At 68.6% G+C, this 57,671-nt stretch carries 47 protein-coding genes (1 of these 47 only partly in view); 19 read left to right on the plus strand and 28 right to left on the minus strand.

What is annotated here, in order from left to right; translation table 11 throughout:
* Window positions 1-304: 304 nt before the first annotated feature.
* Complete coding sequence (locus tag H4O13_04005) at window positions 305-2,152, minus strand: ferrous iron transporter B (protein MBE5314547.1); 1,848 nt, start codon at window positions 2,150-2,152, stop codon at window positions 305-307.
* A complete protein-coding gene (locus tag H4O13_04010; protein MBE5314548.1) occupies window positions 2,149-2,400 on the minus strand; it encodes a ferrous iron transport protein A in 252 nt (83 codons plus the stop codon). The genes H4O13_04005 and H4O13_04010 overlap by 4 nt, the downstream gene beginning before the upstream one ends.
* Window positions 2,401-2,540: 140 nt before the next feature.
* On the opposite strand from H4O13_04010, the gene H4O13_04015 reads away from it, so the two are divergent.
* Window positions 2,541-2,921 carry a cupin domain-containing protein gene (locus H4O13_04015; protein MBE5314549.1) on the plus strand — a complete coding sequence of 127 codons (381 nt, stop codon included), beginning with the start codon at window positions 2,541-2,543 and terminating at the stop codon, window positions 2,919-2,921.
* Window positions 2,922-3,275: 354 nt separating this feature from the next.
* Complete coding sequence (locus H4O13_04020) at window positions 3,276-4,193, plus strand: 5'-nucleotidase (protein ID MBE5314550.1); 918 nt, start codon at window positions 3,276-3,278, stop codon at window positions 4,191-4,193.
* A 107-nt stretch (window positions 4,194-4,300) separates the two neighbouring features.
* Here the strand turns inward: H4O13_04020 and H4O13_04025 are convergent, their stop codons facing one another.
* The 21 genes from H4O13_04025 to H4O13_04125 form a co-directional block, all read right to left on the minus strand.
* Entirely contained in the window at window positions 4,301-5,560 is a 1,260-nt protein-coding gene (locus H4O13_04025) for a hypothetical protein (GenBank protein MBE5314551.1), read from the minus strand.
* 54 nt (window positions 5,561-5,614) lie between these two features.
* Complete coding sequence (locus tag H4O13_04030; GenBank protein MBE5314552.1) at window positions 5,615-6,430, minus strand: hypothetical protein; 816 nt, start codon at window positions 6,428-6,430, stop codon at window positions 5,615-5,617.
* A gap of 265 nt (window positions 6,431-6,695) precedes the next feature.
* A complete protein-coding gene (locus H4O13_04035) occupies window positions 6,696-8,369 on the minus strand; it encodes a DUF4150 domain-containing protein (GenBank protein MBE5314553.1) in 1,674 nt (557 codons plus the stop codon).
* Window positions 8,369-9,415, minus strand: coding sequence for a hypothetical protein (locus tag H4O13_04040; GenBank protein ID MBE5314554.1), 1,047 nt, complete (start codon window positions 9,413-9,415; stop codon window positions 8,369-8,371). Before H4O13_04040 ends, H4O13_04035 begins: the two co-directional genes overlap by 1 nt.
* The gene (locus H4O13_04045; protein ID MBE5314555.1) at window positions 9,412-10,530 is read right to left on the minus strand and encodes a DUF2169 domain-containing protein; all 1,119 of its coding nucleotides are present in this window, start codon (window positions 10,528-10,530) and stop codon (window positions 9,412-9,414) included. The genes H4O13_04040 and H4O13_04045 overlap by 4 nt, the downstream gene beginning before the upstream one ends.
* 8 nt (window positions 10,531-10,538) lie before the next feature.
* Entirely contained in the window at window positions 10,539-11,060 is a 522-nt protein-coding gene (locus H4O13_04050) for a hypothetical protein (protein ID MBE5314556.1), read from the minus strand.
* On the minus strand, window positions 11,057-13,267 hold the full coding sequence (gene tssI, locus H4O13_04055) for a type VI secretion system tip protein VgrG (protein MBE5314557.1): 2,211 nt from the start codon (window positions 13,265-13,267) through the stop codon (window positions 11,057-11,059). Before tssI ends, H4O13_04050 begins: the two co-directional genes overlap by 4 nt.
* A 55-nt stretch (window positions 13,268-13,322) precedes the next feature.
* Window positions 13,323-14,042, minus strand: coding sequence for a hypothetical protein (locus tag H4O13_04060; GenBank protein ID MBE5314558.1), 720 nt, complete (start codon window positions 14,040-14,042; stop codon window positions 13,323-13,325).
* A 26-nt stretch (window positions 14,043-14,068) separates the two neighbouring features.
* Window positions 14,069-14,443 carry a CHAP domain-containing protein gene (locus H4O13_04065; protein ID MBE5314559.1) on the minus strand — a complete coding sequence of 125 codons (375 nt, stop codon included), beginning with the start codon at window positions 14,441-14,443 and terminating at the stop codon, window positions 14,069-14,071.
* A gap of 185 nt (window positions 14,444-14,628) precedes the next feature.
* Window positions 14,629-17,463, minus strand: coding sequence for a type VI secretion system ATPase TssH (gene tssH, locus H4O13_04070; GenBank protein MBE5314560.1), 2,835 nt, complete (start codon window positions 17,461-17,463; stop codon window positions 14,629-14,631).
* 175 nt (window positions 17,464-17,638) lie between these two features.
* Complete coding sequence (locus H4O13_04075) at window positions 17,639-18,748, minus strand: hypothetical protein (protein ID MBE5314561.1); 1,110 nt, start codon at window positions 18,746-18,748, stop codon at window positions 17,639-17,641.
* A gap of 39 nt (window positions 18,749-18,787) precedes the next feature.
* Complete coding sequence (gene tssG / locus H4O13_04080) at window positions 18,788-19,915, minus strand: type VI secretion system baseplate subunit TssG (protein ID MBE5314562.1); 1,128 nt, start codon at window positions 19,913-19,915, stop codon at window positions 18,788-18,790.
* Window positions 19,912-21,786 carry a type VI secretion system baseplate subunit TssF gene (gene tssF, locus H4O13_04085; protein ID MBE5314563.1) on the minus strand — a complete coding sequence of 625 codons (1,875 nt, stop codon included), beginning with the start codon at window positions 21,784-21,786 and terminating at the stop codon, window positions 19,912-19,914. The genes tssG and tssF overlap by 4 nt, the downstream gene beginning before the upstream one ends.
* A gap of 8 nt (window positions 21,787-21,794) precedes the next feature.
* On the minus strand, window positions 21,795-22,316 hold the full coding sequence (gene tssE, locus H4O13_04090; protein ID MBE5314564.1) for a type VI secretion system baseplate subunit TssE: 522 nt from the start codon (window positions 22,314-22,316) through the stop codon (window positions 21,795-21,797).
* Window positions 22,309-23,130: a virulence protein SciE type gene (locus H4O13_04095; GenBank protein ID MBE5314565.1), complete on the minus strand. Its 822-nt coding sequence runs from the start codon at window positions 23,128-23,130 to the stop codon at window positions 22,309-22,311. The genes tssE and H4O13_04095 overlap by 8 nt, the downstream gene beginning before the upstream one ends.
* A gap of 200 nt (window positions 23,131-23,330) precedes the next feature.
* Window positions 23,331-23,879, minus strand: a complete 549-nt coding sequence (locus tag H4O13_04100) for a type VI secretion system tube protein Hcp (protein ID MBE5314566.1) — start codon at window positions 23,877-23,879, stop codon at window positions 23,331-23,333.
* Window positions 23,880-23,972: 93 nt separating this feature from the next.
* Window positions 23,973-25,472, minus strand: a complete 1,500-nt coding sequence (gene tssC, locus H4O13_04105; GenBank protein MBE5314567.1) for a type VI secretion system contractile sheath large subunit — start codon at window positions 25,470-25,472, stop codon at window positions 23,973-23,975.
* A 29-nt stretch (window positions 25,473-25,501) separates the two neighbouring features.
* Entirely contained in the window at window positions 25,502-26,056 is a 555-nt protein-coding gene (tssB, locus tag H4O13_04110) for a type VI secretion system contractile sheath small subunit (protein MBE5314568.1), read from the minus strand.
* A 67-nt stretch (window positions 26,057-26,123) separates the two neighbouring features.
* Entirely contained in the window at window positions 26,124-27,116 is a 993-nt protein-coding gene (tssA, locus tag H4O13_04115; GenBank protein ID MBE5314569.1) for a type VI secretion system protein TssA, read from the minus strand.
* Window positions 27,117-27,120: 4 nt separating this feature from the next.
* Window positions 27,121-27,429, minus strand: a complete 309-nt coding sequence (locus H4O13_04120; protein ID MBE5314570.1) for a TssQ family T6SS-associated lipoprotein — start codon at window positions 27,427-27,429, stop codon at window positions 27,121-27,123.
* A 165-nt stretch (window positions 27,430-27,594) separates the two neighbouring features.
* Window positions 27,595-29,754: a protein kinase gene (locus H4O13_04125; protein MBE5314571.1), complete on the minus strand. Its 2,160-nt coding sequence runs from the start codon at window positions 29,752-29,754 to the stop codon at window positions 27,595-27,597.
* Window positions 29,755-30,340: 586 nt separating this feature from the next.
* Between H4O13_04125 and tagH the strand changes: the two genes are divergently transcribed.
* The 12 genes from tagH to H4O13_04185 all read left to right on the plus strand — a co-directional run bounded on the left by tagH (window position 30,341) and on the right by H4O13_04185 (window position 46,683).
* A complete protein-coding gene (gene tagH, locus H4O13_04130; protein MBE5314572.1) occupies window positions 30,341-32,197 on the plus strand; it encodes a type VI secretion system-associated FHA domain protein TagH in 1,857 nt (618 codons plus the stop codon).
* Entirely contained in the window at window positions 32,194-33,048 is an 855-nt protein-coding gene (locus tag H4O13_04135) for a serine/threonine-protein phosphatase (GenBank protein ID MBE5314573.1), read from the plus strand. Before tagH ends, H4O13_04135 begins: the two co-directional genes overlap by 4 nt.
* 65 nt (window positions 33,049-33,113) lie before the next feature.
* The gene (gene tssJ, locus H4O13_04140) at window positions 33,114-33,677 is read left to right on the plus strand and encodes a type VI secretion system lipoprotein TssJ (protein MBE5314574.1); all 564 of its coding nucleotides are present in this window, start codon (window positions 33,114-33,116) and stop codon (window positions 33,675-33,677) included.
* A complete protein-coding gene (tssK, locus tag H4O13_04145; protein MBE5314575.1) occupies window positions 33,677-35,017 on the plus strand; it encodes a type VI secretion system baseplate subunit TssK in 1,341 nt (446 codons plus the stop codon). Before tssJ ends, tssK begins: the two co-directional genes overlap by 1 nt.
* 79 nt (window positions 35,018-35,096) lie before the next feature.
* Window positions 35,097-36,395 carry a DotU family type VI secretion system protein gene (locus H4O13_04150; protein ID MBE5314576.1) on the plus strand — a complete coding sequence of 433 codons (1,299 nt, stop codon included), beginning with the start codon at window positions 35,097-35,099 and terminating at the stop codon, window positions 36,393-36,395.
* Entirely contained in the window at window positions 36,395-39,997 is a 3,603-nt protein-coding gene (tssM, locus tag H4O13_04155) for a type VI secretion system membrane subunit TssM (GenBank protein ID MBE5314577.1), read from the plus strand. The genes H4O13_04150 and tssM overlap by 1 nt, the downstream gene beginning before the upstream one ends.
* Entirely contained in the window at window positions 39,990-40,574 is a 585-nt protein-coding gene (gene tagF / locus H4O13_04160; protein MBE5314578.1) for a type VI secretion system-associated protein TagF, read from the plus strand. The genes tssM and tagF overlap by 8 nt, the downstream gene beginning before the upstream one ends.
* Window positions 40,575-40,660: 86 nt before the next feature.
* Window positions 40,661-41,554 (plus strand): acetyl-CoA carboxylase carboxyltransferase subunit beta, encoded by an 894-nt coding sequence (locus H4O13_04165; GenBank protein MBE5314579.1) that lies wholly within the window; start codon window positions 40,661-40,663, stop codon window positions 41,552-41,554.
* A complete protein-coding gene (gene glmM, locus H4O13_04170) occupies window positions 41,551-42,888 on the plus strand; it encodes a phosphoglucosamine mutase (protein MBE5314580.1) in 1,338 nt (445 codons plus the stop codon). The genes H4O13_04165 and glmM overlap by 4 nt, the downstream gene beginning before the upstream one ends.
* Before the next feature lie 213 nt (window positions 42,889-43,101).
* A complete protein-coding gene (locus H4O13_04175; GenBank protein MBE5314581.1) occupies window positions 43,102-44,034 on the plus strand; it encodes an isopenicillin N synthase family oxygenase in 933 nt (310 codons plus the stop codon).
* 216 nt (window positions 44,035-44,250) lie between these two features.
* Window positions 44,251-45,159, plus strand: coding sequence for an aldo/keto reductase (locus H4O13_04180; protein MBE5314582.1), 909 nt, complete (start codon window positions 44,251-44,253; stop codon window positions 45,157-45,159).
* Window positions 45,160-45,258: 99 nt separating this feature from the next.
* Window positions 45,259-46,683 carry an FAD-dependent oxidoreductase gene (locus tag H4O13_04185; protein ID MBE5314583.1) on the plus strand — a complete coding sequence of 475 codons (1,425 nt, stop codon included), beginning with the start codon at window positions 45,259-45,261 and terminating at the stop codon, window positions 46,681-46,683.
* 93 nt (window positions 46,684-46,776) lie between these two features.
* Here H4O13_04185 and rsxA read toward each other — a convergent pair whose 3' ends face one another.
* Window positions 46,777-47,355: an electron transport complex subunit RsxA gene (gene rsxA, locus H4O13_04190; GenBank protein MBE5314584.1), complete on the minus strand. Its 579-nt coding sequence runs from the start codon at window positions 47,353-47,355 to the stop codon at window positions 46,777-46,779.
* 170 nt (window positions 47,356-47,525) lie between these two features.
* On the opposite strand from rsxA, the gene H4O13_04195 reads away from it, so the two are divergent.
* A complete protein-coding gene (locus tag H4O13_04195) occupies window positions 47,526-48,545 on the plus strand; it encodes an alpha/beta hydrolase (protein ID MBE5314585.1) in 1,020 nt (339 codons plus the stop codon).
* A 66-nt stretch (window positions 48,546-48,611) separates the two neighbouring features.
* On the opposite strand, the gene H4O13_04200 is transcribed toward H4O13_04195, so the two are convergent.
* From H4O13_04200 to H4O13_04210, 3 genes are all read right to left on the minus strand, one after another.
* Window positions 48,612-49,664: an ABC transporter ATP-binding protein gene (locus tag H4O13_04200; protein ID MBE5314586.1), complete on the minus strand. Its 1,053-nt coding sequence runs from the start codon at window positions 49,662-49,664 to the stop codon at window positions 48,612-48,614.
* A complete protein-coding gene (locus H4O13_04205; GenBank protein ID MBE5314587.1) occupies window positions 49,654-51,123 on the minus strand; it encodes an iron ABC transporter permease in 1,470 nt (489 codons plus the stop codon). The genes H4O13_04200 and H4O13_04205 overlap by 11 nt, the downstream gene beginning before the upstream one ends.
* Before the next feature lie 133 nt (window positions 51,124-51,256).
* Window positions 51,257-52,273 carry an extracellular solute-binding protein gene (locus tag H4O13_04210; GenBank protein MBE5314588.1) on the minus strand — a complete coding sequence of 339 codons (1,017 nt, stop codon included), beginning with the start codon at window positions 52,271-52,273 and terminating at the stop codon, window positions 51,257-51,259.
* 99 nt (window positions 52,274-52,372) lie between these two features.
* On the opposite strand from H4O13_04210, the gene H4O13_04215 reads away from it, so the two are divergent.
* The 4 genes from H4O13_04215 to H4O13_04230 all read left to right on the plus strand — a co-directional run bounded on the left by H4O13_04215 (window position 52,373) and on the right by H4O13_04230 (window position 56,995).
* Window positions 52,373-53,956 (plus strand): NAD(P)H-hydrate dehydratase, encoded by a 1,584-nt coding sequence (locus tag H4O13_04215; GenBank protein ID MBE5314589.1) that lies wholly within the window; start codon window positions 52,373-52,375, stop codon window positions 53,954-53,956.
* Complete coding sequence (gene tsaE / locus H4O13_04220) at window positions 53,953-54,444, plus strand: tRNA (adenosine(37)-N6)-threonylcarbamoyltransferase complex ATPase subunit type 1 TsaE (GenBank protein MBE5314590.1); 492 nt, start codon at window positions 53,953-53,955, stop codon at window positions 54,442-54,444. The genes H4O13_04215 and tsaE overlap by 4 nt, the downstream gene beginning before the upstream one ends.
* A gap of 156 nt (window positions 54,445-54,600) precedes the next feature.
* Window positions 54,601-55,935: an N-acetylmuramoyl-L-alanine amidase gene (locus H4O13_04225; GenBank protein MBE5314591.1), complete on the plus strand. Its 1,335-nt coding sequence runs from the start codon at window positions 54,601-54,603 to the stop codon at window positions 55,933-55,935.
* Between the two features lie 202 nt (window positions 55,936-56,137).
* On the plus strand, window positions 56,138-56,995 hold the full coding sequence (locus tag H4O13_04230) for a pirin family protein (protein ID MBE5314592.1): 858 nt from the start codon (window positions 56,138-56,140) through the stop codon (window positions 56,993-56,995).
* A 175-nt stretch (window positions 56,996-57,170) separates the two neighbouring features.
* On the opposite strand, the gene H4O13_04235 is transcribed toward H4O13_04230, so the two are convergent.
* Window positions 57,171-57,671 carry the final stretch of a hypothetical protein gene (locus tag H4O13_04235; protein MBE5314593.1) on the minus strand. The gene runs 558 nt beyond the window's last position, so only the last 501 of its 1,059 coding nucleotides appear in the window; its start codon lies off the right edge, out of view; its stop codon occupies window positions 57,171-57,173.

A 57,671-nucleotide genomic window follows, 5' to 3' on the forward strand; every position in this document is an offset into this window, starting at 1 on the left:
GTCTTGACCCACCAGGGCCTCAATTCCACCAGGCGTGGACCCAAGCCACGACATTCCGCGGCCATCGCGCGGCTCCGGCTGACACGCATCGATGCCGCGTCGAGAGGGGCGCGCTACTTCGCCGCCCCTGCGCGTCGACGCCCGATCTCGCAGCCCGTGCACCCGCCGCATGCGGACGGCGCGCGCTCGACAGCGGACTCCGTCGAGCAGCGCAAGCGCGCCCGCTGCCGAATCGGCCGAGTCAGTCGCCACAGGCTCAGGCCCAGCGCCAGCGCGATCAGCGTCCACTGCCAGTGCAGAGCCATCAGCCCGCTCCCAGCGCCACGGCGGCCTGGTAGGTCAGCAGCGCCATCACATAGGCCAGCGCGAACAGGTAGAAGGCGGCGAAGCCCATCTGCTTCCAGGAGTTGGTCTCGCGCTTGATCGTCGCCAACGTCGACAGGCACATCGGCGCGTAGATGTACCAGACCAGCAGGGACAGCGCGGTGGCCAGCGACCAGTCGCTGGCGATCAGCGGTTCGAGCGCCGCCGCCGCCGCCTCGTCGTCAACCGCCGACAGCGCATACACCGTGGCCAGCGAGGACACCGCCACCTCGCGTGCAGCCAGACCCGGGATCAGCGCGATGCAGATCTGCCAGCCAAAGCCCAGCGGCGCGAACACGAAGGCCAGCGCGTGGCCGATGCGCCCGGCCAGGCTGTACTCGATGGCCGCCCCGGTGGCGCCTTCCGGCGGCGCCGGGAAGCTCAGCAGGAACCACAGCAGCACGGTCATGGCGAGAATGATTCCGCCGACGCGCTTCAAGAAGATCATGCCGCGCTCCCACAGGCCGATGGCGAGGTCGCGCACGTGCGGCAGGCGATAGCTGGGCAGCTCCAGCAGCAGCGGATGCTCGCCCTGATCGCGCTTGAAGTGCTTCATCAGCCAGGCCACGGCCAGCGCGCTCAGGATGCCCGCGAGGTACAGCGCGAACAGCACCAGGCCCTGCAGATTGAACAGTCCGCCGACCGATTCATTGGGCACGAAGGCCGCGATTAGCAGCGCGTAGACCGGCAATCGAGCCGAACAGGTCATCAGGGGCGCCACGAGAATGGTTGCCAGCCGGTCGCGCGGATCGCTGATGCTTCGCGTCGCCATGATGCCCGGGATGGCGCAGGCAAAGCTCGACAGCAGCGGAATGAAGCTGCGCCCCGACAGCCCGGCCGCCGACATCATCCGGTCGAGCAGGAAAGCGGCGCGCGGCAGGTAGCCGGATTCCTCCAGCGACAGGATGAAGGCGAAGAGGATCAGGATCTGCGGCAGGAACACCACCACGCCGCCCAGGCCCGCAATGACGCCGTCGACCAGCAGGCTGGCCAGCGGGCCTTCCGGCAGCGCCGCGGCCACCGTCGCGCCCAGCCAAGCAGTGCCGGCGTCGATGCCTTCGCTGAGCGGCGAGGCCCAGCTGAACACCGCCTGGAAGATGCAGAACATCACCACGGCGAGGATCAGCAGGCCGTACAGCGGATGCAGCAGGACGCGGTCGAGCTGCTCGTCGATGCGCGCGGTGCGCTCGGGCATCACCACGCAGCGCTTGAGCAGGCTGCGCACGCGGGCGTGCTGGTCGGCAGTGCTCTCGACTTCGCGCGACGCGCCCGTCGGCAGCGGCGCATCCAGCGCGGCCAGCAGCTCGGCCGCACCGTGGCGCTTGACCGCGACGGTTTCCAGCACCGGCACGCCCAGTTCGGCGGCCAGCGCCTCGCGGTCGATGCGGATGCCGCGCCGCTGGGCCGCATCCATCTGGTTCAACACGATCAGCGTCGGCCGGCGCAGGGCGAGAATCTCCAGCGCGAAGCGCAGGTGCAGGCGCAGGTTGGTGGCGTCGAGCACGCAGACCAGCACATCGGGCGCATCGACATCGCTGCGCTGGCCCAGCACCACTTCGCGGGTGATGGCCTCGTCCAGACTTGCCGCATCCAGGCTGTAGGCGCCGGGCAGGTCCAGCACGCGCACCTCGCGGCCGGCCGGCGTGGAGAAGCGGCCTTCCTTGCGCTCCACCGTCACGCCCGCGTAGTTCGCGACCTTCTGCCGGCTGCCGGTCAGACGGTTGAACAGGGCGGTCTTGCCGCAGTTGGGATTGCCCAGCAGGGCGAGCTGCAGCGTGGTGGCGCTCATGCGCCCGCCGTCTCGACCTGCACCCGCACGCGCGCAGCTTCTGCGCGGCGCAGGGCGAAGCGGGTGTAGCCGATCTGCACCAGCAGAAGTTCGGCGCCGAAGGGGCCGCGGGTCAGCAGGCGCACCGGCTCACCCTGCACGAAGCCCAGCTCGCGCAGGCGTCGGCCGATGATGTCCGTGGTGCCCGGAATGTCGTCCACCGCCAGCACCGTCGCGGTCTGGCCTGCGCTGAGTTGGTCGAGATGCATGGCGCCATTCCTGAGAATGGTTCGCATTATAGGTTCTGGGCGGGCTTTGCGTCAGCTGGCCGCGCAGCTCCTCGACGATGGGCAGTCAGCGAGGGTTCCCGCATGCCAAGCTGCGCCGCCCAAGCTTCGAGAGTGCCGCCATGCCCGCAGCCCGCATCCACCCGCAGCCGCCCGAGGAGTACTGGTTCGTCGAGGGCTGCCACATCCTCGAATGGCACAACCGTGTGGATGATCCCGCGCTGTCGGTGGCGCGCGCCCGTGTGGCACCCGGCCAGACCACCCGCTGGCATCGCCTGCAGGGCACCACCGAGCGCTATCTGATCCTGTCCGGGCGGGGCAGGGTGGAGGTCGAGGGGCTCGCCGCAGCCGAGATCGGCGCGGGCGCCGTGGTGGTGATACCCCCGGGCTGTGCCCAACGCATCGCCTGCGTCGGCGTGGAGGAACTGGTGTTCCTCGCGATGTGCACGCCGCGCTTCGAGGCGCAGGCCTATCAGGACGTGGAAGATGCGATGGCCGGATGAGTCCGGCCAGCCCTGCCAAGGCTGAACACTCGAGGCCTGCCAGAGCGCGCAGCTGACGTGGCCCCTTGGTTGCGCGAATCCCTGATCGTCTTGCCTGCGCAGGCGGGCAGCCAGCACGCGCAGCAGTCCTGCGCCCGGCTTGGTGGGGAAACCGCCATGACGTGGCCCGGGCGATGCATCCTTCGGCTTCGCGCTGTCAGCGCTTCCGACCACTCTGCGCTCTTGGCGGTGAGCCCAGAGCACAGGCTGACAGCGCGCGCCCATGGTGAGCCGAAATGATCACCGGACCGCATGCGTGTCCTGCGCATGGGCGATACTGCGGCGAGCTATCGAGCCGCGCACGCCACCTTCGCCATGACCGATCTTTCCCTGCCTTCCAACGACCGCTTCGTGGTCGCGATTTCCTCGCGCGCGCTGTTCGATCTGGAGGACAGCCACAGCCTGTTCGAGCAGCGGGGCCTCGCCGCTTACGCAGAGTTCCAACGCGTGCGCGAGAACGAGCCGCTGGAGCCGGGCATCGCCTTTCCGCTGGTGCGCAAGCTGCTGGCCCTGAACGCGCATGCGCAGGCTGGTCTGCCGCAGGTCGAGGTGATCCTGCTTTCCCGCAACTCGGCCGATACCGGCCTGCGGATCTTCAACTCGATCGAGCGCTACGGCCTGGAGATCGTGCGCGCGGCATTCACCAACGGCGCGCCGACCTTCCCCTACATCCGCCCCTTCGGCGCGCACCTGTTCCTGTCGGCGCATGCCGAAGACGTCGCACGCGCGCTCGAGGCCGGCGTGGCGGCTGCCACCATCCTGCCGAGCAAGGCCTCGCTGCGCGACTCCGAGCAGCTGCGCATCGCCTTTGACGGCGATGCGGTGATCTTTGGCGACGAGAGCGAGCGCATCAGCACCGAGCAGGGCTTGGCGGCGTTTGCCGCCAACGAGCGCGACCAGGCCGAGCAGCCGCTGTCCGGCGGCCCTTTCCGCGGCGTGCTGGCAGCGATTCACGCCATCCAGAGCGCGTTCCCGATGGAGAACTCGCCGATCCGCACGGCCCTTGTCACCGCGCGCTCGGCGCCCGCGCACAAGCGCGTCATCCTCACCCTGCGCCACTGGGGTGTGCGTCTTGATGAGGCCCTGTTCCTCGGCGGCCGCGACAAGGGCCCGTTTCTGGAGGCCTTTGGCGCCGACATCTTCTTCGACGACAGCCACAGCAACGTCGAGTCGGCGCGCAAGCATGTGGCGACGGGCCATGTACCGCACGGGGTGCTGGGGCGGCCGGGGTGAGGCACCGCCTCCGACCGCTGCACGGTAAGCCTGCAGTATCGATGCCCGCTTGCCTGCGTCGGTGGGCGTGCTTCCGCCGCTTGTGTCGACGGCGCGGTCGGGGTGCTTCAGAGCAGCTTGAACAGTGGCTCGCGCACGCGGTGCAGGGCGCCGGCTTCGCCTTGCAGCGTTGCCTTTGAGGCTGCGTACAGTCGCATCGGCAGGCTCTCGCCCTGGAGGTGCGGTTCGGCCGCAGGCCGCAACGGATTGCGCAGAGCCGCGCGAAGCTTCTCGACGTGCGGTTCGAGCAAGCCTTGGTCTTCGAGATGCGCCTTGGGCTCGTGCTTCTGTGCCGACGCCGTGGGGCGCTCATCCGCATGCTCGCCTTCGTCCGCAGGCGAGCGCTTGGATAAGGGCCGAGCGGGGTTGGTATCCGGCCGCTGCCAAAGCTGGTCGCGTTCGAGGTCGAGGCCGGTGAGCTGTTCGATGCCGAAGGCGGCCAGCGTGGCGAGCTTGCCGTCGAGGGCGGCATCAAGCTTGGACAGCGCCCAGGCATCTGCGCGACAGATCGCCAGCCACAGCGCTTCGCGCTCGCGGCTGTGGGCGCTGAGCACGTCGAAAGCGGCATGCACGCTGTCAGCGGGTGCGGTGAGCGCGAAGGCGCTGAGCCAGCGTCTGCGGCTCGGGCGATCCAGCAGCGTCGGCGCGGGGCAGTGCGGCAGGCGCTCGCCGTAGCCGAGCAAACGCAGCGCGTAGATCGCTTCCTCACGCAGCAGCGGGTCATCGCCGTTGGCGAACGCAGGCAGACGCTCAGCGCGCTCAGTGATGCGCCACTCGCCGATGGCGCGCAGCGCGCGGGCCTGCAGGGAACCATCCGAACGCAGCAGGGCGTCGTCAATCAGATGCGGTCGACGCACCTGCGGGTTCGGCAGGCAGGCAGGAAATGCCGCGCGCCATAGCACACGCTGATCGGATGTCCACCAGCGCTGCAGCAGGGGCAGGGCGCGGGTCTCGCTGATCCAGAAAAGCGCGGCGGCTGCGCCACCAGCTGAGCGCGGGTTTGCGATCAAAAGACTGTCGAGTTCCAGACGCGTCGCTTCATCCGCAGCATCGGTGGCACACAGACCAACCACGGCCGCGGCAGCAAACGCCTCCTCATCGGTGCCCCAGCGCTTGAAGCGCTGCATCGCCGGTGCGAGTGCCTCACGGCCTGCGATTTGCAGGCCGTCGAGGTGGGCGTCGAGTTGGCTGTCGATCTCGTGCAGGTGGGCGGCGCGGTGGTTCGGAGCACTCCACGCCCGCAGACGGCGCTGCCAGGTGAAGGCGAGCTCCGAAACGTGTTGGTTGATGAGGTTGGCGACAGGGCGTGCAGGTGACGCTGTAGACATCTGGGACAAGCTCGATGGCGGGGCGGGGCATAGCCTTAATGCGGCTCTTCTTGGCTACTCGTAGGGTTGAATCAGCCAATGCCAGTGATTGCCGTCGAACATCCTCACATTCTGCTGGCCGGCAATGACGAGTACGCCGTCACGGGCGTCCATGTGCCCTGCGAGCCATTGTGGCTCACCCTCGTAAATGATGGGCAAGACCTTCCCGCCTTGCACCACTCGCGTCTGATAGTCAGAGCTCACCCAGAGCATGTCGTTGAACCACACGCTGTCGCGATTCAGAATGCTGGAGTCACCCCGGTGAATGAGAGTCCAGGTGTCCTCCTTGCCAAGCCAGATGTTTCCAGCTTCGCCTGTGATGTATACATCCCCGTTTGGCGCAACTGTGACCGTGGCGAGTTGTTCGTTGCTTGGGAAGTCACATTGACGCCACTGTCTGCCATCGAAAAGAAACACTTCGCCATGTCCGCCAACCGCGTACAGGCATTGCTCGCTCGGGCCGTCCATGTCGCGGAAGCCCATCCAGGCCGGCGATTCGCCTGAAAATCCTCGCGCGAAAAGACCTTCCTCGGGCAGCTTTTCCCAGCGGCCGATCTCAACGCGCTTATAGACTTGGCGTAGGAGGCCAACGGCATAAGCCCAACCGTTTATGCATACGATTCGCTTGATTCCCGGAGATTCCAGGTCCGGGGCGATTTTCTCCAGTCCGCGCTGCCCGGAGCCGGTTGCGTAGACGCTGCCAAACTCTTCGGGTGTGAATACCAAGTTCTGCGCAATTGGGTTGAGGGACACGCCGAGTTTAGGGTGGCCGATGTTTTCTATACTTGCTTTCCCAATGCTGATTTCAGCCGACTCTCCGTTAATTGTCATCTGAACAAGGCGTGTAGGTATTTCGTGATCCCATCCTCTGAATTCTCCGGCTGGAAATCTTCTTGCTAGCACAGAGATCGAGCTTCTTGATCTAATTGCGCAGTCGACAATGGACCAATCTTTCAGGCTCTCTTGCCACTCGGTTCTCGATATTCCTTCCATCGGGTTTCTCGTTGGTCTCATTATTGGTGCTGCGTTCTATTGTGGTTCTGTTGGTTCATGGGAAAGGAGCTGGCAGACTCCCAGTGGAGCTTGCGCGGCGTCGTTAGTTTGTGGAGTCCTCATTGGGAGTTATCTCTCTCTTAAGCTTGTCCACTACCCGCAGCTTCGCATCCGGGCAATGCTTCTTATAGAAGTCGCGCAGCTGGGCCTCGATGCAATCTTGTGAGCAGAACGAGAGAGGGAAGCTGCCCCGATGGACGCGTGCTGCAGTCTCAATTGCGTCGTCCATCGACATTGCGCCGTCCTTTACTGTCTTCTTTTGCCACCACCATGCTTTCGCGCTCGCAGTGGTCTGAGCTTGCAACTCATCTGCAAGGTTGTCGTGCATCCGGCCGTGACTACCTTGACTGTGATTGACGCCTTCCACGCAGACGGTGGGTGCGCTGGCGTGAGCGCTGCTCTTGTAGTTCTCGCAGCCCAGCGAGTCCTTACCCGGTTCAGTTTTAATCATTGCGTCCGGGATCAGATGATGGCCGGTTTGGCCTGGGCAGCAGCCTCGGTTTACAAGATCGCCACCAGCCGGCGTTACGTTTGAACTCCCTACTTCGTCAAAGTGGCTCTTTCCTGTGTGTGGAACAAGGCTGCATTTCCTCGCCCGTATGCACTCATCGAGAGTCGCCTGTGCGTCCATGAGTTCGAAAGCAAGCTGGCTAGCGGTCTGCTTGGTTTTCCCATCCATGATCGCTTGAATGCGGTCCGACATGTTGGATGCCTTCTCCGCGATGCGATCTACTTCTTCAAGATTGGTAATGAGCTCGCTCACTTGTTCGAGCTTGCCGGCAAGTTCTTGGCTGTTGGCATACAGTTCATAAGCGGTGTGGGCGCCCATCACTGCGTTGCCTACGCCTGGCAGAAAGCTGCCAACGCCTTGTTTGACTAGTGCTTTGGCGCCAATTTCAATGGCCTTTCGTTCGGCCCATGCGATGGCTTCTCTTTCGATGAGTGCTGCATAGTTTTGGAGGCTTGTGGCCTGCGCAATTGCCTGATCCTTGATCTGGTCAAAATGCGCCTTGTAGGAGTTCAGGTCGCCTTTCTCGATGGTGTTCACTACGCTGGAGTTGAGGCCCAACAAGCCAGTGCAGTGGCGATCGCGCCAGTTCGCGCTACTCTGGCTTTGAGGTTGTGCGTTGCTCCGTGTGTTCTGCTCGCGCCGCATGAATGTTCGGCGGCGACGGAGGCTGCGCCCTTCTTCGCTGTCATCCTCAACGCCGTCACAAGCGCTCTTGATCCGTCTCTCTTCAGATCTGCAGGGATTGTTGCGGTTCTTGTTGGAGATATAGGGAAACAGCGCCGTATTGCTCGGATTCTTGTGATTGTGACTCACCAAATCCAAGTGCCGCGTCACCGCGCGCCCTTCGACCTTGACATTGGGCGACCAGGTCTGGAAGAAACAGCGGCCTTTCACCGCGCCGGAGATGATGCCCTTGGCCAGTTTCTTCGTGGCAGCGTCGTCGCCCTCGCTGACCGAGAAGTAGCTGTGGTTTTCCAGCGCGATCTCTTTGCCGAGGATGAAGACCGTGCGGCTGCCGTTGGTGATGTCGCTGGCGTGGCAGCTGTTGGGGTAGGGAATCGGTACGCCGGGCGGAAAGGGTTTGATCGGTGTCGGTGACGCCGTGGCGGGAGGGGTGTGGCAGATATCGGGAAAGGCATGCTTCGAGCTGCCATCCGCGGACTTCGAGGCGATCTCATTGCCGTTGGCGTAGACGTGGGTGGCCATCAGGCGGCTCCGGCGTAGGCGGCGATGGCGCCGCGCAGGGTGTGGGAGGAGGACAGCTGGATGAGCACCTTGGGCCCGGGCATGCGCTGGCGCTTCGCCAGCTGCCAGGCCAGCGCCAGCATCAGCGGCCCGAAGGCACAGCCGACGTGGCCGGTTGAGCTCGCCGGAAAGATCCGCCCGTGGCCGGGTGGCTGCGACGCGCGCAGCACGCGCGCCCAGGCGCTGGACAGCTCTTCGGCGAAGAAACTCTCGCCCGCCATATCGCTCAGCCGCAGGTGGATCTCATGCGCCTGCCAGCCGCTTTCGTTCAGCGCCTGACGCGTGGCCTGCGCCAGGCCCTTGCCGTGGCAGGGCTCATCGGAGAGCAGGGTGGCGGCCTCTTCGGCGACGCCGACGCCGCGGATGTGCAAGGGAGCCTGTTCCCCATCGCCACCGATCAGGAGCGCTGCGGCCGCTTCGCCCGGCACGAAGCCGCTGCTGACTTCGGTATCGAGCAGGCGCTGATGCGCAAGCGCGTGTGCGATATCGCTGCCGCGCAGCCAGGAGTCGGAGGCGGCGATCAAAACGTAGGGCGCGCCCTGTGCGAGGAACTCACGTGCGGCCTGCAGGGCGTCGACGCAGGCGGCCTCGCCACCGGTAAAGGCCTGCAGATGCAGGTGCTCGGCCGACTCAAACAGGGGGCCTATCGCGCGCTGGCAGAGATGCGCCGCATCGACCAGCGGGGCAGGGCGGGTGTCATCACCGAGGAACAGCAGCGGCACGCGGGCAGACAGCGGAGATCGGACGCTCGCGGATTCGATGGCTTCCCGCACCGCCCATGCGAGCGCCGTGCCCAGCTTGGTGGCGCCGCCCACGCGCGCACCGGACTCGCTCAGGCCCAGCGACATCGCAGCGCCGGGCAGCGGCTCGCCGCGGTGGCCGCGAAAGTAGGTGTCCTGGAAGTTGTCCAAGCCCGCCCGAATCGCCGCCGCGGTCGCCGGCAGCGAATTGCCCACCGAGGTGACCGCGCCGGCACCGAGCACGGCGAGCTTCATCGGCGTGCTCATGCGACCACGATCTCCCCGACCGGGGCCTGGTCTTCGTCCTTGGTCTCATTGCCGCCGCAGCCGCAGTCGTTGGTGCCGAGCACGCGGGCCTGCCACCAGCGTTTGCACAGGCTGCCGGCGGCCAGCGCTTCGACCTCGGTCAGGCTGCGCTTGAGCGGATGGCGCGCGCGCCAGACCACGGTGAAGAGCTCGGCGTCGAGATCGAAGCTCAGCGTGTCGACCACCGGTTCGAGCTTGTGGACCTTGCGCTGCTGGTCCAGCACCACCATCGACAGCTTGAGCTGCGGCAGCACGAAGCGCAGCTGGGGCCGGCTGCGGTGCAGGTGAATGAAGGCGACCTCCTCGCCACCCTTCAGATAGTCGATCTGCTGCTCAACCGGCGCGGCCTGGAAGAAGCGCGGATCAAAGTCCTCGGGTAGCAGGGGGAACACCTCGTCGATCCAGCGCTGGTCGTAGGTGCCACCGAACTCCACGCGCCCGGCCCAGCTGCGCCCGATAGGGCCGAAGCTCACCGGGCGATAGCGCTCGCGCGGGTTGTCGATGGGCGTGCCGGACTCCTCGATATTAGGCACCGGCGTATCGACCAGCGAAGTGTCGCCCGGCGCGCCGCCGAAGCCGCAGCCGATCGGGTTGGCGGCATAGGGCTGGGGCAACCCCTCGTGCACGCGCGTGCCGCCGAAGGCGCGGCTGTAGCTGATCGGCATCGACACGAAAGGCTCGGGCTCGGAGGGCTGCAGACCGAGCAGGCCGCGCCGCCAGTGGCGATTGCCCATCACCCGCGCGGTGCGCAGGCAGCTGCCGACGCGGAAGCCGACGTCGAGCTGCTTGACCGGCTGGCCGCCGGGCGCATGTCCCGCCGCATGCACCAGCACATCGCAGCGCGGTTTGAACCAGGCGTGGTCAGCCTCGAAGATCAGGCCACTCTCGCCGGGCTCACCCTCGAACACATCGGCATTGAGCAAAGGCAGCTGCGGGTCGGCCAGACGCGGGTACTGCTGGCCCGGCGGTGGAATGCGATAGGTGGCCTTGGCTTGGGCGACCAGAAAGCGCTTGCCCTGGGCGTCGGTGCCCATGTGGGCGTCGAGCACGAAGCGGCTGCCGTTGATGATTTCCATGGCGGCTCCTAGTTGAGTTTGACCGAGGCGCCGCGGATGCGATTCAGGCCCGAGGCGTGGCTGACCAGGGTGCTGCCGCGCAGCTCGATACGCCCATCGGCGCTCATTCGGAAGCTGGCTTCGCCGCAGTGCAGCTCGATGGCATGGCGCGCGTGCAGGTGCAGCTCGCCGTCGGCGGTGTGCCGGGCCTGCTCGATATCGCCCTGCAGGCTCAACACCGGATGCTGCAGCAAGCCGAGAATCAGCGGCGCGCGCGGATCACCGTTCTCGAACAGCAGGGCGCACTGCTGGCCCCGGTGTTCGGCGCTGATCGCGCACAGGCTGCGCGCGGGCAGGGCCTCGTCCGCACGGCCGGGAATCGCCACGCAGGGCAGGCCCTGGTCATTGAGGTGCGAAATGAAGCCGATGACCACGCCGTTCGAAGCCGTTGTCGGCGACTGTGCCGGCTTGGCTTGAGCCAGCGTGGAGCTTTCCTGCTGCACGGGTTCGGCCGTTGTGGTTGCACCCTTGTCCTGCTCCTGACGGCTCATGGGTTGTGCTCGATGGTCTTCGCTTCGATCAGGATCTCGCCGTTGGCGCGGGCTTCGATGCTCTCGCCGCTGATCGTGATGGTGCCGTCCTTGAGCAACTGGATGCGGCTGTCGCCGACCTGCAGCACGATCTTCTCTTCGTCCATCAGCAGGCTGGAGGCGCCGCCGGCGCTGGCCGCGAACTCCTTGCCCGCCGACACGCTGTGCGACTTCACGGTCTTGTCGAAGCGGTTCAGGCCGACAATGGTGTTCATCATCAGGCCGACGTTGAGGCTGTAGGCCCCGCCGACGTTCACCATTTTGCCGAGGCCGACGTTCTGCATCGAGGCCAAGCCGATGGTTTCGGTCTTGAACTTGCCGACCTTGATCGACCAGCTCTTGCCGATCTTGTCTGACTCGTTCTTGTCGATGGTCTTGCTGCGGCTCTTGTGCACCGTCACCGACTCGTTGCCATCCACCGTCTCGGTGCGGTTCTTGTGGATGCTGATCGTCTCGTGGCCGTCGACTTCTTCGGTGCGGTTCTTGTGGATGGTGATCTTCTCGTAGCCGTCGACTTCCTCGGTACGGTCGTTGTGGACGGTGATCGTCTCGTTGTGGTCGACCGTTTCCGTGCGGTCGCGCTTGATGTGGTTGGTCTCGTCGCGGTCAATCGTCTTGCTGCGGTCGCGGCCGACCCAGTGGGTCTCGTCGTTCTCGACCTCGATGTCCTGGTTGCGTTCGGCATGCAGCCAGACCTGCTCCTCGCCGCGCTTGTCCTCGAAGCGCAGCGCATTCGCGGTTTCGTGGTTGCCGCCCAAGGTCGAGCGGGTGAGAAAGCCCGACTGCGTGGCCGCGGCCGGCAGGCCCCAGGGGTGTGGCTGCAGGGTGTTGTAGACGCGGCCGACGATCAGCGGCTGATCTGGATCGCCGTTCAAGTAATCAACGATGACTTCTTGCCCGATGCGCGGGATGTGTACGCCGCCGAAGCCCGAGCCCGCCCAGGGATGCGAGACGCGGATCCAGCAGGACGAGGTCTCGTCCTTCTTGCCGTAGCGGTCCCAGTGGAACTGCACCTTGACCCGGCCGTATTCGTCGGTGTGGATCTCCTGCCCGGCCGGGCCCGTCACCACCGCGCTGTCGGGCCCGCTGGTCAGCGGCTTCGGCGTGCGCCGCGCGGGGCGATAGGGCTGGTCGGTCGGATGCACCTCGGCGCTGATGTGCACTTCGACCGCGCTGGCTCCGCTTGAGCCGTCGTAGTCGTTGTCCGCGAACTGGTAGTCGCAGGCGAGCACGAGGTACTCGCGGTTGTAGCGGCCGACGGCGTGCTTGCTGAGCGAGAACAGGCGCCCTGGCGCGACACCGCGCGCGCGGCCCTCGCAGGCCGCGCGCAGGTGGCCGGCGTGCAGTTCTTCCATGCGCACCTTGGCGAAGGGCAGGCCCTCGCCGAGGTTCTCGTACTCGCCGGGGAAGTCGTAGATCTCGTAGTTCGCGTGCGGGTGTGTGCCGGGCAGCAGATCGTCGGTGGTGAGATCGCTCGCCGGCATGATGAAGTTGTAGTCGCGCGCAACATACTTGCCGGATGTCACCTGACCGGCATCGGCCCAGAAGCTCAGGTGATCCTTGTCGGGCACGGTGACGTCGTGCGGATAGAACTCGATGCTCTCGTAGTTCGGAAACGGCGAGGCCAGCCCGATGTGGTCGGTGATGACCAGCGTGTGCTCACCGGCGGCGTGCTCGAACCAGAACCACAGGCCCTCCTGTTCGAGCAGGCGCATGACGAAGTTGGCGTCGGTCTCGCGGTACTGGACGCAGTAGTTCCAGGGCGAGTAGCTGCCGGCGGTGAGCCACTTGACGGCAAACGGATACGCGCCGAGCACGTCCTTGACGATGTCGACGACGGACAGCTTCTGGAAGATGCGGTAGTTGGTGCGGCGGGTGGCGTACCACAGGCCCGGGCGCAGGGTGGCACGATACAGATGCTTGCGGCCCGAGCGACCGACCGAGCGGAAGGCGACGCACTGCGCGTTCAGGAAGCGCTTGCCGCCGCCTTCGACTTCGAACTCGACGGTGAAGGGCTGACCGAGCGCTGCGGTGGGGGCCAAGCCGCGCTCTTCGGACGAGGCCGTCAGCTCGAACTCGAACAGCTCGGAGACAGCCTCGCGACCGGTGAGGCGCTCGAAGCGCAGGGCGTCGCCGAAGGGGCTGGTCAGGTTGAATAGGCGGTTCATGTGACTCGTGCTCCATCCATGACGCGCGTTCTCGGTTCAGGGCCTTGCAACAGGTTCAGGGGCGGTGCCAGTTGAGCGGTACGCCCAGCACCGGTCCAAGCACAGGCCCTGTCCTGTTCGGGCTGGGACGCGCTTGCGGGGCCGCGGTGGTACGAAGCTCGGACGCACGCCTCCCCGCCCGGGTGAGTGGCAAGCAGTCGGGTGGCGGCTCAACTGACGCGCGCATGAGCGCGCGCCGCAGCGCAGGCGCCAGATCAAGGCAGCCGCGCGCACTCGCCGTCGCGAGTGCGGCCGTGAAGGCGTCCGCGCCCTCGTATGCGCCGATGTAGCGGCGGGCCGCATCGCGGTAGAGGGCTCGCGCGAGTCTGGGCGCCACTGCTTCAGGATCCTGTTCAAGCGCATCCGGCGTCGCCACGAGCCTGCACTCGCCCTGGGACTGCCTGAGCACGATTCCGTAGGCGGGCTCTGTGTGTCCGTGACCCGGGCCATCGCCGCCTGTGGGCACCCAGTGGTTCAAGATCCAAGCGGCGGTCTCGCCCCTGCGGGCGTGTGCGAAAACGAAGTACGGCGGGAACTGGTCACCGCCTGCTGCACAGGGCAGGGCGTCCAACTGCTCGAACTGGACTTCGGCGGGATCGAAGCTGAGGCCGAAGAGCGGGTCTTCCATGCGCAGCCCAGGATCCGCGAACACGGAGCGACTGAAGACAAAGAGAAAAAGCAGGGCGAGCGCGATCGTCAGACAGGTCAGCAGTGTCGTATCGACGTGCTGTCGCATCAGAGCGATCGAGTGGCTCGGACGCTTCACTGGGATCCGCCATGCCGAAAGATTCGATAGGCCACCGCCTCGTTTCGATAGGCAGGGCCCGGATAGATGTCGCTGCGCTGCTTGAAGTCGGATACCCAGATGCTCCCGTTGAACATCTGGATATGGCCTTCCGTGCGGCCGCTTGGCGGTTGAATGACCGCAACGTCGCCGGTTTGGGCGCTGTACCCTTCTGCAGCGACTTCGACGAATCCGATGGCCTCAAGGCTGGGTGCGTAGTCCTTTGCGTAGACAGGCCGTGGCAGCGGTATCGTCAGCCCGCCCGCTTCAATGGCTTCGCGAACATAGCGTGCGCATCTGCCCTGGCTCACGCCGTGTGCATTCTGGTCAAGGTGCCGAACTGCACGCGTGATGTCGAAGCGCTGTGCGCGCGTTGCGCTGGATGCGTCTGTCGCTGTCGAACCTCCTGTGCTGGCAACAGGCGGATGGACTCCAACAGGCCCGGGCGGCGCGTGCGGCGCGAGTGCGAGCGTGCCGGTATCGAAGGCATGCCACCGGAGATCGAGCCCGACCGGCCCGGGCACTTGGGCGCGAGGCATCAGTGCACCTCCTCGGTGCCAGCGTCTGTGGTGCGGCGTGTCTGCGCCGATGCGGCATCCACCGAGTCGCGTCGGGTGCTGCGGTAGCGGAACTCCTCGCTTGCTGCGTCCACCTCTACCCGCGCCAGTCGATAGCCCTCAGCCATGGCGGTGAGGAAGCTCTTGCTGAGCTCCGGCAGGACTGTGTGCGTCAGGATGGCGTCGATCATGCGACCGCCGGATTCGATCTCGGTGCAGCGGCGGATGACCAGTTCGACTGCGGCGTCGCTGTAGTGGAACTCGACGCCGTGCTGGGCTTCGACGCGCTTCCTGATGCGTTCGAACTGCAGGCGAACGATGCGCGCCAGAGTTTCGTTCGAGAGCGGGTAGTAGGGAATGACCACGAGGCGACCGAGGAACGCCGGCGGGAAGGCTTTCAGCAGCGGCTCGCGCAGCGCGGTGGCGAGGTCCTCGGGCTCGGGCGTGAGCTCGGGGTCGCGGGTAAGGCTCATCATCAGGTCGGTGCCGACGTTCGAGGTCAGCAGCAGGATGGTGTTGCGGAAGTCGATGGCGCGGCCTTCGCCGTCTTCCATCCAGCCCTTGTCGAAGACCTGGAAGAACAGCTCGTGCACGTCCGGATGCGCCTTTTCGACTTCATCGAGCAGCACCACCGAGTAGGGCCGGCGACGCACCGCTTCGGTGAGCACGCCGCCTTCGCCGTAGCCCACATAGCCCGGGGGTGCGCCCTTGAGCGTGGAGACGGTGTGGGCCTCCTGGAACTCGCTCATGTTAATGGTGATGAGGTTCTGCTCGCCGCCGTAGAGTGACTCGGCGAGCGCCAGAGCGGTCTCGGTCTTGCCCACGCCCGAGGGCCCGACCAGCATGAACACGCCGATCGGCTTGTTCGGGTTGTCGAGCCCGGCGCGCGCGGTCTGGATGCGGCGGGCGATGCGTTCGAGCGCGTGCTTCTGGCCGACCACGCGCTGGTCGAGCGTGTCGGTGAGCTTCAGCACCGCGCTGATCTCGTCGCGCACCATGCGGCCGACGGGGATGCCGGTCCAATCAGCGACGACGGTGGCGACCGCATTGGCGTCGACCGAAGGCAGCACCAGCGGGTTCTCGCCCTGCAGGGTGCGCAGTTCGAGTTCGAGCGCCGCATGCTCGGCAAGCAGGGTCGCGCGGTCGGGCGCGGGCGCGGGCGCGCTGGCGGACTCTGCCGAGGTCGCTGGGGTGTGTGCCTGCGCTGCCAGGCTGTCGTGTTCGCTGGCTGCAGCGGCGTCGCTGGCTGCGGTAGCTTCCGCGTCGAGGGCGCGGATGCGGGCCCGCACGTCGAGGATGCGCTGCGCGATCTCGCGTTCGGCCTGCCAGCGTGCTTCCAGCTCAGCGTGCAGGCTTTCATCGGCCTCGATCAGGCCCAGACAGCGCGCGCGTCGCTCGTTGACGTCCATGCCAAGTCCGGCCTCGCGCTCGATGATCTGAAGCTCGGTGCGCAGCCCTTCGAGGCGGCGCTGGCAGTCTTCGAGATCGCCGGGCAGGGTGTGCTGGCTGATGGCCACGCGCGCGCAGGCAGTGTCGAGCAGGCTGACCGCCTTGTCGGGCAGCTGGCGTGCGGGGATATAGCGATGCGAGAGCTTGACTGCTGCGGCGACGGCTTCGTCGAGCAGCAGCACCTGGTGATGCTTCTCCAGCGTGCTGACCAGACCGCGCACCATGCCGATGGCCTGGTCTTCGCCGGGTTCGCCGACCTGGATGACCTGGAAGCGGCGGGTGAGCGCGGGGTCTTTTTCGATGTGCTTCTTGTACTCGCTCCAGGTGGTGGCACCGATGGTGCGCAGGGTGCCGCGCGCGAGTGCGGGCTTCAGCAGGTTGGCGGCATCGCCGGTGCCGGCCGCGCCGCCCGCGCCGATCAGGGTGTGGACCTCGTCGATGAACAGGATGATCGGCTTGGGGCTGGCCTGGACCTCGTCGATGATCGAGCGCAGGCGCTGCTCGAACTCGCCCTTCATGCTGGCGCCGGCCTGCAGCAGGCCGATGTCGAGGCTGAGCAGGGAGACCTCTTTCAGCTGCGGCGGCACGTCACCTGCCGCAAGGCGATTGGCGAAGCCTTCGACCACCGCCGTCTTGCCGACGCCGGCCTCGCCGGTCAGCAGCGGGTTGTTCTGGCGCCGGCGCATCAGGATGTCGACGATCTGGCGGATTTCCTCATCGCGCCCGCTGATCGGGTCGATCTCGCCGTTGCGGGCCTTCTCGGTCAGATCGACGGTGTACTTCTTCAGCGCCGCCTGCTTGCCGAGCGCCGCGTGCGGGATCGCGTCGCTGTGCTCGCCGGGCACCCCTTGGACTTCTGCGCCGCTGCCGTCCGAGGCGAGCTGGCCGTCTTCGGGTGAGCCGCTGACGATCGACGGCAGCTGTTCGGACATTAGGTCCGCGTTGATCTTGCGGAACTCCGGCGACAGACGATCCAGGCTGGCGCGCAGGCTGGGGGTCTTGACCAGGCCCAGCAGCAGGCTGGCGCCGCGCACCTGCGCGTGGCCGTACTTGAGCGAGCCGTAGACCCAGGCGCGCTCGACCGCCTGTTCAAGATGGGGTGAGAAGTCCTGGATCTGGGTGGCGGTGTTCGGCAGTCGCTCCAGGGCTTGCACCATGTCGGCAGCCAAGCGCGAGGCGTCGATCTCGAAGCGACGCAGCACGCGGTGCAGGTCGCTGTCGGCCAGCTGCATCAGCTGGTGCAGCCAGTGGGCGAGTTCGACGAAAGGATTTCCGCGCAGCTTGCAGAACACGGTGGCCGATTCCACCGCCTTGTACAGCGTGGGGTTGAGCTTGCCGAACAGGGCGACGCGGGAGATTTCGCTCATGGGGAATCCAAGACTCGGAGGCGGGTGGCGCCGGCAGAGGCCGCGCGCTCAGTCGTGAGATGAGGCAAGAACGTGGCGGGACTTCGATGACTTACGGGAGGGCCGAGGCTCAGGTGCGTGGCCCGCGGCGCGCGAGTACTGGATCGCCGTTCGCGCGCCGCGGCTTGCACGGGGTTCAGAGCCCCCCGGGCAGCTTCTTCTTGAACGTGGAGCCCGCTGCTTCACTGGCGGCCTGTTCGGCGTCTTCCTTGGCCTTGCGCTTGGCCAGCGCTTCGGCGTCCTCGGCTGCGGCGTCTGCGGCCGTCTGCGGCGCATCGACCACCGGCGTGGCCGGCACCTTCTCAGCCACTGCGCTGTCAGCGGCGTTGCGTGCGGCGCTGGGGGCGGCACCGGCGGGGGCCATCGCGTCCGCAGACACGGAGCCAGCCGCAGGCACCGCCGCTGCAGGAGTCGCTGCGACCTGGCCCGCCAGATCCGCGCGCTCGGAGGGCGAAGGCGGCGCGCTGAAGGCAGCGCCTGCGGCGTCGCGCGCGTCGGCGATCAGGGTCTGCGCCAGCGGCGCCAGTACCCAGCGCGCGGCGGCCTCGTCGCGACTCAGCGAGAAAGCCAGCAGCTGGCCTTCAGGAGTCTTCACGCGCTCCGGGCCCTTCGGGTTCAGCGCGTACACCAGCACTTCGTAGCGTTCGACCGTGCTGGCATCGCGCCAGCGGGCGGGCACGAGGCGCAGGTAGTTCAGCACCGGCGAGCCGGGCAGGCGGCCGATCACACGCTCGCGCAGGCCCGCTTCAGCGACCAGCGGGTAGTGCACGGGCGCCCAGCGCTGGCTGACGTCGACGACGTGCAGAAAACCGAAGCGCTGCCAGTCGCCGATGCCGAACAGGCCCTCGCCGGTGCCCGACAGCAGCAGATAGCGCTTGCGCGGCAGCGTCACCTCGACGAGGCGCGCGCTGGACGGGGCGATGCGCGGCAGCGCGCCCCAGGGCGAAGCGTTGGCTGGGAAGCGCTTGCGCGCGTACTCGATCTCGGCCGATTCGGCGTCGACGTGAATGTAGGCGAGGGCGTCGCGCACTTCGGTTTCGAAGCGCGCGGGTGTGCTGCCGTCCTTGCGCTCGAAGCGGTCGCTCAGGGTCGAGATGCCGGGACGTTCGAGCTGCCAGATCTCGTCCAGCGCGAGCAGCAGGCTGGGATCGGGTGCCTGCGCGCGGGCCAGCGAAGCGAGGCCCAGGAGGCAGGACAGGCCGACGGCAAGGAGCAGCGGTGTGGCGGAGTGAGAGCGATGGAGCATGATGGCGATCCGGTGCTTCGAGGTGGAGAAAGGGAGCGCTCAGGCCGCCTGGGCCTGGACGCGGTGGTGATGTTCAGGGGGGTAGCAGTAGTCGCCGCGGTCGGCATCGCGCGGACTGTCGCCGAGCCAGCTGGTCCAGCCCAGCCGGGCTGAACCGCCGAGCTGCGCGCCGGGCACCTCGTCGCGCCGAAGCACGAGCTGCAGGTCCCAGTCGAACTCGATGCCGAGGTAGCCGCGCACCCAGTCGCGCAGCTGCAGGGCGCCACGGCGATCGGGCAGCAGCGATTCGTATTCACGCAGCGACAGCGGGCCCACGACAACGCGAACATGGTGCTGGCGATCCCAGACCGCGGCGGCCGCGACCGCATCCACGCCCAGCTGGGCGCCCTGCATGGCACCCAGGCGACTGCGCTGGTCTGTGGGCACGGGCAGCCAGCGGCCGCGGTGCTGCTCAACGGCGACGGGCACGTTGAAGAAACTGGCGAGCAGGCAGGCCAAGCCCTCGGCGTTGCGCGCCTGCCGCACCTGATGTCCGGCGCTGCCGAGACGCGCATGCAGGGGCACGCTGTCTGCCTCGGCTTGGCCCGGTAGACCGAGTCCGATCAGGCTGGCGACATAGCGGCTGAAGCTGTCGTGGCCGGCACGATCCAGGCTGGCGGTGGACTGCGCCTGCGCCCAGGCGCGGAAGAACAGCAGCAGGAATCGATGGTGGAAAAGGTCGGCGAAATCGACCAGCGCACGATCGCCGGCGTGGATGGCGCGCTCGTGCGCGTACTCGGTGTAGGCCAGCGGCAGCGGGCCGTTGGGGCCAAACAGCCCGAAGCTGTAAACGCGCAGCTTGGGCGGCAGCGTGGCGCGCAGGTCCACCGAAGCCAGCGCAGCGGGCGCGAAGCTCGAGCTCGGCTCCTGCCCGAGGCGCACAGGTTCGAGATGCGGTCGCGGCGCGCTGCCCAATCCGGGCAGCTCGGGGTGCAGGGCCTGCAGGCGACGCAGCGCCGCGAACAGATCGTGCTGCCAGGGCGCCTCGGCGATCCGCTGCCAGAGTTCGTGCGCTGCCTCGCGGCGCGCGCTGGCCTGTGGGTCGGCGTCTGACGGCAGGGCGAGCGCTGCCGGCTCCGGTGCAGCCTCAGACTCAGCCACCACGGTGTGGGCCTGCCCGCTGCTCATGCCACGGGCCTCAGCCCGAGCTCGGGCTGCCAGCAGGCGATCTCACCGCGCTGGGTGCTGCGCAGGCGCGTCTCGGTGAAGCTGTTCATGCTGACGTGCCGGGCCAGAAAGCGCTGCAGCACTGCCCCGAACACGTAGGCGCTGCTGCCGGCGAACAGGGCCTCGTCGACCTCCAGCTCGACGCCGACGCCGCGCCCGTAGGTCAAGGGCCCGGCGCCGCGCAGGCGACGCGTGATCGGCTGCAGACGCGAGCGCAGCAGGCTCGCGCCATGTCGTGCGATCGCGGGTTCGCCGAGCGCCCCGTACAGCGACAGCAGCTCACGCAGAGCCAATGCGCCTTCATCGCCGCCCAGGCCCACGAGCGTGGAATGCCCGAGCGCGAGCTGGCTGATCAGACGCCAGTTAATCGAGCCCTCGGACACGGCAGCGGCGGGCCGTGTCGGCCCGTGGATCACCCGCACGGCAGCCACCGGCAGGGTGTCGGTGGGAACAAAGTCGCGCGCGCCGCCGGTGCTCATCAGCAGCGGCAGATCGCGGTTGGTGACCGTCATGCTCACGCCCAGCTGCCGCAGCCGCGAGGCGTAGGGCGCTTCGTTCTGGTCGACCAGGCTCAGGAACACTTCCGAGCCGATGTAGGACGAGCGCGCGCCGTGGCGGAGGATGCTGTCGGAAACGCGGCGCGGTTCGCGACGCGCCGAGAAATAGGCGCCGTGATTGCCGCGATCGCCTGCGAGGCTTCGGTAGAAGGGGCGGAAGCGCGCCTCGATGGCGTTGTCGCGACCAAAGCCCTCCACGGCCTGCACCGAATGCACCTCGAAGTCGAGCGGCGCCGCGCGATCGGGCACCAGATGCAGCTCGAATCGGCTGTCGTCGATCTGGATGCGATCCGCACGCTTTTCGATTAGGTTGACCGCAGGCGTGCAGAACAGACTGAGCCGGCGCGCATCGACCTGGGCTTCCAGTTCGGCGGCGTCCTGGTCGAGCAGCACGCGCACCTCGAAGGACTTCAGGCCCTCCTGTGCACGCAAGTGAGGTCGCAGGCCGCGCAGCTCGATGAAATTGAAGCGCGCCGGGCAGGCGAAGTACTCGTGCAGCAGCCGATAGCCCTGGAAACCGCGGCTGCTGTAGGGCAGCAGCGCCTCGGATTCATCGAAGCCGATGCCGAACACGCCGGCCCCCGGGGCACGCAGGGTCTGCCATTCGCCCTGCTGCTTGCCGCAGGGACGCACCTGGACCTCGACACAGTGGCCGCAGATCAATTCGTACAGACGGGTGGCGAGATCGGGGCTGGCGTTGAGATAGATCGGCAGGCGATCCGGTGGCTCAGCGCCGCCCGAGAGTGAGGCCGCGAAGGCGAAGTTGAGGCGCAAAGCCGCCCGCGCCCGGCGGCTGCCCGGGGCGCCGCCCGCCGAGGCGGGCGCGCCTTCGAGACGGGCGAGCTCCAAGGCCAGCGGCCACAGTTCGACTTCATGCGCCGTCCGGAACTCACAGCCGGTGCGGGTCTCGCTGGCCGCCGGCGCACGCAGGCGCTGTCCGCGCGGCAGGGTGAAGCTGGCGCCCGCACCGCCGGGCATTTCGCCCGGGGTGAACTGGACGATGCACATGCTGGGCGTGGGCGCCAGATAGTTCGGGTAGATGACTTCCAGCAGGCGCTGCGCGAAGCGCGGGAACTCGGCGTCCATCTTGAGCTGGACGCGCGCACTCAGGAAGGCCATGCCTTCCAGCAGGCGCTCGACATAGGGGTCGGCGACCTCGAAGCCGCGCAGGTCGAGGCGCGCCGCGATCTTCGGATATTCCGCCGCAAACTCGGCGCCGGCCTCGCGCAGGTAGGCGAGTTCGGTGTTGTAGTAGTCGAGCAGGCGCGGGTCCATAGCGGGCCCTAGCTGGCCATGGCATCGACGAGCGCGATCTGGCCGCACTCGAGGTCGACGCGCGAGCGCAGCAGCAGCTCGATGGGATATGGCTCGGCCCAGAGCTGGCCGCGGATCTCCATCGACAGATGGTTGCGCGTGGCCTGTTCGCCCTCGGCGCTGATGACCTTGACGCGCAGCGTGTCCGGCAGGATGCGCGGCTCGAAGCGGCGGATGCTTTCGCTCACGGCGCTTTCCAGCGACTTCAGGTCGTCCTCCACCAGGTACTTGCCCGACAGCGCCTGCACGCCGAAGTTGAGCACCGACTCGCGCACGTTGGGCACGCCCTCGAACGCGATTTCGGACTCGGCGCTGGTGGTGTTGAGCAGCCAGGCCAGATCGCGCAGCACGCTGCGGCGGAACTCGGCCTTGCTCATGCTGCGCGCCTGCGCGGCTTCGCTGCGCTCACGCGGCGCCAGGTCGGTGAGCCGATCCAGCAGCGCGGGCAGCAGCTGCGACGCGCGGCCGACAGGGCTGGGCAGCTCAGGCATGTCCGACCGGCGGTGATGCGGTGTCGCTGCGCTCGATGCAGCGCGTCGCGAGCATCGCGTGCTCGCCGAGGTCGCTGGCCCACATGCGCTGGCCAAGACCGGTCCAGCCGGCGTCGCCGGCTTCGCTCCAGACGGTGAGCGCGCTGCGGCGCAGGGCGTCGTCAGCGCTTGCTTCGCTGCCGGGGTAGCGCACGGGCAGCAGCACGGCGTGCGCGCCGCCGTTCGCCAGCACCAGTCGCGCCGGCACCCAGACCAGATCGCGAAGGTCGGCGGGCGCTTCCAGTTCGAGCCGCTGGATGTCCTCGAACGGGATCCAGTAGTACTGCCCGTTGAGGAAGGCTTCGACACAGGGCCCAATGCGGCTGTCGGCATCGGCGAGCCAACTCGCCTCGGCGCCATCGATGCGAAAGGCGGTGACGTCCGCCGCCTCGAAAGCCTGCGATTGCAGAGTGTCCGCTGCGGCATGTTCGCCCGCCGCGCGGTGGCGCAGTGCCTGGGCCAACCAGGCGAACCAGGGCGCCGGGGTGCCTAGGGTCGCGGGCAGAGCCTCGCCGGCAAAGACGCGCGCGCGCTGCAGCTCGCAGCGGATCGCCTCGCGATAAGCCTGGGCGAAGGGCAGGGTGGCCGCATCCGCCAGAGCCACGGCCTGCAGCTGGCCGAGCGAGCGCTCCCACTGGCCGAGCAGCATGCACAGCTGGGCAAGATGGATTCGCAGGCGGGTGTCCGCGGGCGACTTGCGGACCTGGCTCATCAGCATCGACAGCTGATCGTCCAGCGGCGCCTGCGCGGACCGCACGGAGGGCGTGGCATTCATGGGTGACTCCAAGGCGGAGAATTCGCCGCTGCGGGCAGCGGCGATAAAGAGGGGGCCTCAGCTCGGTCGAGCATCCAGCTCGGCGCACAGTGGCCTCCAGTACGACGGGTATGGCGGCCCTCACGCCCACATCCGCAGCGCCGAACCACCCGGGGTTCGGCGTGCGGCTTGCCCGCCCGCAAGCGGGGGAAGGGCGGTGATCAGGCCGCCTTGTTCTGCTTGACGTCCCAGGCGCCGGTAACGGCTGCGCCGAGCGAGCCATCGGCGTTCTGTTCCTTCACTTCCAGCTTGATCTTGCCGTAGGAGAAGCTGACCTCTTCGATCACCCGCGGCGTCTCGGTACTGGAGACATTCGCCACCGCGGTGATGAAGACCTCGTTCAGGGTCATGGTCAGGTACTGCTGCTGGCCGTCGCCGGACTTGCAGACCGATAGCACCAGCTCGTCCAGATGCTTGCCGGATGCGCAGTGCTTCAGCAGGTTCGGGCTGGCCCTGTCCGCGTACTTGCGGATGGTGAAGAATCCGAAGTTGGCCTTGCCCACCGCGCTGCCGCCGCCGGTGTGGGCCGAGGACGACTGGTTGATCGCGATGTTGTAGGACAGAACGTCGATTTCGCCCTTGTGCTTCGAGTCGGTCGAGCTGCCCGGAGTGTTGGACAGCTTGACGAACATTTCCTGCAGCGATTCGGTCGAGTGATTCACGCCCGGCTGTGCGGTGGAAGCGGCAGCACCAAGTCCAAGAATTGCCATGGTTTCATCCTCTGTTTCTAGGGTGTGGATCCAGCGTGCGGGTAGCTATCACGCCAGGGTTTCACCAAGGAGCAGCGTTCCGCTCCTCGGAGATCAATTGCTGCCCGACTTCACCGAGGGCAGTTTTGAGACGAGTCGCAGGGAGACGGTCAGGCCTTCCAGTTGGTAGTGCGGGCGCAGGAAGAACTTCGAGGTGTAGTAGCCGGGGTTGTCTGCGACTTCCTCGACCACGACCTGCGCATCGGCCAGCGGCTTGGTGGCCTTGGTCTGCTGCGAAGAGTTGAGCGGATCGCCGTCGACGTAGTTCATGATCCAGTCGTTCAACCAGCGCTCCATGTCGTCGCGCTCCATGAACGAACCGATCTTGTCGCGCACGATGCACTTCAGGTAATGCGCGAAGCGGCAGCAGGCGAACAGATAGGGCAGCCGCGCGGCCAGGTTGGCATTGGCGGTGGCATCCGGGTCGTAGTACTCGCTGGGCTTCTGCAGCGACTGCGCGCCGATGAAGGCCGCGATGTCAGTGTTCTTGCGGTGGATCAGCGGCATGAAGCCGTTTTTGGCCAGCTCAGCCTCGCGACGGTCGGAGATCGCGATCTCGGTCGGGCACTTCATGTCGACGCCGCCGTCGTCGGACGGGAAAGTATGGGTGGGCAGGCCTTCCACGGCGCCACCGCTCTCCACGCCGCGGATCGACGAACACCAGCCGTAGTACTTGAAGGAGCGGTTGATGTTCACCGCCATCGCATACGCCGAGTTGGCCCAGCAGTAGGCGCCGTGGTTGCTGCCGTCGGTCGACTCCTCGAAGTCGAATTCGTCGACCGGGTTGGTCTTGGCGCCATAGGGCAGACGCGCCAGGAAGCGCGGCATTGCCAGACCGAGATAGCGCGAGTCCTCGGCATTGCGCAGGCTGCGCCACGCGGTGTACTCGGTGTTCTCGAAGATCTTGGTCAGGTCGCGCGGGTTGGCCAGCTCCTGCCAGGATTCCATCTGCATTACCGTGGGCGCCGCGCCGGCGATGAAGGGGCAGTGCGAGGCCGCGGCGATCTTGGCCATTTCGCCCAGCAGCTCGACATCGGGCGGGCTGTGGTCGAAGTGGTAGTCGCCGACGACGCAGCCGTAGGGCGTACCGCCCAGCTGGTCGTACTCGGCTTCGTAGATCTTCTTGAAGATCGGGCTCTGGTCCCAGCCGATGCCCTTGTGACGGCGCAGCGTGCGGTGCAGCTCTCGCTTGGCGATTGGCATGAAGCGGATCTTCAGCATCTCGTCCACTTCGGTGTTGTTGACGAGGTAGTGCAGGCCGCGCCAGGCGCTTTCGAGCTGCTGGAAGTCGGCGTGGTGGATGATCGCGTTGACCTGCTCGGAGAGCTTGCGGTCGATCTCGGCGATGATCGCTTCGATCGCCTGGTAGGCATCGCTGCTGATCGTCAGGCTGTTGGAAAGCGCCTGCTCGGCCAGCGTGCGCACGGCCGAAGCAACGGCGTCGCGCGCCTCGTCGGTCTTGGGCTTGAACTCTTTCTGCAGCAGGCTGGAGAACTCGTCGGCATGCAGCTCGGCGCTGAGCGGCTGCTTCAGTGAGGCGTTGGCGTTGGCCATGGGAATGTCCTCGGTGCGGATCGGCGCGATCAGTCGTTGCCGGAAGCGGCGGCTTCAGCGGGCTTGGTCTGCTGCGGTGTGGCGGCCAGCGCCTTCAGCAGGGTGGGGTCGCCCAGCACCTTGCCGATCAGCTCCTCGGCGCCGGTCTTGCCGTCCATGTAGGTCAGCAGGTTGTTGAGCTGGGTGCGCGCGTCGAGCAGCTTCGACAGTGCTTCGACCTTGCGGGCGACCGCGCCGGGCGAGAAGTCGTCCATGCTTTCGAAGGCGATGTCGACCGCGAGGTTGCCTTCGCCGGTCAGGGTGTTGGGCACGGCGAACGAGACGCGCGGGCGGATCGCCTTCATGCGCTCGTCGAAGTTGTCGATATCGATTTCGAGGAACTTGCGGTCGGCCACCGCCGGCAGATCGGCTCCGGACTTGCCGGCGAGATCGGCCATGACGCCCATCACGAAGGGAATCTGGACCTTCTTCTCCGAGCCGTAGATCTCGACGTCGTACTCGATCTGCACGCGCGGGGCCCGATTGCGGGCAATGAACTTCTGGCCGCTGTTCTTGTTGCTGGTGGTGAACTTCGAGGCGCTCATGCGGAGGCTCCTGGGTGCGCGTGGCTGTCGGTCGAACGGGTGTGGTGTTGTGCGGCGAGAGCCCGGCTCATGAGCGCAGGCCTGCGAGATGCTCGGCCTGCGCCACGCCGTCGGGAGCGAAGTCGCGCAGGATGCTGAGGAAGTCCTGGCCGATCATTCCGCGCGCGCGGCGGATCAGCAGCGGCGCGGGATTGGCAGGCTCGTGGGTTTCGAGGAAGCGGCAGACTTCTTCGAGAATGCGGATCGCGTCCTGCCGGGTGCGCAGAGCAGGCAGGCCATCCGCGATGGCGCTGGTCTCGCGGGTGCCCGCGCTGGCCTCGGCGCTGCTGCTGGCTTCTGGCGCATTCGCCTCGGGCAGGCTCAGTGAAGCAGTGAGCGCGATCAGCGGACGCAGGTCGGGCGCGTTCTCGACGCCCAGCTCGTCGCGAAGGCGCTGCTGCAGCCGCTGCAGCGACTCATGCAGCCGCTTCAGGGCTTCGAGCTCCGGGTTGCCGGCGAGCTGCTCGTCCTGCAGCAGCTGGTTGAGCTGCTGCCGGCCGAGCGGGGCGCCCTCGCGGCCCGCCGCGCTGCGCTCCAGCTCGGCGAGTTCGAACGTGCCCATGAGTCGGGTCGGCAGCTTCAGTTCGCGCAGATCGCCGAGCAGCCCCTCGCTCACGGCGAGCACGGCGAGCGCATTGGCGCGCGGCAGCGGGTCGCGTTCGCCGTCGATCTCAAGCCGCGGATGCAGGGCTTCGCCAAAGACATCCAGCAGGCTTTCGATCAAAGAGAGCCCGTGCCGCGCGCCGTGCGCGCCGCGGGTGCGAGTGAGCGCGCGCGTGATCATCACCGCCAGCCGCAGGTCGCGGCTGCGCTGCATCAGGCTGCTGGCCTGGTTCAACACGCGTGCGAAGTCGGCCGCCTCGGCGGCGATGATGGTCTCGCCGTACTGACGCTCCGGGGTGCCGGCGATCGCCCGTTCCAACTCGATGAAATCGCTGTCGTAGTCGATCTCCGGGCCGCAGGGCGCCTCGCCGCCAAGCGGCTGCAGAAAGCGCTCGAAGTCGGGCAGGTCCGAACTCATGCGCTCAGCGGCCCTGGGCGGCCTTGGCTTCCGCGTAGGACTGGCCCCACAGCGGATGTCCTTGTTCGGCAGGCGCAAGGTCGAAGCTCGGGTCCAACTGGAACGCGCGCTCGAACGATTGCCGGCACAGCTGCGGGCGTTCGCTCACGCAGTAGGTGAATGCAAGGAACTTGAGCGCGCGCAGCTGCTCGGCCTGGCTGGCCTGCCACACCTCCGGGGTCAGCAGCATGTGCTCGGCCTCCGGGTAGTTGCCCGCTTCGAAATGGGCAACGCCAAGATCCACGTGACGCCGCCCGGCGGCTTCGCGAGCCATGGCGGCGCGTTCTTCTGCCGTCGGCTCGGGCGGCGGTGGCGGCGGTGCCACTGTCTTCTGGCTCGGGCAGCCGGCAAGGCCAAGTGTCAGGACCGCAAGCGCGGCGCCGGCTTTGACTCGATTCCACATCGGTTTGAACTCCCCTGGGGTGATGCTGTTCTGCGACTACGCGCCGGAGGCGCTGAAGCGGTGTTCGATCGCCGGGTTTTCGCCGGCCCTGACCTCGATCTCGAGGCTGTGTGGGGGGAAGGCCGGATTGCGCAGTTCGATGCGATGGCGGCCGGGGGCCAGGCGCAGTTCGCGCAGCGGCGGGCTGACGCCCTGCTTCTGCCCGCCGATCCACACTTCCGCCCAGGGGCTGATGCCAAGGCGCACGCCCACGCTTTCGGCTGCGCTCGCGGCTCGCCGCGGAGCCGCCGGACGGGGCGTCGACGCGGCAGGCTGCGCACTCGTCGCCGCATCGGCGGCCGCACCTGCGGCGGGCTGCTGTGACTGCGCGTCGCGCAGGTCGACCAGCGCCAGACCTTGCCCGGAGTCGACGGCGATCGAGCTGTCGCCAGCCCAGAGGTCCTCGGGGATCGCTGCACCGGGCTGCGGAGCCACTTGGGGCGCAGAGGGCTGGGGCGCGAGGCGCGCGCCGAACCCAGGTGCTGGAGCCGGATCGGGCGCCTGCGCGCTGATTGAGCGCGAGGGCGCTACCACGGCCGTGGATTGAGGCAGCTCTGCCTCTGCGGCGGCGGTGGGCTGTGCCGTGTCGCTTGACCCTGCCGTGATGCTGGGCTCTGCCGTGGCGCCTGCCGCTGGCGCGTCCGCGCTGGGCTGGCTCGGGGTGGGGGCGGGGGCCCGGGCAAGCGTCGGTGCCGGCGCCCGCGGCTGTTCAACGGCGACGGGCGCGTCGGCGGCGGGTGTCGCAGTGTCGCTTTCGGCTCCGGCGAGCAGCCATGCCGCTACTGCGATCGTCAGCGCCGCTGCCGTCGCGCCTGCGGCGATCAGCGGCGTGCGCCGGCGGGAGGCCGCTGCGGTCGTGGCCTCGGTATCGATTCTTGCCTCGAGCCGCGATTCGCTGACGACGCGCACATCAGCCGTGTCCGCGAGCAGCTTGCCGGAGATCAGATCTTCGACGTCCTTGAACGCCGGTGGTTCGGGCGTCGGCGTCGGGGTGGCCATGGGGTCAGTCGAGGGCGCTGCGTGCGGCTCGACGCGTGCACTGTCCTTGGCGGGCTCGGCGGCACCCGACGCGCCGGCGCCCGCCAGCTGGGCGGCGATGTCCGCCATCTCCTCGGCGCTGACGATGGCAGTGATGGCTTCGTCCACGTGCAGGGCATCGAGCGCACGCTCGGCGCTGGAGCGGTCCGGCGTGCTGGTGTGGGCCTCATCGAGCGCCAGCAGCGCGCGCAGCGCCGCCGCCGACTGCGGTCGATCGGCGGGCTGGAGGGCGAGTGCCGAATCGATGCCGCGCAGGAAGCGTTCACTGAAGCCCGGCCGTGGGCTGTCCGCCAGCGCGGTCCGCGAGTCCTTCATCACCCGCGAAATGGAGGCCTGCGGTGGCGCACCGGTCACCGCGAAGTGCAGCACGGCACCGAAGGCATAGACATCCGTCCACGGGCCCTGCGGCAGCGAGAACTCGCCGGAATACTGCTCCAGCGGCGCATAGCCTGGCTTGACCACGACGGTCACGGCCTGCTCGCGGTCACCCAGAATCTCGCGTGCGGAGCCCAGATCGAGCAGCACGGCGCGCCCGTCGCGCTGGATCAGGATGTTGTCGGGGGCGACGTCGCGGTGGAACACGCTGCGCCCGTGCAGCAGTTCCAGCACGTCGAGCACGGGGGCCAGCGTGCGCTTCAACCAGCTCTCGTCGCAGCGCGCGCCCAGCTCGCGCAGCACTTGGCGCAGGGTGCGTCCGTGATAGCGCGGCATGACCATGTAGGCGGTGCCGTTCTCTTCCCAGAACTGCAGCACCTCGACCAGGGCCGGATGCTTGAACTGCGCCAGCAGGCGCGCCTCGTTCATGAAGCCCGCAAGGCCGGCGCTGAAGCTCTCTTCGTGCTGTTCGGAGCGAACCCGCACGCTGTAGCCATCTTCGCGACGGGCAAGGCTCGCGGGGATGTACTCCTTGATGGCGACCTCGCGCCCCAGCCGCTGATCGAGCGCGGCATACACGATGCTGAAGCCGCCTTCGCCGATCACGCCGGTCAGCTCGAACTCGCGCAGACGCGTGCCAGCCGGCAGTGCGCTGCCCAGGCCCGTGGGCGAGGCAGGGCCCGTGGGCGCCGAGGAAGCAGGGCCACTGCGCGATGCTGCTGGCTTGAGTGTCGCGTGATCCATGTGCGCTTGGCGCCCCCAATAAGCGTCAGTGAACGATTGTTTTATAGGCGCATGGTGTGTGCGCAGATGCGCCACGATGCAACGAAGTGGCAAATCTTGGCAAGCACTTGTTGACTGATTGTGACGTCGAATGTCACAGGCTTGGCCGGCGGTTCGCGCCCGCTGCCCCCTGCGTCGGCGTAAGGAATCAAGCACTTGGCGGCAGGTGGGTATCGACGGGCGCTCGTCCATGCGCGCGCGTTTCGTGTTTCGTGAGCGTCAACCAAGGCGAAAGAAATCAGATACTTAGGCGCCTTATTCCGGGTCGTTCCGCTTGTCGGCTCAAGTGATGCTTTCGTCCGATCGAGCCGCCTGCGCGCACCCTTCCGGAGGCTCTGGGGCGTGAGCGAACCGGTGGCCGGGTGCTGGGAGCCGGGGATTGTGACATGGTGAGCTACAGCACAAATCGGGGCGTGACCAGTCTTGAGGCTGAGCGGGACCTCTGTTAGCGTCCGCGCTGCATGGCCTGTTATCCGTTCCGAAATGTGGGCGGCACGCGCATTCCTTCACCCCACATCTTCGATGCCGAACTCTCGGGAAGCCCTACATGAATGCCGCGACGCTTGAACTGCAGGTGCTGTCCTACGCGGGCGGCGAGGCAGCGCCGGGCCTGTCTGTTCGCTTGGGCCACAGCCCTGTCAGCGTTGGGCGTTCGCCCGCGTGTCATCTTTCGCTTGACGACCCTGAGCGCCTGATTTCGCGCAGCCACCTCAGCGTCTGGATGGACGCCCACGGCGCCGCGTGGCTGCGCAATGCCAGCAGTTCGACGCCGGTGTTCATCGACGGCGCTGAGTTGCCGCCGGCGGCGCAAGCGCGCCTGCAGCCGGGTCAGAGCATCGTGCTTGGGCGCTACCTGCTCGGCCTGCAGCGCTGCGCCTCCACAGCATCGGCTGCCTTCGTGGCGGCCGCGCCCCAACCCGCGTGGCCGGTTCAGCAGGCCGCGCCTGCTGCGATTCCTGAAGAATTCGACGTGTTCGCGCTGCCGCCGGCGGCAGCGACTGCCTCGGGCGGCGCCGTGGCGGCCTGCGATCTCTCTGAGTTCTCGGGCGAGTCCGGTGCAATCGCTGACGTTTTCGCCGGTCTGCAGGCTTTTGATGCGCGTGGTCCGGCGCCGGCAGGCGATGTGATGGATCTGCTCGGAGGTGGCGACTCGCGCCCCCGGCCACCGACCCAAGACCCGCTTCAGCGACTGCTCGGCGGCGGCGACGCCCTGCTGCGCGAGTCGTCGCCGGCTGCGGCGTCAAGCACGACAAACGCGGATCAGAGCAGCGAGATCGATGCGCTGTTCCGGCTGCCTTCCGCTGCCGCTTCGCCTGACCTGTTGGGCCCGGCGTCGCCTGCCGCGTCGGCACCTGTGGCCGTGGGCCCGGTCGGGGCTGCAAGCAGCCTTGATCCCCTCGAGCTGGATCTCGGCGTCGCAGGCGCCGGCTCGCTCGAGACCGGGCTGCTCGATCTGATCGGCGCCGCAGACAGCGCAGCGGTGCCCGCCACGACGCGCCCAGCAGCGGGCCCGCTGCCCGTCGCCGCGATCCCGCCTTCGACTCGCACTCCGGGGGCTCCGGGGGGAGGCGCACAGCGCCCCGCGCCGTCATCCGCAGCCGTGCCGCGTTCTGCGCCGGTGCCTGAGATAGCCTTGCCGCCAGGCGCTTCCGCAGGCCGGCAGGACTTAGCGGCGCGAGCCGCAGATGCCGTGGCCAGCGGCGCGGCTGGCTCCCAAACTCGCGCGGCGGCCGCAGCGCCCGCGCTGTCTGCCGCCGACGCGCGTGCCGATGCGCAGGGCTCGCCCGCAGCGTCGGATCCGTCCACGACGGCCGCGCTCGCCGAGGCCTTCGCGCGCGGCTGCGGGCTGAGCGTCGCTCAGGTCGGCGCGCTCGATGACGCCGCCGCCGAGAATCTCGGCAGGCTGTTCCAGAGCCTGGTTGCCGGCGCGCTGCAGCTGATTCACGCCCGCTCCTCTACCAAGCACGAGCTGCGCGCCCACATGACGATCATCGCCACCTCGGGCAACAACCCGCTGAAGTTCGCGCCCGATGCGCAGGCGGCGATGCTGCAGCTGGTGGGACGCGGCCTGCCGGGCTTCATGCCGCCGGTGGATGCCGTCCGCGATGCGTTTGCGGACCTCAGCGCGCATCAGGTCGGGCTGCTCGCGGCCTCACGCTCGGCGATGTACGCGATGGCCGGGCGCTTGTCGCCCGAGCACATCCAGCAGCGGGTTGGCGGGCCGCGCGGCTTCTCCGGGCTGCTGCCAAGCGCCCACAAGGCCCAGCTGTGGGACGCCTTCGTCGCCGAGCACGCCAAGCTGCTGGGCGAGGCGCGCGAGGAGTTCGATGCGGCCTTCCAGGGCGCGTTCGTCGATGCCTACGAGGGCGAGGTGCGACGGGTGCAGGCGGTCGGTTCGCCATGAGCACCTTTGTTGCCGTGGGCGGTACGCGCGTCGAGTACGCGACGCTGAGCGGGCAGGGCGCGCGCAGCTACAACGAAGATGCCTGCGGCTACTGGACTTCGGCACAGGCGTCCTGCTTTGTGGTCTGCGATGGCGCCGGTGGCCATGGCGGCGGTGAAGTGGCCTCCGAGACGGCGGTTCGCACCTTGCTCAGCGCGTTCTCGGCCGCTCCCTTGCTCGACCCCGGCCATGTGGCTTCACTGATCACCCAGACCGATGCCGCCATCCGCTACGGCCAGAAGCTCACCGCCAGCCTGAGCAAGATGAGCGCGACCGTCACGGCGCTGTTCATCGACGGCCGCGCCCAGCGCGCGCAGTGGTCGCATCTGGGCGACACCCGGCTTTACCTGATCCGCCGTCGCGAGATCCGCTGCATGACCAAGGACCACAGCGTGGTCCAGAGCTTTGTCGATGCGGGTGTCATCGAAGCCTCCGAGGTCCGCCACCACGCGCGTCGCAACCTGCTGTTCGCAGCGCTCGGCATGGGCGAGGGCACCGCGCCCGAGGCGCTGCCGGGCGCCTTCGAGCTGAATGAGGGCGATGCCTTCCTGATCTGCACCGACGGCTTCTGGGAGGCCGTAGAAGAGCAGGAGATGGTCGACACCCTGCACCAGGCGGAATCTGCCGAGCAGTGGCTGGTGCTGATGGAGCAGCGCGTGATTCAACGCGCCAGCGACACCCAGGACAACTACAGCGCCCTGGCCGTCTGGGTGGGGCAGCCGGGCGAAGTGACCCAGCCCTGGCCCGAACAGAGCGAGCTGGGCTGCACAGACGCGCATGCGTTCGACTCCGCGCTTGAAGCGCGGCTCTGAAGCTCGCGTCGATTCGCGCCGCGTGCTCCCCCGAAACTCTCCATCGAAACACCGGTCTCCGCGCAATGACTTCCGACAGCGTTCCTTTCTCGCCGGCCGTGGCCGAACTCGACCTGCGCCGCAGGCAGCTGCTCGTGTTCGCGGGCGTGGGCATGGTGGCGCTCCTGCCGGGCTGCACGACGGCCCCGCGGCGTACCGTGCCAGTGACCCTCGACCTCAGCTACCGCGTGGCTGCGGATGTGAACCCTGACCCCAATGGCCGGCCGTCGCCGGTCATGCTGCGGGTCTACAAGCTGCGCAAACTGGAGCAGTTCAAATCGATCGACTTCTTTGCGCTGAGCGCCCAGCCCAGCCACGCGGAGTTCGCGCTCGAAGAAGAGTTTCCAGTGCAGCCCGGCACAGAAGGCCGACGCAGCTACTCGTTGGAGCCCGAGCAGGCCGGCTTCGGCGTGGTCGCCGCCTATCGCGACATCGCGGTCAGCCGCTGGCGGGCCAGCGAAGAGCTGCCGCCGCTCAAGGTCTCACGCATCAAGCTGCCCGAGGTGCTCACCCGCGCCGATCCGGTGATGGCGTACTCGCTAGAAGTCGGACGCAATGCGCTGACGCTCGCGCGCGTGGAGCGCGGCTGATGTCTGATCGTCAGCGCGTGGCCTGGGCCGAGGGCATGTTTCTGCGGCCCCAGCACTTCCAGCAGCAGACCCGCTACCAGGAGTTCTTCGCGCACCAGCGCGCACTGGCCGGTGAGCCGCACTTCTGGGGCTTTCGCCGGCTGGAGATCGACGAGGCCGCGCTGGCGGTGGGAAAGCTGGCGCTGCGCGCGGCCGAGGGCGTGTTGCCCGACGGCACGCCGTTCTCGCTGCCGCAGCACGCCGAGCTGCCGCCTGCGATCAGCTTCGAAGAAGGCGCGGTGGGCCAGCTCATCCACCTCGCTCTGCCGTTGGCGCGCGAGGGCGCCGAGAACGTGCTGTTCGAAGAGACGCCGGCATCGCTGGCGCGCTACCGGGTGCGCGACGCCCTGCTGCGCGACGAGAACAGCTTCGCCGGTGAACCCGCCGAAGTGCAGCTGGCGGAACCACGCTTGCGCCTGGTCGATGCGCGTGGCCTCGACGATGGCTGGCTGGGCTTGGGTGTGGCGCGGGTGCTCGAATGCCGCAGCGACCGCCTGCTGGTGCTGGATCGCGACTACATCCCGCCGGTGCTGAGACTCGATGCGCATGCGCTGGTCATGGGTTTTCTGCGCGAGGTCGAGGGCCTGGTCGAACAGCGCGCCGATGCGCTGGCCGGACGCCTGCAGCAGCCGGGTCGCGGCGGCATTTCCGAAGTCGGCGAGTTCTTGCTGCTGCAGCTGCTGAATCGCGCGGAGTCGAGCTTCCGACATCTCGAAAGCAGCCCCGGCCTGCATCCCGAGCGCCTCTACGCGGAGCTGGTCGGGCTGGCTGGCGAGATCTGCACCTTTGTTGAAGCCGGTCGACGGCCGCTGGCCGATTGGCCGCCCTATCGGCACGACGCGCTGCGCGAGTCGCTTTTTCCGCTGCTGGTGCACCTGCGTCGCGCGCTGTCCTCGGTGCTGGAGCAGAACGCCATCCAGATCGATCTGCAGCTGCGCAACTACGGCGTGCGCATCGGTCAGGTCAACGACCGCGAGCTGCTGAAGTCCGCGCAGTTCGTGCTGGCCGTGCATGCGGCAGCGCCGCCCGATGTGTTGCGCGCGCATTTCCCGAACCAGGTCAAGATCGGCCCGGCCGAGCGCATTCGCGATCTCGTCAACTTGCAGCTGCCGGGCGTGGGCTTGCGCCTGTTGCCGGTCGCGCCGCGTCAGATCCCGTACCACGCGGGCTTCCATTACTTCGAGATGGACACCAGCGTCGAGCTTTGGAAGCAGCTGCAGGGCAACGGTGCGCTGGCCCTGCATGTGGCGGGCGAGTTTCCTGATCTTGAACTGCAGTGCTGGGCCATTCGCCGTACATGAACCTTCGCGTCTCCACTCCGATGTTGAATGAATCCACGTCGCCGCTCGCGCGACGCTTTGCCTTGGGGGACGTCCTGCCATGAACGGCGCCGTACTCGGGCAGCAGCCCAATAACCGCACCTTCGTCATGCCCAGTCCGGGCGGGGCCGCGGGCCCTTCGGAGCCCTCCGGCGGCGTCGAGCTTCCGCTGCGCCAGGAAGTGCGCGCAGGCGGCACGCCGCTGCTGGCGGCGGCCAATCCACTGCTGAATCTCGTTTTCCAGATCCGCACCCTGGTGCACAACGCCGAGCCGGATCGGCTGCGTGCGCATCTGGTGGACGAAGTGCGCCGCTTCGAGGCCACCGCCAAGGGCCTCGGCGTCAGCAATGAGCACGTGGTGGCGGCGCGCTACTGCCTGTGCACCGTGCTCGACGAGACCGCCGCGCAGACGCCCTGGGGCGGCAACGGTGCGTGGTCGCGCAACAGCCTGCTGGTCACCTTCCACAACGAGACCTGGGGTGGCGAGAAGTTCTTCCAGCTGCTCGCCAAGCTGGCACAGGCGCCAGCCCAGCACGTGGATCTGCTGGAGCTCATGTACTACTGCATCTGCCTGGGCTTCGAGGGCCGCTATCGGATCATCTCGAACGGCCAGGTGCAGCTGGAGACCCTGCGCCGACGCCTGCTGGAGATCATCAGCAGCCAGCGCGGGCAGGCGCCTTCCGCGCTGTCGCCGCGCTGGGAAGGTGTACCCGCCGAGCGCCCCCGCGCCTGGCGGATGATCCCGGTCTGGGCCAGCGCCACGCTGGCGCTGACGCTGCTGGTCGTGCTCTACATCGCGCTCTCGATCCTGCTGGGCGAGCGCTCGACGCCGCGCTTTGTCGCCATCACCCAGCTTGAAGTGCCGGCAGCACCGGTGGTGCCCCGCGAGGCGCCGCCGCCGATCAAGTTCTCGCACTTTCTCGCCGAGGAAATCGCGCAGGGTCTGGTGTCGGTGAACGAGACGGCTGAAGCGAGCACGGTGATTCTGCGCGGCAGCGGCCTGTTCCAGTCCGGCAGCACCGATCCGCAGCCGCAGTACGCGCGCATCATCCAGCGCGTTGGCGAAGCGGTCGGCGAACTGCCCGTGCGTCCGCGCGTGCTGGTCGAAGGCCATACCGACAACGTGCCGATCCGCAGCCTGCGTTTCCCCTCGAACTGGGAGCTGTCGGTGGCGCGTGCGCGCTCGGTGGCGCTGGTGCTGGGTCAGGTGCTCGGCGCTGAGCATGTGATCGAGTATGAAGGCCGGGGCGAAGCCCGGCCTGTGCAGGACAACGCCACGCCCGAGGGTCGCGCGCAGAACCGCCGCGTCGAGATCACGGTGTTCGCCACGCCGGCCCAGCTGGTGCGGGAGGTGCGCTGATGTTGGCCCAACTGTTCGGCCTGCTGTTCCATCGCCGGGTGTTCATCGCCCTGGGCCTGATCCTGCTGGCCCTGCTCATCTGGTTTGTCGGCCCACTGTTCGCCTTCGCCGACTGGCGCCCGCTGGAACCGGTGCGGGTGCGCCTGTGGATCATCGGCCTGCTGTTCGGGCTGGTGCTGCTGCGGATCGTCGCGCGCTTCTGGCGCGACAAGCGCATGAACACCCGTTTGGTCGATGCCGTGCTCGGCCTGCGCGGCCAGCCCGAGGGCCCGGAAGACCCCAACAAGCCGGCCATCGATGCGCTGCGCGCCGACTTCCAGCGCGCGCTGGTGCAGATGCGCGACACCCGCTTCAGCAGCGGCCGCGACGGTGAGGGCTTCTGGTCGCGGCTGGGGCGGCGCTACGTCTACCAGATGCCCTGGTATGTCTTCATTGGCGCGCCGGGCTCGGGCAAGACCACGGCGCTGGTCAACAGCGGGCTGCGCTTTCCGCTCGCGCAGACGCTGGGCAAGGAGAGCGTGCGCGGCGTCGGCGGCACGCGCAGCTGCGACTGGTGGTTTGCCGAAGAAGCCGTGCTGCTGGACACCGCCGGCCGCTACACCACGCAGGAGAGCAATGCCGACGCCGATCGTGCCGAGTGGGAGGGCTTTCTCGGACTGCTGAAACGCTTCCGTCCGCGGCAGCCGCTGAACGGCGCCATCCTCACGCTGTCGGTGCAGGATCTGCTGTCGGCGGACGAAACCGAGCGCCGCCGCCACGCCGAGCGTCTGCGCGCGCGCCTGCTGGAGCTGACCGGCAATCTGGGCATCGCATTTCCGATCTATGTGCTGGTCACCAAGGCCGACCAGCTGGGCGGCTTCAACGAGTTTTTCGAGCGCCTGAGCAAGGAGGAGCGTGCCCAGGTCTGGGGCGCCACCCTGCCGCTGCCAGGGCAGATCGAGGCCGGGCGCGACGATCTCGACAGCCTGCTGCAGCACGAGCTGGAGGCCTTGAACCGTCGCCTGTTCGACCGCCTGCCCGAGATGCTGCTGCACGAGCTCGACCCGTCGCGGCGTGCCCGCGCCTACGCGCTGCCGCAGCACTTCGCTGGCCTGCTGGCGCCGCTGCGCGAGGTGCTGTCGGAAGTCTTCGCCGGCAAGCGCTTCGGGCCGGCAGCCATGCTGCGCGGCGTGTACTTCACCAGCGGCACCCAGGACGGCACCAGCTTTGATCGCCTGCTGGGCAGCCTGCAGCGCAGTCTGGGCTTTGACGCCCGCGTGGCCTTGCCCAGCCAGGCGCAGAGCGGACGCAGCTTCTTCTTGCACGATCTGCTGCACAAGGTGGTGCTGCCCGAGGCGCATCTGGCCGGACGCAATCGCAGCGCGGAGCGACGCGAGCGCTGGCTGGGCGCGGCCGGGCATCTCTCGGCATGGACGGCGGCGGTGGTGCTGAGCGTGGGCATGCTCGGCAGCTATCGCGGCAATCTCGACTACGTCGGCTATGTGGATGAGAGCACCGAGGTGATCGGTGAGCATCTGGCCGAGGCGCGGCGCAGCAACAACTACACCATGGCGGTGATGCTGCCCCTGCTCAGCGCCATTGAGCGGGTCGCCGATGGCCCCGATTTCATCGTCACCGAGCCGCCGCTGCGGCTGCGCTTCGGGCTGTTCCAGGGCGACAAGCTGGACGCCGCAGCGCGCAGCACCTATCGGCGCAGCCTGGAGGCCGTGCTGCTGCCGCAGGTCGTGGACCGTGTGCATCTGATCCTGCAGGGCACGCCTGAGGACGATCTCGAATTCAGCTACGAGGCGCTGCGCGTCTACCTGATGCTGCATCAGCCTGAGCACTACGTCGCTCGCGAGGTGGAGAGCTTCCTGCGCGACGACTTCGAGTCGAGCCTGCCGGCCAGCATGCCGCCGAGCGAGCGCGAGCTGCTGCAGCATCACCTGGCGCGTCTGCTGCACGAGGGCCAGATCGTGCCGACACGAGTGATGGATGCCGAACTGGTCGAACGCGTGCGCGATCGGCTGGGCGGCTTCTCGCTCGCTCAGCGCGGCTACAGCCGGCTGCGTCGCGAGCTGCTGGAGCAGCCCATGCGCGACTTCACGCTGGCGGATCTCGGCGGCGACCGCGCCGCGCTGGTCTTCGACAGCGCTAGCGGCAAGGGGCTGCGCTCCGGCGTGCCCGGTCTGTTCACCCATCACGGCTACCACCAGGTCTTTCTTCCCGAGGTGCGTTCGGTGATCGGCCGCATGCAGGACGAGGAGTCCTGGGTGCTGGGCCGCGCCGCCCACACCGGCGAGCGCCAGCTGCGCGACCAGGTGCAGGGCGTGCTGCCGCGGCAGATGCGCGAGCTCTACCTCAACGAGTACCGCGAGAAGTGGACGACCTTTCTCGCGGACGTGCGGATCAAGCAGCCCGGCAGCATCATGGAGAGCCGCGAGTTCGCTCGCGTGCTGGCCTCGCGCGCCGACTCGCCGCTGCGTCGCCTGCTGGAGGCGGTGGCACGCGAGACGCGTCTTTCCAAAGTCGAGCAGGCCACCGACAACAACTCGCTGCTGGCCCGCGCGGAGCGTCGTTTGACGGCGGAGCGCAGCACCGTCGAGCGCATCGCCGGCCCGGTGGACGTGCTCTCGCCCAACCGCATGGAGCAGAACATCGAGCAGGTCCTGGTCGACGATCACTTCGCCTACCTGCACCAGTTGGTCGGCGATGGCTCGGGCAGCGCGCCGGTCGAGCAGATCCTCAACATGTTCAACGAGCTCTACATGGGCCTGGGCTCGGTCGAGTCGGCCATTCAGGCGCGCACCCAGGCGGTGCCGCCGACCGAAATGCTCGGCAAAGTTCGCGCCGAGGCGGCCTATCTGCCCGACATGGTGCGCGGCATGGTCGAAGGGCTCACCGACAGCAGCCAGCGCTTCGCTGAGGGCAATGTGCGGCAGTCGCTGTCGGCCGAGATCGATGCCGAGGTGGGGCAGTTCTGCCGCAGCGCTCTGGGCGATCGCTATCCGTTCACCCGCAGCTCGCTGAAGGACGTGACGCTTTCGGACTTCCAGACCCTGTTCGCGCCGGGCGGGCGCTTCGATGGCTTCTTCCGCACCCGGCTTGCGCCGCAGACCGACACCACCGGCACAGCCTGGGTGCTGCGCCAGGCCAGCGGCAACACGGTGTCGATGACGCCCTTCCAGAATGCAGCGGCGATTCGCGAGGTGTTCTTCCCGCGCGGCGGCAGCAGCATGGACCTCTCCTTCGAGCTGCGCATCCTGACCATGGACCCCAGCATCGAGCGCCTGACGCTTGATTTCGACGGCCAGATGTTCACCTATGACCACGGCCCCAACAACGTCTTCCGGGTCACCTGGCCCGGCCAGGGGCAGGGCAACATCCGCGCGGTCGCCTCGGCAACTGCGACCGGCGAGCGCAGCCGCAGCTGGTCCGGCCCGTGGGCGCTGTTCCGCCTGTTCGATGCGGCCGAGCTGCGGCCGGGCGTCGGTCCGGAGCGCTTCAACGCCACCCTCGACATCGAAGGCCGGCGCGTGCAGCTCGACATCACCGCGAACAGCGTGCGCAATCCGTTCCAGATGCGTGAAGTGATGCGCTTCCGCTGCCCCTCGCGTGCCTGAGATGGCGAGCTATGGCCTGTTCGGCAAGCTGCCCGCGCTGGGCGATTTCGTCGCCCGCGGGCTGGCGGGAGACGACCTGCGGCGGATCGACGACTGGCTCGCCCGCGGCATGCTGGCCCTGCAGTCCTCGTCGGCGCAGTGGCTGGACAGCTACCTGGTCAGCCCGGTCTGGCAGTGCCTGATCCCGGCCGGCCGCCTGTGCAGCGAGCCCTGTGCGGCGGCTGTCATGCCCAGCGTCGACCGGGTCGGGCGCTACTTTCCGCTGCTCGCCGTGCGCGCGCTGCCGCCGCCGAGCGAGGCCGCTGCGCTGATCCCCGAGCTGGCGATCGTGGCGGCGAGCCTGCCCGCCGCTCTGCACGAGCAGTTGGGCCCCGACCTGCTGCTGGAGCGGCTGGCCCAGCCCAATCCTCGGCCTGTGGCCGCCCCGGACGGCGAGCGTCTGCTGGCCGGCTTCCGCGCGGACGGCGATGTTTCCCTGTGCTGGAGCCTGCCGGGCCCGCTGGCGCCGTTTCGTTTCGTCAGCCATCGTGGGCCGGCCGACCCGGGGCTGTTTCTCAGCCTGTTCGAGGGGCGCTGAGTCGGGCTCGAGGCCTTCCGGGGCCTCCGCGGAGCCCGCCTGCTAGAATCGCGCCCCCTTCACACAGGCAGGCGGGTGTCTCGCCCATGAGCTGGCTTTCCAAACTGATGCCCTCGCGGATCCGCACCGAGGGCGGCAACAAGCGCGGCGTGCCCGAAGGGCTGTGGAGCAAGTGCGACAGCTGTGGGGCGGTGCTGTACCGGCCCGAGATGGAGCGCAACCTCGAGGTTTGCCCCAAATGCGGGCATCACCATGCGATCGGCGCACGCCAGCGGCTGTCGATGTTTCTCGACACCGGCAGTGCGGTCGAGATCGCGCCGAATCTGGAGCCCAGCGACGCCCTGCGCTTCCGCGATCAGAAGAAGTACAAGGACCGCATCGCCGCCGCACAGAAGCAGACCGGCGAGAAGGACGCGCTGATCGCCATGCACGGTCGCCTGAAGGGCCAGCCGCTGGCCGCTTGCGCCTTCGAGTTCCGCTACATGGGCGGTTCGATGGGCTCGGTGGTGGGCGAGAAGTTCGCCCGTGCCGCCGAGTACGCCCTGGCCGAGCGCATGCCCTTCGTCTGCTTCGCCGCCACCGGCGGCGCACGCATGCAGGAAGGCCTGTTCTCGCTGATGCAGATGGCCAAGACCTCGGCCGCCCTGGGACGCCTGCGCGCGGCCGGGCTGCCCTACATCTCGGTGCTGACCCATCCCACCACCGGCGGCGTTTCCGCCAGTCTCGGCATGCTGGGCGATCTCAACGTCGCCGAGCCGCAGGCGCTGATCGGGTTCGCCGGCCCGCGCGTGATCGAACAGACCGTGCGCGAGACCCTGCCGCAGGGCTTCCAGCGCTCGGAGTTCCTGCTGAGCCACGGTGCGATTGATCTGATTGTCGATCGCCGCGAGATGCGCGAGCGTCTCGGCGCGATCCTGGCCATGCTGATGAAGGCGCCGCGTCCGGCGCCCGATCCGGCGGTCGAGGCGGTCGGCGCATGAGCGGCAAGCGCTGGTTCGGCACCGATGGCATCCGCGGCCGCGTCGGCGAAGGCCCGATCTCAGCCGACTTCGTGCTGAAGCTCGGCTGGGCCGCGGGCCGCGTGCTGGCCCGCGAAGGCCACGCCAGCGTGGTCATCGGCAAGGACACGCGCATCAGCGGCTACATGTTCGAGTCGGCGCTGGAGGCTGGCCTGGTCGCTGCCGGCGCCAACGTGATGCTGCTGGGGCCGATGCCGACGCCGGGCGTGGCCCTGCTGACCCGCCAGCTCGGCGCGGACGCCGGCATCGTTATCAGCGCCTCGCACAATCCGCACTACGACAACGGCATCAAGTTCTTCTCGGCTGACGGCGAGAAGCTCACCGATGAGGTCGAGCATGCCATCGAGGCCGAGCTGGAGCGCGCCTTCAGCACGGTCGACTCCGAGCAGCTGGGCAAGGCCGTGCGCATTTGCGATGCCGCGCAGCGCTACAGCAGTTTCTGCAAGTCGACGGTCGACAAGGGCTTCAGCCTGCGCGGCATGAAGATCGTGCTCGACTGCGCCCACGGTGCGAACTACCAGATCGCGCCTGAACTGTTCCGCGAACTTGGCGCCGACGTGATCTCGATGGGCGCCTCGCCCGACGGACTCAACATCAACCAGGACTGCGGCAGTACCCACATGAGCAGCCTGCAGGCCCTGGTGCGCGGTTCGGGCGCCGCACTCGGCATCGCCTTCGACGGCGACGGCGACCGCGTGCTGTTCGTCGACGCTGACGGCGAGATCGTCGACGGCGATGCGCAGATCTACATCCTCGCCTGCGACCGCCTGGCGAAGGGAGAGACGTTGGGCACCGTGGTCGGCACGCTGATGACCAACTACGGCCTCGAACGCGCCTTCGCGCAGCGCGGCATCGCGTTCGCGCGCGCCAAGGTCGGCGACCGCTACGTGCTGGAGCAGCTGAAGGCCCACGGCGGGCGGATCGGCGGCGAGGCCTCGGGCCATATCCTGGTGCTCGACAAGGCCAGCACCGGCGACGGCATCGTCAGCGCGCTGCAGGTCTTGCAGGCCGTGCGGCGCAGTGGAAAATCGCTCAAGGCCCTGCTGGAAGGGCTGAGCTGGATCCCGCAGAAAACCGTGAATGTGCGCATCACCCCAGGCGCCAAGCCGCTGGAGTCGGCAGGGGTGCAGGCGGAGGCCAAGGCGGCCGAAGCCCGGCTTGAGGGCAGGGGACGTCTGGTCCTGCGCGCCTCCGGCACCGAACCGCTGATCCGGATCACCGTGGAGGCGGACGACGAAGCCTTGCTGCTGGATGTGCAGCGTCGCTTGCGCGACGCCGTGGAACAGGCGTTGTAGCGCTTGTTCGATGGGATTGGGGATTAGGGATTGGGGATTGAACCGGGCGGCGCACTGCTGGGCTTGATGTAGTCGGCTTCGCTGGCAGCCTGAGTGCAATAGTCGCTCAGCCCGTCCGCGTGCTTTGAATCCCCAATCCCCAATCCCCAATCCCGTCGCCTCAAGACCCCAGAACCCACAACTCCGCCGCTGCCAACAACGAAGGCGAACACCATGTCCATCCCCACCCTCGATATCCGCCGCTTTGACACCGACCGTGATGCCTTCGTCGCCGAGCTGGGCGCGGCGTATCGCGAATGGGGCTTCTGCGGCATTCGCGGCCACGGTATTCCGCAGGCGCAGATTGATCGCGCCTACGACGTGTTCCATCGCTTTTTTGCCTTGCCTGAAGCAGTGAAGAAGCAGTACCACGTGCCGGGCGGCGGCGGTGCACGCGGCTACACGCCCTTCGGCATCGAGACCGCCAAGGGTGCCAAGCACTTCGACCTGAAGGAGTTCTGGCACGTCGGCCGCGAGATCGCCCGCGACTCGAAGTACGCGGACGTGATGCCGGCCAATCTCTGGCCGAGCGAGATCGCCGACTTCCGCGAGGTCGCCTACGGCCTCTACACCACCCTCGACCAGCTGGGCTCGCGCGTGCTGTCGGCGCTGGCCCTGCACATCGACCTGCCGGCCGACTGGTTCGCCGACAAGACGAACTTCGGCAACTCGATCCTGCGGCCGATCCACTACCCGCCGATCACCGCCGACGACATCCCCAACGTGCGCGCCGGCGCGCATGAGGACATCAATCTGATCACCCTGCTGGTCGGCGCGTCTGCGGCCGGGCTGGAAGTGCTGTCGCGCAAGGGCGAGTGGGTGCCGTTCACCGCCGATGAGGACACCATCGTCGTCAACATCGGCGACATGCTGCAGCGCCTGACCAATCACGTGTATCCCTCGACCACACACCGGGTCACCAACCCGCCCGGCGAGGCCGCGCGCAAGCCGCGCTACTCCACGCCCTTCTTCCTGCATCCGAACCCGGACTTCCTGATCGAGACCCTGCCGCAGTGCATCTCGGCCGGGAACCCCAACCGCTACCCCGAGCCGATCAGCTCGCACGACTACCTGATGGAGCGGCTGCGCGAGATCAAGCTGGTTTGACGTCCCGAACTTCCAGCTCACGACGTCCTTTCTACGCTGCACTCTTTCGCGGCGATCGCGGCGCCGCGGTTCCATCGGCTTGCGCCCGAGCCTGGCGCGCTGTGCCCCTTCTTCCCACGGGAGAAGGTGGCGCGAAGCGCCGGATGAGGGGCGCTACAGAGCGCAGCCCTCCATTCGCCCGCCCGCAAGTCGGGTGACCCGACAGGCCCGAACCGCATGAACATCCACGCCACCCGCAGCCTGCCTCGCTCCCGTTTCCACGGACTCAGCCCCGTCGTCGCCGGCTGCTGGCGCATGGCCGGCTGGGGCATGGACGTCGATGCGCGCATCCGCTGGATCGAGGGCTGCCTCGAACTCGGCGTCACCAGCTTCGACCACGCCGACATCTACGGCGACTACGCGGTCGAGGGCCTGTTCGGCGAGGCGCTGGCGCGTGCGCCGGGCCTGCGTCAGCGCCTGCAGCTGGTCAGCAAGTGCGGCATCCGCCTGGTCTCGCCAGCGCGCCCCGGGCATCGCATCAAGAGTTACGACACCTCGTCGGCGCACATCGTTGCCAGCGTCGACCACAGCCTGCACGCGCTGCGCACCGACCATCTCGACCTGCTGCTGATCCATCGGCCCGATCCCCTGCTCGATGTGGCTGACGTCGCGGGCGCGTTCGAGCGTCTGCAGCGCGCGGGCAAGGTGCTGCGCTTTGGCGTGTCGAACTTCAGCCCGGCGCAGTTCGAGCTGCTGGATTCCGCGGTCGAGCTGGTGACCCAGCAGGTCGAGCTGAGCCCGCTGGCGCGCGCCGTGCTGCATGACGGCACCCTGGATCAGTGCCAGCAGCTCGGCGTGCAGCCGATGCTGTGGAGCCCGCTGGCCGGCGGCCGCGTGCTGAAGGGCGAGGGCGAGGACGCGCAGCGCGTGCGCGCCGAGCTTGAACGCATCGGCGCCGAACTCGGCGAGAGTGCGGCCAGCGTGGCCTATGCCTGGGGCCTGCGCCACCCGAGTCGGCCGCTGGCGATCACCGGCAGCCAGCGCCTTGAGGGCATTGCCGAGGCCGTCGCGGCCACGCGGCTGCAGCTGTCGCGCGAGGCGTGGCATGCGCTGTGGACGGCTGGCGCGGGGATGCGCGTGCCCTGAAACTCCTGCAGGCCCGGCCTGCGCGCGCTGCGGCTGAAGCCGCGTGCTGCAGCGGGAGAGCCTGCAAACCAGCGCCATCCGCTCGGAGATCGACCTCGCATGCCCACCGAATCACCCTTGGCAGTGGGTTCCGTCGAACGCCGACGCCGTGTGCTGAAGCTGATGGCGGCCTTGGCGGCGAGCCTTGTCCACGCATCGCCACAGGCGCGTCCGCGCGAGACGAAAGGCGTCCTGCGTGTCCTCGTTGTCGGCGCGGGTCTGGCGGGTCTCGCGGCGGCGCGCAGCCTGTCGGAGGGCGGTATCGAGGTCTGCGTCCTGGAAGCGCGCGATCGGATTGGCGGCCGCGTCTGGACGAGCCGCGACGGGCCCTGGCCGCTGGATCTCGGTGCCTCGTGGATCCACGGCGTGGAAGGCAATCCGATCACCGCGCTGGCAGACGCCGCGGGAGCCGCGCGGGTGCCCACCCGCTACGACTCGTCGCGCGCGTTCTCCGAAGACGGCCGGCCTTTCGACGACGCCGATCAGCGCCGGCTGGAACGTCTCGACGCGCGCCTGGCGGCCGCGATCGCGGCGGCGCAGGAGGCCGATGAGGATCAAAGCCTCGCCTACGCCGTAGCGCCCGTCCTGGCGGCGCTGCTGGATGAGGACGCGCGCGGGGAAGCGCTGTTTCGTCTGAACTCGTGGATCGAACAGGAGTACGCCGACGACCTCGGCGCACTGTCGAGCCACTGGTACGACGCGGCGGAGGCCTTCGATGGCGATGACGCGCTGTTCGTCGACGGCTTCGCCTCGGTGCTGGCGCCGCTGTCTGCGGGGCTCGACGTGCGTACGGGCGTGGAGGTGGTCGAGGTCGAGCATTCGCCGCAGGGCGTGCGGCTGCGCTGTGCCGACGGGTCCGAGCACGCCGCCGACGCCGCCATCGTCACCGTCCCGCTCGGCGTGCTCAAGGCCGGCCGCCCGCGGTTTTCGCCGCCGCTTCCCAGCGCCATGCGCACCGCCATCGAACGTCTGGCCATGGGCGTGCTCAACAAGTGCTACCTGCGCTTCGAGCGGGTGTTCTGGCCGGACGACAGCGACTGGATCGAAATCGTCCGGCGCGTTCCGGGGCGCTGGGCGCAGTGGGTCAGCTTCGCCCGCACGACCGGCTGGCCGGTGCTGCTCGGCTTCCACGCCGGCAGCGAGGCGCGGCGCCTGGAGGGGCTGGACGACGCAACGGTCGTGGCGGAGGCCATGGTCGCGCTGCGGCAGACGTTCGGCCCCGAGGTGCCCGATCCGATCGATCACCAGATCACGCGCTGGGCCAGCGATCCCTGGGCGCTCGGCTCCTATTCGCTGTATCCGCCCGGCGCGACGCCTGCCGATCGAAAAGCGCTCGGCCGCGCGATCGGCCCGCGACTGCGGCTGGCCGGCGAGGCCACCTCAATGGCGCATTTCGGTACGGCGCATGGCGCCTATCTGTCCGGCCGCGAGGCGGCGCGGCGGCTGCTGGCGTCGATGGCGGACGAGTCCGCGGACGCTGACTGAGCGAAGCCTGCGCAGGCCATCACCGCATCCAGGCAGGTCGTCATCCGCAATTGGCTGGGCCCGGACGCCTCGGCCGTGCTGGGCTCGCGCGCGTCAGCGGTCCATGCCGGCGAAGCCCATGAAGGCGAGCGCCATGAGGCCGGCGGTGATCAGCGCGATCGGCGCGCCGCGGAACGCGGTCGGCACGTCGGCCAGCGCCAGGCGCTGGCGCAGCTGCGCGAACAGCAGCAGGGCCAGGGCGAAACCGAGCGCCGCGCCCAAGCCCTGCAGCAGCGCCTCCAGCAGCGAATGCCGGGCCTGCACGTTGAGCAGGGCCACGCCGAGCACCGCGCAGTTGGTGGTGATCAGCGGCAGGTACAGGCCCAGCACGCGGTAGAGCAGGGGCGCGCGCGCGCGCATCAGCAGCTCGGTGAACTGCACCACCGCCGCGATCACCAGAATGAAACCCAGCGTGCGCAGATGGGCGAGATCGAGCGGCTCCAGCAGCCAGGCCTGCAGCGCCCAGGCCAAGCCGGAGGACAGGGTCAACACAAAGGCGGTGGCCAGCGAGAGGCCAAGCGCCGAGTCCAGGCGCTGCGAGACGCCCATGAAGGGGCACAGGCCAAGGAACTTCGCCAGCACGAAGTTGTTGACCAGGGCGGCACCGAACAGCAGCAGAGCGACATCCGACATGGGCGCAAGTCTAGCGGCTGCCCGCTGGGCGCAGCGTGGGCATTGCGACCCGCGGCCGCCGGCGCCGAGGCGATGCTGAGCGCGCGTCCCGCGCGGAGCGCGACTTTCGCCACTGGTGACCGCGAGCTTCCCGCCCGCAGGCTCGACGGCAACCGATGGGGGAGTGAACGATGCGCGTGTTGAAGCGATTGGGCCTTGGGCTCGTGGCTCTGCTGGCGGTGCTGGCCGTGCTGCCGTATCTGCTGCCGATGCCCGGCCGCGACCTGCCGCCGCGCAAGTCGCCTTATCTCGAAGGCCGCTTCGTCGAGGTTTGCGGGCTGCGCTGGCACTTCCAGCGCTGGCTGCCCAAGGATCAGCCCGCCCGTGCGCGCGTGGTGCTCATCCACGGCTTTGCAGGATCGACTTTCTCCTGGCGCCTGACGGGCCCGGCGCTGGCCGAGGCGGGACACGAGGTGCTGGCCATCGACTTGCCGCCCTACGGCTACACCAGCCGCGCCCAGCCCGATCAGCCGCTGGCCGCGTGTCTCGCCCGCATCGTGCGCGACGAGCCCGGTGAGCTGCCGGTCATCGCCGTCGGCCACTCGATGGGCGCCAGCGTGGCCGCGCGTCTCGCCGCCGAGCTGGAATCGCGCGCGGCGGGCGTGGTGCTGGTGGACGGCGGCCTGGGGGGGCGCGGCCGTCCGCCGGGCCGCCTGGCCGGCCTGCTGCAGTACCCGCCGTTCTCGCGCTGGGCCGAAGTGGCCGCGCACTACTACATGCTGGAGCCCGAGCGCTTCAGCCAGACCCTGGCATCCGCCTACGGGCGTGAACCCAGCGAAGCCGAAATCGAGGGCTACCGCACGCCGCTGCTGCTGGCGGGCACGGCGCCGCGCGTGCTCGCGCGCGGCGGCGCGGCCGAACCGCTCGACACCGCGCGTCTGCCCGCGCGGCAGCTGATCGTCTGGGGCCGGCAGGACGCCTGGGTGCCGCCGGCCGTGGCCGAACGCACGGCCGAGGCTTTGCCGCAGGCGCAGCTCGCCTGGATCGATGAGGCCGGCCACAACCCGATGGAAACGCACCCGCAGGCGTTCATGCGCCTGCTGGGAGATTTCATCGACGCCAGCGTGCCCGCGCAGGCGCCGGCTGATCCTGGCGCAGCGGCCCCGGCCGTGCCGACGCCGACGACGCCAGCGTCCAGCGGCGAGGGCTGATACCTCGCCGCGGGCGCCGCGGGCGGCCAGCGGCGGTCGCAGCGAACGTCGCCTTCGCACAGGCTGTCAGTCGGCCGCAAAGGCGACGACGTGCTCCAGGTCAAGACGGATGCCGATGCGCTGGCCGATGGCGTGGTCGTGGTGGCTGGGCACCAGCGACAGCAGGCGCTCACCCGTGTCGAGCCGCAGCGTGTAGAGGAAATCGGCGCCGCGGAAGGCGCGGGCGATCACCTGCGCCTGCAGCGGGCTGGCGTCGTCGTGGACCACGTCGTCAGGCCGCAGCAGCAGCTGCAGGCGCTGGCCCGGGGCGTGGCCGTTGCGCGGCGTGCGCGCTTCGCCCAGCGGCGTCTGCAGTCGCTGGTCGCCGAGGCTGCTTGCAGGGACGAACACACCCTCGCCGACGAAGCGCGCCACGATCGCGTTGGCCGGCTGGTGGTACAGCGCATAGGCACTGTCCCACTGCTGCAGCGCGCCCTCGGCGACCACGCCGATGTGGTCGGCCATGGCGAAGGCCTCGACCTGCGAGTGGGTGATCAGCAGCGCGCCCACGCCTTCGGCCTTGAGTGCGGCGCGCACGTCCAGCGCCAGACGTTCGCGCAGGTCGGGGTCGAGGCTCGAAAACGGTTCATCCAGAAGCACCAGGGCCGGCCGCGGCGCCAGCGCGCGGGCCAGCGCCACGCGCTGCTGCTGGCCGCCGGACAGTTCATGCGGGTAACGGGGCTCGAAGCCGGCCAGGCCGACCAGCGCCAGCATGCGCTGCGCGCGCCCCTCGGCCTCGCGGCGCGGCAGGCGGAACAGGCCGAACATCACGTTGCCGAGCGCGGTGAGGTGAGGCAGCAGGGCGTGGTCCTGGAAGACCATGCCGATGTCGCGCCGCTCCGGCGGCAGCTGCACGCCGGGGCCGCTGAGCACGCGCGGCTCGGCGTCGGCTGCGCGACTCTGGATGCGCCCGGCGTACAGCGGCGCGAAGCCGGCGATGGCGCGCAGCAGGCTGGTCTTGCCGGCGCCGGACGGCCCGAGCAGGCAGCCGATCTCGCCGGCCTCGATGGCGAGGTTGACGCCGGCCAGCACGGCGCGACCGTCGTAGCCCACCGCGCAGTCGATCAGTTCAAGCCGCATCGCGGGCGCGCCTCGTCAGCAGAAGTACAGGGATCAGGCCGACCGCGACGATGCTGAGCGCAGGCAGGGCGGCACGCCGCCACTCGCCCTCGTTGGTCAGCTCGAACACTCGGGTGGCCAAGGTGTTCCAGCCGAAGGGACGCATCATCAGGGTGATCGGCATTTCTTTCATCACGTCGACAAAGACCAGCAGGGCGGCGGTGGCCAGCCCGCCGCGCAGCAGCGGCCAGTGCACCTGCTGCAGTCGGCGCAGGCCGGTGACGCCGAGCAGCTGCGCGGCCTCCAGATGGCTGTCGCGCACGCGCAGCAGGGCGGCTGACACCGGCGCATGCGCGACCGCGGTGAAGCGCACGCCGTAGGCGATCAGCAGCAGGCCGAGGCCGCCGGTCAGGGCCATGTCGATCTGCAGACGATCCAGCAGCCAGCCGCTGGCGCGGGTCACCGGCACATACAGGCCAATCGCCAGCAGCGCCCCCGGCAAGCCGTAGCCCACCGTGCCGATGCGCAGCGCCAGCGTGCTCAGCAGGCCCGGCTGCTCGCGTGCAGCCAGCGCCAGCACCAGGGCCGCGGCGACGGTGAGCGCGGCGGCCATCGCCGACAGCAGCACGCCGTTCCAGACGAACTCGACATAGCGCGCATCCAATTCGTGCAGATGTGCGGCGGCGATCCAGCCGAGCCGCGCCACCGGCAGCGCGAAGGCCAGCGCGAACACCAGGGCGCAAAGCGCGGTCGCGGCCCAGCGCCAGCGCCCCAGCGGCAGGCGGGCCGCGCTCACCGCGCCCAGCTGCACGAAGGACTGCCGGCGGCGCGAATGCGCCTCCAGCAGCACCAGGGCGATCACCGCCAGCAGCATCACGGCGGCGATCTGCAGGGCGGTGTCGGTGGAGAACATGGCGAACCAGGCGCTGTAGATCGCGCTGGTGAAGGTGTCGTAGTTGAAGGCGGCCACGGTGCCGAAGTCGGCCAGGGTTTCCATCAGCACCAGCAGCACGCCGCCGGCGATGAAGGGGCGCGCCAGCGGCAGGGCCGCGCGCAGAAAGGCGCGCTGGGGCGACATGCCCAGCGCGCGCGCGGCTTCGAGAGCGCGCGCGCCCTGGCTGGCGAAGGCATCGCTGGCGACGAGATAGACATAGGGAAACAGCGCCAGCGTCATCACCGCGATCACGCCGCCGCGCGAGCGGATCTCGGGCAGCATCAGACCGTGCTCGCGCAGCAGGGTGGCGAAGGCGCCGCTGTAGTCGAACAGGCCGATAAAGGCCACCGCGAACACATAGCCCGGCAGGGCCAGCGGCAGCACCAGCGCCCAGCGGAAGACGCGCCGGCCGGGGAAGTCGGTGAGTGCGACCAGCGCGGCCAGGGCGGTGCCGAGCAGCACCGTGCCCACGCCCACACCCAGCAGCAGCCACAGGGTGTTGAGGGACACCCGCGGCAGCGTGTGCTGCCACAGGTGGCCGAGCATTTCGGGGTCGGGATTGAACAGCGCCGCCAGCGCGGCGATGAGTGGCACCGCACTGGGCAGGCACAGCGCCAGCGCGAGCAGGCTCAGACCGCCGAAGCGCCCGCGCCGCGTGGGCGGCGCGAGCGGCGGAGCGTCAGCGATAGCCGACACGATCCATCAGCTGGGTTGCCTCCACCTGCAGCGCGCCGGCGCGCGAGACGTTGATCAGGTCCTGACGGAAGGGGCCCCAGTCGGCGACGGCGGGGTCGACCGCGACTGCGGCGTTGGCCGGGAACTCGAAGTTCACCGAGGCGAACTTGGCCTGGGCCTCGCCCGCGGACAGCCATTCGAGGAAGGCCTGCGCGGCTTCGGGGCGCTTGGCGTGGGTGGTGATGCCGGCGCCGGACACGTTGACGTGCACACCGCGCTGGCCCTCGCCCTGGTTGGGCCAGAAGATCGCCGCCGGCAGCGCCGGGTTGTCGCGCTTCAAGCGGCCGAAGTAGTAGGTGTTGGCGATGCCGACGTCGCAGCGGCCGGCGCCCACCGCCTGGATCACCTCGTCATCGCTGGCGAAGGGCTGCGCCGCGAGGTTGGCGACCCAGCCGGCGACGATGGCTTCGGCACCCTCGGCGCCGTGGTTCTCGATCAGGGTGGCGACCAGGCTCTGGTTGTAGACCTTCTTCGACGTGCGCAGGCAGAGCCGGCCCTTCCAGGGCGCCTCGGCCAGGGCCTCGTAGGTGCTGAGCTCGGAGGGCTGCACCTTGTCGGTGTTGTAGATCAGGGTGCGGGCGCGCACCGACAGACCGAACCAGCGGTTCTCCGGGTCCTGCAGATGGGCCGGGATATTGGCTTCCAGCACCGGCGACTCGACCGCGCGCAGCAGGCCGAGCTGGGCGGCCTGCCAGAGGTTGCCGGCATCGACCGTCATGAACACATCGGCTTCGGTGCGGGCACCTTCGGCCTGCAGGCGCGCCATCAGCGGCGCTTCCTTGTCGGTCAGGTACTCGATCTTGACGCCGGTTTCGGCGGTGTAGCGATCGAACAGCGGCTTGATCAGCTGCTCGTTGCGGGCGGTGTAGACCACGAGGTCGGCGGCCTGGGCGGCCGGCGCCAGCGCGATGGCGAGCGCGGCGAGGGCAGGGGCGGCGAGGGCAGGGAGACGGATGCGCATGGGCGGGCCTGGTCGGTGGGGCTGGAAATGAGAATCGATGTTATCCAGCGCGGCGTGTGCGGTCCATGTGCCTGAAGCCGGTGCGTACACTTGCGGCCCATGAACGAGACCTCGAAGCATGCCAGCCCGCGCGCGGCCGCAGGAAGCCGACTGCCACCGCGCTTCGACGCCGATTCCACCGAGCTGTTCGCCGAAGCCGCGGTGCGCGCGATCGATGCGCGCTTGATCGCGGCGCTGGACGGCGATGCCTACGCCCTGATGCAGCGCGCGGCCTGGGCCGCGCTGGATACGCTCAAGCAGCGCTGGCCGCGGGCGCGCACCCTGGCCGTGGTCTGCGGGCCCGGCAACAACGGCGGCGACGGCTGGGTGCTGGCGCGGCTGGCCGAGTCGGCCGGCTACGACGCCTGGGTGGTGCACCTGCGCGCCGACGACAGCCGCGGCAGCGCGGAAGCCCAGCGGGCGCGACGCGACTGGCGCGGCCGCCGCGTCGCCTGGGAGGATGACCCCGAGCTGGCGGCGGAGAGCCTGGCCCTCGCCGACGTGGTGATCGACGCCGTGTTCGGGCTCGGCCTGACGCGAGCCCCCACTGCCCCGCATGCCGATCTGATCGCGGCGATCAACCTCGCCCAGCGGCCGGTGCTGGCGCTGGACCTGCCTTCGGGCGTGAGCGCGGACAGCGGCGCGGCGCCGGGCGCGGCGGTGCGGGCAGATGTCAGCATCAGTTTCGTTGCCGCGAAGCCAGGGCTCTACACCGGCCCCGGCCGCGCCTTATCGGGTACGCGGCGGCTGGCTCCGCTGCTGCCCGAGGGCGTCGATGCCCCTGGGCCCAGCGCCGACTTCGAGCCGCAGGCGATCGCACTGGCTGCGCGCGCACTGGACGGCGCCCTGCCGCGTCGACGGCTGGACGCGCACAAGGGCGACAGCGGCCATGTGCTGGTGCTGGGCGGCGACAGCGGCATGGCCGGCGCTGCCCTGCTGTGCGCGCGTGCCGCGCTGCGCGCCGGTGCCGGGCTGGTCAGCGTCGGCACGCGCGCAGCCCATGCCGCGGCCCTGGTCGCCGCGCAGCCCGAATGCATGGTGCGCGGCATCGAGGTCGCGAGCGACCTCGATTCTCTGTTCGAACGTTCGACCGTCATCGCGCTCGGCCCCGGCCTCGGGCAGGGCGACTGGGGCCGCGACCTGTTCGCGCGCGTGCTCGCCGCGCACCGGCCCTGCGTGCTCGACGCCGACGCCCTGAACCTGCTGGCGCAGACGCCGCGGGCCTGTCCGCAGGCGGTGCTGACGCCGCACCCCGGCGAGGCCGCGCGTCTGCTCGGCGCGAGCACGGTCGAGGTGCAGCGCGACCGCTATGCCGCGCTCGCGCATCTGGTGCAGCGCTTCGAATGCCCGGTGGTGCTGAAGGGGGCGGGCAGCCTCGTCGGTGCGCCGGGCCAGCTGCCGCGGGTGATCGATGCGGGCAATCCGGGCATGGCAGTGGGCGGCATGGGCGATCTGCTCGCCGGGGTGATCGCGGCCCTGATCGCGCAGGGGCTCGCGGTGTTCGACGCGGCGCTGCTGGGCACGCTGGCCCATGCCGCGGCCGGCGATCTCGCGGCCGCTGAAGGCGAGCGCGGGCTGCTGCCTTCGGATCTGCTGCCGCTGCTGCGGCAGGTGCTGAACCGCGCAGCGGAGCGTTCGCAGTGAGCGCGCGCGTCCCCGAGGCTCCTCGCAGACTCAGCCTTGAGCTTGAGGATGAAGTCGCAAGCCTGCGGCTCGGTCAGCGCCTGGCGGCCACGCTGCCGGCGCGCGCCGTGGTCCATCTGCAGGGCGACCTCGGCGCCGGCAAAACCACCCTGGCCCGCGCCCTGCTGCGCGCGCTGGGCGTCGAGGGCGCGATCAAGAGCCCGACCTACACCCTGATCGAGCGCTATCCGGTCGAAGGCGGCGAGGTCGCGCATTTGGACCTGTACCGCATTGCTGATCCAGAAGAGCTGTCCTTCCTCGGCCTCGATGAGCTGGCCGACAGCGCGCGGCTGTGGCTGGTCGAGTGGGCTGAGCGGGGTGCCGCGTTTCTGCCTTCGCCGGATCTGCGGATCCGCCTCGCCGTGGCAGGCGCGGGCCGACGCGCTGATCTGGAGGCGCTGAGTGAGGAAGGCGCCCGCTGGCTTGTCGAGCTTTCCGCACAAAAGTGAATTTGTTCAATGGCTTGGCGGGCATCCAGCGCTCGCGCTCAGGCCCCTGCGGGCGGTGATGCCTGCACCAGAGTTGAACCCGAATCGAGAAAGGCCGCGCATCTGGCGGATTTCCAAGCGTTTTTTGGCTTGCGCAGCGCCGCCGCTTCGGCTTGAATGTGCGCCATGTCAAGAGCCTGGCCGCAATTCGCGCTGTTCGTACTGCTGAGCCTGGTCGCGTTCGCGGCCGGGGCCGTCGAGGTGCGCGAGCTGCGTGTGGCCACGGGTGCGGAGCGCACGCGGCTGGTGCTGGATCTGTCCGCCAGCGTCGACTACAAGCTGTTCTCGCTGGAGAACCCGCACCGCATCGTCGTCGATCTGAAGTCGGCCAGCTTGGGCCGCGCGGCCCGCGTGCCCGACTTCCAGCCCGGCCTGCTGCAGCGTTTGCGCACCGGCGTGCAGAACGGTCGCGACCTGCGCGTGGTGCTGGATCTGCAGCGCGGCGTGCGTCCGCGCAGCTTCATCGAGCCGCCGGGCGACGGCCGCGGCCACCGGCTGGTCATCGATCTGCCGAACCAGACCTCAGCGGTCGCACAGGCCCCGCCGCGGACCGTGCAGACCGCGGTGCCCACCAGCGACCGCGACATCATCATCGCCATCGACGCCGGCCACGGCGGCCGCGATCCCGGTGCGATCGGCCCGGCAGGCACCTTCGAGAAGAACATCACGCTGGCGGTGGCCCGCGAAGTGGCGCGCCAGGTCAATGCGATGCGCGGCTACAAGGCCGTGCTGATCCGTGACTCCGATGTGTTCATCCCGCTGGAGCAGCGCTACCGGCTGGCGCGTGAGGCGCAGGCCGATCTGTTCGTGTCGATCCACGCCGACGCCGCGCCGCGCTCCAGCGCCGCCGGTTCCTCGGTCTACGTGCTGTCGACCCGCGGCGCGACCAACGAGGCCGCGCGCTGGCTGGCCGACCGCGAAAACGCCGCCGACCTGGTCGGTGGCGTCAAGCTCGATGACAAGGACAACACCCTGGCCGCGGTGCTGCTCGACCTCGCGCAGAGCGCGACCATGAAGGCCTCCGAAGACGCCGCCAACCAGGTTCTAAACGCCTTGAAGCGCGTCGGCAAGGCGCACAAGCCGGCAGTGGAGCGCGCGAATTTCGTGGTGCTGCGCTCGCCCGACGTGCCCTCGATGCTGGTCGAGGCCGCTTTCATCAGCAACCCGGGCGAGGAGCGCAAGCTCAACGATCCCGCCTATCGCTCGCGCCTTTCCGCTGCCGTGGCGGATGGCATCGGTGACTTCTTCAGCCTGCAGCCGCCGCCCGGCACCTGGGTGGCCGCCAACACCACCGCGCGTGCACGCGAGCACATCGTGGCCCGCGGCGAGACCCTGAGCGCCATCGCCGTTCGTCACGGCGTCAGCCTGTCGAGCCTGCGCGCGGCCAACGCCGGGCGCTTGCGCGGAGACGTGGTGCGGGTCGGCGAGCGTCTGCAGATTCCCGGCGCCTGACACACCCTGCGGGTCGCGAGCGGGCTCGCTCTTCCAAGCCGCCGGCATTCGCGGAACGACCGCGACTCGCACCCTTGAGGGATTTCGGCAAGGCGGACGGGCTCCGGCCGAGTGCGAGGTCACGGCTGCATGCAGTCCGGCGGTTGGCGGGATGCCGCAGGCGTGGCAGTGTCCCGGATTCTTCAGCCACGGAGGCCATCGCATGCCCGAGATCATCAACCCGCGTGAGCACGATCTGGGCGGGTTCAAGGTGCGCCGCGCCCTGCCGCACGCCAACCGTCGCCGCATCGGGCCTTTCGTGTTCTTCGATCACATGGGCCCGCACACGTTTCCGCCGGGCGAGGGCATCGCCGTGCGGCCGCATCCGCACATCGGGCTGGCCACCGTGACCTGGCTGTGGGAAGGCTGCATCCGTCATCGAGACAGCGTGGGCAGCGTGCAGGACATCCAGCCCGGCGATGTCAATTGGATGATCGCGGGTTCTGGCATCGCCCACTCCGAGCGCAGCCCGGAGTCACTCAAGGATCGCGCGCACCCGCTCCACGGCCTGCAGACCTGGCTGGCCCTGCCGGTCGAACAGGCCGAGATGGCGCCGGCCTTCGAGCACCATCCGTCCTCCTCGCTGCCGCGCCAGTCGCAGGAAGGTGTGGAGCTGACCTGCGTCGCTGGCCACGGCTTCGGTATGCGCTCGCCGGTGAGCGTGCAGTCGGACACGCTGTACGTGGCGATCGAGATGCAGGACGGCGCCGAGCTGGCGATTCCGCCCGAGCACGTCGAACGCGCGCTCTATCTGGTCGAGGGCGAGGCCGAACTCGACGGCATGCCGCTGCCGCCCTGGGCGCTGGTGGTGCTGGACGAGGGCAGCACGCCGCGCCTGCGCGCGCAGGGACGGGCGCGACTGATGCTCTGCGGAGGGGCACCGTTGGGCCCGCGCTTTGTGTGGTGGAACTTCGTCGCGAGCAGCCGCGAGCGCATCGAGCAGGCCAAGCAGGACTGGGCGGAAGGCCGCTTCGCGCAAGTGCCCGGCGAGAGCGAATTCATCCCGCTGCCGGAGCGCTGAGTGCACGCGCCTTGCAGGCTGTTGAAAAGCAGCCTGCGAGCCCGGCCAGGGATGGCCGGGACGACGCAGCAAGCGCGCAAGCGATGGATGTGTCGTGAGGCGGTACGGACCTGCGCCGGACCGCCGACTTCAACAACTCCCCGGAAGGGAGTTTTTCAACACGCTGCCAGCTCGACTACAGCGCGCCGGCGCGTTCCAGCGCCTCGATGCGCAGGCGCTCGCGAGGGTCGAACCACCGTTGGCGCAGCGCCTCCACGTCGGCGGGCGCCGTGCCACTGACAGCCAGCAGGCGCTCACGTTCGCGCGCATAGGCCGCGAGTCGCGATTCCCACGCGGCGCGCTCCGCGTCCAGTGCATCGAGACGCGCGGCCGCCTGGGCGCCCCACAGCGCGGTGCGCTCGGCGCGGCGCTGCTCTGCGGACAGCGCCAGCGCATCGAACTGGCGAGACTGCTCCTCGACCAGCGCCGCGGAGCGCGCCTCGCGTTCGAGGGCGGGTAGCGTGTCCCAGGCGTCTCGCGAAGGGGGATGCTTCGCTGCCGCCTCAAGGCGTTCCAGCGTGCGCGCATCGTAGTCGCGCGCCTCGCCGAACATCGCCTGCGCGGCCTCGCCAAACCACTCCCGCTCCAGCGCGCGACGCGCGGCAAGCGTGTCCTGCAGGCGGGCGGCGGGCGGCAG

It is taken from the genome of Lysobacterales bacterium, from assembly GCA_014946745.1.
Taxonomy (GTDB): domain Bacteria; phylum Pseudomonadota; class Gammaproteobacteria; order Xanthomonadales; family Xanthomonadaceae; genus Aquimonas.

Coding starts and splice junctions, on each gene's coding strand:
- H4O13_04005 (MBE5314547.1), bottom strand. CDS start 2,152: ATGAGCGCCACCACGCTGCAGCTCGCCCTGCTGGGCAATCCCAACTGC.
- H4O13_04010 (MBE5314548.1), bottom strand. CDS start 2,400: ATGCATCTCGACCAACTCAGCGCAGGCCAGACCGCGACGGTGCTGGCG.
- H4O13_04015 (MBE5314549.1), top strand. CDS start 2,541: ATGCCCGCAGCCCGCATCCACCCGCAGCCGCCCGAGGAGTACTGGTTC.
- H4O13_04020 (MBE5314550.1), top strand. CDS start 3,276: ATGACCGATCTTTCCCTGCCTTCCAACGACCGCTTCGTGGTCGCGATT.
- H4O13_04025 (MBE5314551.1), bottom strand. CDS start 5,560: ATGTCTACAGCGTCACCTGCACGCCCTGTCGCCAACCTCATCAACCAA.
- H4O13_04030 (MBE5314552.1), bottom strand. CDS start 6,430: ATGACAATTAACGGAGAGTCGGCTGAAATCAGCATTGGGAAAGCAAGT.
- H4O13_04035 (MBE5314553.1), bottom strand. CDS start 8,369: ATGGCCACCCACGTCTACGCCAACGGCAATGAGATCGCCTCGAAGTCC.
- H4O13_04040 (MBE5314554.1), bottom strand. CDS start 9,415: ATGAGCACGCCGATGAAGCTCGCCGTGCTCGGTGCCGGCGCGGTCACC.
- H4O13_04045 (MBE5314555.1), bottom strand. CDS start 10,530: ATGGAAATCATCAACGGCAGCCGCTTCGTGCTCGACGCCCACATGGGC.
- H4O13_04050 (MBE5314556.1), bottom strand. CDS start 11,060: ATGAGCCGTCAGGAGCAGGACAAGGGTGCAACCACAACGGCCGAACCC.
- tssI (MBE5314557.1), bottom strand. CDS start 13,267: ATGAACCGCCTATTCAACCTGACCAGCCCCTTCGGCGACGCCCTGCGC.
- H4O13_04060 (MBE5314558.1), bottom strand. CDS start 14,042: ATGCGACAGCACGTCGATACGACACTGCTGACCTGTCTGACGATCGCG.
- tssH (MBE5314560.1), bottom strand. CDS start 17,463: ATGAGCGAAATCTCCCGCGTCGCCCTGTTCGGCAAGCTCAACCCCACG.
- H4O13_04075 (MBE5314561.1), bottom strand. CDS start 18,748: ATGCTCCATCGCTCTCACTCCGCCACACCGCTGCTCCTTGCCGTCGGC.
- tssG (MBE5314562.1), bottom strand. CDS start 19,915: ATGAGCAGCGGGCAGGCCCACACCGTGGTGGCTGAGTCTGAGGCTGCA.
- tssF (MBE5314563.1), bottom strand. CDS start 21,786: ATGGACCCGCGCCTGCTCGACTACTACAACACCGAACTCGCCTACCTG.
- tssE (MBE5314564.1), bottom strand. CDS start 22,316: ATGCCTGAGCTGCCCAGCCCTGTCGGCCGCGCGTCGCAGCTGCTGCCC.
- H4O13_04095 (MBE5314565.1), bottom strand. CDS start 23,130: ATGAATGCCACGCCCTCCGTGCGGTCCGCGCAGGCGCCGCTGGACGAT.
- H4O13_04100 (MBE5314566.1), bottom strand. CDS start 23,879: ATGGCAATTCTTGGACTTGGTGCTGCCGCTTCCACCGCACAGCCGGGC.
- tssC (MBE5314567.1), bottom strand. CDS start 25,472: ATGGCCAACGCCAACGCCTCACTGAAGCAGCCGCTCAGCGCCGAGCTG.
- tssB (MBE5314568.1), bottom strand. CDS start 26,056: ATGAGCGCCTCGAAGTTCACCACCAGCAACAAGAACAGCGGCCAGAAG.
- tssA (MBE5314569.1), bottom strand. CDS start 27,116: ATGAGTTCGGACCTGCCCGACTTCGAGCGCTTTCTGCAGCCGCTTGGC.
- H4O13_04120 (MBE5314570.1), bottom strand. CDS start 27,429: ATGGCTCGCGAAGCCGCCGGGCGGCGTCACGTGGATCTTGGCGTTGCC.
- H4O13_04125 (MBE5314571.1), bottom strand. CDS start 29,754: ATGGATCACGCGACACTCAAGCCAGCAGCATCGCGCAGTGGCCCTGCT.
- tagH (MBE5314572.1), top strand. CDS start 30,341: ATGAATGCCGCGACGCTTGAACTGCAGGTGCTGTCCTACGCGGGCGGC.
- H4O13_04135 (MBE5314573.1), top strand. CDS start 32,194: ATGAGCACCTTTGTTGCCGTGGGCGGTACGCGCGTCGAGTACGCGACG.
- tssJ (MBE5314574.1), top strand. CDS start 33,114: ATGACTTCCGACAGCGTTCCTTTCTCGCCGGCCGTGGCCGAACTCGAC.
- tssK (MBE5314575.1), top strand. CDS start 33,677: ATGTCTGATCGTCAGCGCGTGGCCTGGGCCGAGGGCATGTTTCTGCGG.
- H4O13_04150 (MBE5314576.1), top strand. CDS start 35,097: ATGAACGGCGCCGTACTCGGGCAGCAGCCCAATAACCGCACCTTCGTC.
- tssM (MBE5314577.1), top strand. CDS start 36,395: ATGTTGGCCCAACTGTTCGGCCTGCTGTTCCATCGCCGGGTGTTCATC.
- H4O13_04165 (MBE5314579.1), top strand. CDS start 40,661: ATGAGCTGGCTTTCCAAACTGATGCCCTCGCGGATCCGCACCGAGGGC.
- glmM (MBE5314580.1), top strand. CDS start 41,551: ATGAGCGGCAAGCGCTGGTTCGGCACCGATGGCATCCGCGGCCGCGTC.
- H4O13_04175 (MBE5314581.1), top strand. CDS start 43,102: ATGTCCATCCCCACCCTCGATATCCGCCGCTTTGACACCGACCGTGAT.
- H4O13_04180 (MBE5314582.1), top strand. CDS start 44,251: ATGAACATCCACGCCACCCGCAGCCTGCCTCGCTCCCGTTTCCACGGA.
- H4O13_04185 (MBE5314583.1), top strand. CDS start 45,259: ATGCCCACCGAATCACCCTTGGCAGTGGGTTCCGTCGAACGCCGACGC.
- rsxA (MBE5314584.1), bottom strand. CDS start 47,355: ATGTCGGATGTCGCTCTGCTGCTGTTCGGTGCCGCCCTGGTCAACAAC.
- H4O13_04195 (MBE5314585.1), top strand. CDS start 47,526: ATGCGCGTGTTGAAGCGATTGGGCCTTGGGCTCGTGGCTCTGCTGGCG.
- H4O13_04200 (MBE5314586.1), bottom strand. CDS start 49,664: ATGCGGCTTGAACTGATCGACTGCGCGGTGGGCTACGACGGTCGCGCC.
- H4O13_04205 (MBE5314587.1), bottom strand. CDS start 51,123: ATGCTCGGCCACCTGTGGCAGCACACGCTGCCGCGGGTGTCCCTCAAC.
- H4O13_04210 (MBE5314588.1), bottom strand. CDS start 52,273: ATGCGCATCCGTCTCCCTGCCCTCGCCGCCCCTGCCCTCGCCGCGCTC.
- H4O13_04215 (MBE5314589.1), top strand. CDS start 52,373: ATGAACGAGACCTCGAAGCATGCCAGCCCGCGCGCGGCCGCAGGAAGC.
- H4O13_04225 (MBE5314591.1), top strand. CDS start 54,601: ATGTGCGCCATGTCAAGAGCCTGGCCGCAATTCGCGCTGTTCGTACTG.
- H4O13_04230 (MBE5314592.1), top strand. CDS start 56,138: ATGCCCGAGATCATCAACCCGCGTGAGCACGATCTGGGCGGGTTCAAG.